We start from the raw sequence: 57,671 nt of genomic DNA, 5'->3' as shown, positions 1-57,671 counted from the left end.
GCCATTGGGCAGATGCTCGGAGATGTAGGGGATCTCTGCCCAGACCACCATGCCGTACTGGTCGCACAGGTCGTAGAAATACTGGTCGTGCTGGTAGTGCGCCAGCCGGACGGTGTTTGCACCCAGCTCCCGGATCAGCGCCATGTCCTCATCATGCATCTCCCGGGTGATGGCGTTGCCCAGACCCTTGCGGTCCTGATGGCGGGACACACCGTGAAGGGGATAGGGCCTGCCGTTGAGGAAAAAGCCCTTCTTTGCATCCACAGAGAAGCTGCGCAGGCCCACCTTGGTGGTCACTTCATCCACCGGCTTGCCGTCCTGCAGCAAGCGGACGACACAGGTGTACAGGTATGGGTCCTCCACGCCGTTCCACAGGTGGGGAGCATCCAGATGGAGGAAAGTATTTTCGCCCTCGCCCTTTGCAGCGGTGCGGCCCTCAGCATCCAGCAGCTCCACCGTTACGGTGCCGCTGCCTTCCACCAGCGTTTCCACCCGGATGTCGGCGCTGCCCTCTTTCAGGGTGGGGGTGATCTTCACGCCGGTATCGCCAAAGTGTCCCAGGGCAATGTGGTTTTTGTTCACCACCAGCAGGCTCACATCCCGGTAGATGCCGCCGTAGAAGGTGAAGTCCGCTTTCTGGGGGTAAATGCGGTCGTTGACGCTGTTGTCTACCCGCACCGTGAGCTGGTTCTCTGCCTGCAGCAGCTCCGTGACCTCTGCCCGGAAGGTGGAGTAGCCGCCGTCATGGGTGCAGAGCTGCTGACCGTTCAGCAGCACGGCGGCGCTGGCGTTGACACCCTCGAACTGCAGCCACACCTGCTGCTGTGCCGGGTCGTACACCGGTGCTGCAAAGCGGGTGCAGTAGGTGCAGCAGCCCCGCCAGTAATCGTTGCCGCCGTCCTGACCGTCCTTGGCGTTCCATGTATGGGGCAGCTCTACGGCGGTGGTAACGCCGTTCGGGCCGGTGAACTGCCAGTCCTTCATGAGCTTTGCAATACTACGCATCCGATTCCTCCTGTTTTTGCTGTGGTACAGTGATTTTTTTCGTTTTCTGCTCTTTGTCATTATTTTATCAGAGTGGCCGTATTTCGCAAGATGCGTGCGAAAATCGGTCGTTTTGCGTGCATATTCGGTTTTGGACTGCCAAATGTGAACTGATATATTTGTAAGTTTTTCACAAGCAGATGTATCCAACAAGCCGTAAAAAGAAAACCGCCGCAGTCCTTCCGTTTCCGGAACTTCTGCGGCGGCTGCCGTTTCCTTAACTTATTTTTGCAGCGGAAAGATGATCTTTTCCGCAAAAAACTCGCCCTGCTCTTCCAAGGTCAAAGTGCCTTTGTACTTCTGCACGATGCGCCGGATCACCTTCAGCTCGTATTGTGCAGAGCGGTTTGCCTGCTGTTCCGGCGGGCGCAGCGGGCTGATGATGTTCACCACTACAAAACCCTGCCGCACACAGACCAGCAGATCGATGACCCGGCACTCCGGCCGGGAGGCCTGCACGGAGCTTTCCACGGCGTGATCCAGCGCATTGGCAAACAATGCGTACAGATCCCCCGCTTCAAAAAAGCCCAGACAGCTGCCGTTTGCCACAGCATTCAGCTGGATGCCCCGGGACTCGCACAGCAGGCTCTTCTCGGTCAGCACCACATCCAGAACCTCGTTGCCGGTGTTGCGGTTCGCGTCATACAGGCGGGCCGCGCGCTCGGCCTCATCAATGCGCTCCTGTGGTACCGCTTCGGGCGATAGCTTGCGGAGATTGGCGATCTGCACCTTCAGCTCATGGCAGCGTTTGTTGATGATCTGCACGTTCTGCCGGGCCACCTGATATTGCTGGCGCTGACGCTCGTACAGCAGATTCAGTTCACTCATCTCTTTTTCCATGGCAGACTTCTTGAACAGCTCGCTCTGGAAATACAGCAGGGTGATAAAATAGAACTGCCCGATCAGAATGGTAACGGTAAGGCTCAGCGGAGTCTGTTCGGCGCGGGCATTGTCCAGCACGGCGGCCTGCACCATGAACAGGATGCCAATGAAGAACGCGCTGAACAGCTGCCGGGGCCCGATGTTGTATTCTCCTTTATAAGGAAGCTGCCGTGCCAGCAGGATATACACCGCCGCAAAGAATACCGCCCCGGACAGCAGCTGTACCAGAACCGCCCAAGGGGAAGCCATGTTCAGCGGGTGTCCATACCGGGTAAACTGCAGCTCCAGAAAGCACCAGCCCTCGTAAGCGCACTGCGCGATGAGCAGGCTCCATACTGCGCAGTACAGGGCACCTTTTTTATTGATATCCGTACACAGATAGATCATCCCGCCCAGCAGTGCAAAAAAGGAAACGTAAAGTACCAGCAGCAGGAGCTGCTGCTGCCACAGTGTTGTGGACTGTGCCAGAGGGTCCAGCAGCTGCGCCAGCAAAAGCAGCGGGAACAGCATCCCGCAGGCACGCGCCCAGAAATGGGTGCGATGCCGCAAAGGCAGACAAAAGACCAGCGCCGCGCCCCAGCGCAGCAGCGCCCGGAGCAGGCTGTTCAGCAGGGATGTGGTCACAGCACACCTCCCATGTAGGACGCTACTGCGGTAAGAAAGGCCGTACGCTGCCGTCGGCTGATCTCCAGCCGGTCGTTTCTCACAAGGGCAAAGTCGTTTTCAATGCCCTTAACGTAGGCCAGATTGACCAGATAACATTGGTTGCAGCGGACAAAATGATACTCGGCAAGCTGCTTTTCGGCACTTTGCAGGCTGGCGCGTGCCGCGAACTCTCCTTTGGAGGTATGGTAGTACAGCATCCGGCTGTGGGTCTCCAGATAATAGATATCAGCGGTATCCAGCAGCTGGATGCCGCCGCCCGCCAGCTGCAGCACAACCTGCCCGCCTCTGCGCCGCTGCACCCGCTGGATGGCGCGGGAAAGCTTGGTGCAGAACTGATAATAGTTCACCGGCTTCAGCACATAATCCAGTGCATCTACCTCGTAGCCCCGGATGGCATACTGTGCCATGTTGGTCACAAAGACCAGCACCACATCCGCATCCACGGCCCGGATGGCTTCGGCCGCTCCAAAACCGTCCAGCCGTGGCATCTCCACGTCCATAAAAATAATGTCGAATCCCGGCGTATAGTGCTCTGCGATCTCGGCACCGTCTGTGATGAGACTGATCTCCACCTGCAGGCCCTGCTCCTGCGCATATTGCCGGACGAACCGGTTCAGGCTTTCCCGTGTTTCTTCCTGATCCTCTACGATCGCAATTTTGAACATCCTGCACCCACCTTCTCTCTGCGTCTGATCGCCGTATGGCTCTTTTTATTGAAACACACTTTTCTATGAAATGCAATGGAAAACCTTGCGGGGAAAACAGATGCGGTTCCCATCCTGTACCGCCCCCCCACAAATAAAAAATCCCCAGACAGCCGTCTGAGGACTTTTGCGGCAGTGCACTGCCAAGGGCAGGCGAACCTGGATTTATTCCAGATACTGCGGCAGATTCCACGTACCTCGCAGCACACGGTGGATTTCCACGCTCTTGCTTTCATCGTTGACGCGATAGAACACCAGACGGGACATCTCCTGTCAGGAATATTGCATCACAAAATGACTACGGGCGCAAGGCTGATGATTCTTGTTGGGGCGTGCGGAGCCCCAAACCCTGCTGGAAACGAGTACGGCAAACTGGAAGTTATAGTGCTATCTTTTTCCATTTTCTAATCTTAGTTCTGAATGTTCCGAACGGAGCAACCGTGTTAACATGTATAAACTTGTATACTTCCCAGACTGCTGTTTTGGTTGATTCATCGGCCCACTTTCTCATATGTGGCTCGAATAACTCTTCGTCGCTTAATGAGTCAATCATTTCATAAATCGAATTAATATTCTCTCTCAGCATATCTTTCAACTCCTGCAACGACAGATAAGCATATGTATCTGTAAACCATTGATATAATTCGCCAAGCTGATTCCACTTGAAATCATCCGAAGGAGTCTTGACATGAAGGCCATTTCTTTCGTCTGATTCCCATTTAAGAACAAGAGTTGTCCAGCCAACCTGGTAAGCAAGATTTTCTGCTGGAGTTCTGTCAACTTCCTCAACTCTCTTATCTTTTAATGATTCCGGAATAATATCAAATTCTGAAATGTACTTTGCAAAACTTTTATTTATCTCGTTCTTAAGTTCATCTTTATTCTCGTATGTTCTCACTAGTCTATCTCCTCAAATTCCGATTTGTTGAACTAAGCCGAGTATATCACACCCGCCAAGTAAAGAACACTCCCGATAAAGTGAAATTTGCAGGCTGGAAAGCGCAGAGCCGCCCTGTTCGAGCCCTGTACCGTCCACCAAAACAAAAAGACCCGACTCGAATGAGTCGGGTTGTTTTGGTGGAGCATTGTCCACAGCACTCGAAACTTTATGCAGGCATCTCGTTGCTGCGTTCGGTGCGCTTCAAGCCAAGAAATGGCAGAACATCTGCGCGTTTCAACCCCTGCTCATGAGCTTTTCTGAGTTGATACTCATGCAGGGCGATGCTGTCCAGCAAATCACGCTGATTCTGGGAAGCTGCATAATAGTCCACACCGAACCGTTTGCAGACAGCGCTGAGCTGGTCAAGCATTTCAATGGCCGTAGAGGACATCCGTTTGACTTCAATATCCATAGCAAGAACACCTTTCAGGAGAGATAACGAAACTGCGGAAAATTTTCAAGAATGTCGATGGAAAACATAGCAGGCAAGAATCGTCCCGTGGCCACAAATTTTCAATTTTTGAAAATTTTCTGCCCATCCGGGACTGCACTTCTGCAACGCTCTCGCGTTTTTGAAGTGGCCCTTGTCGGGGCAAGGCCCCTCCATCTTGCTGGCGCAAGACCGGGCTGCCGCTCAAACGCCCCACTGGGGCGTTTGTTGCTACGCAACCGCGGTCCTGTTGGGGCGTGTCTGCCCCAAACCCTGCTTAGTAGTAACTATAATACGGCATACAAACTGCAACCAGAATAAACAGGCTGACCGCCGCAGCCAAAGCATACTTCAAATCATTTGGACCATCTTTGACCGTTTCCCGAATTGCGAAAAGCAAAGAAAACACAAAGACAAAGGGGAAAATCCACCAGATTTTCACAAAGACACGCATAACCAAAAAATCCATCTTTAGCTCCTTTCAGCCTTTTTATTTCAGTGTGGCGATACCATTTTCTGAGCCGAGTATACCATACCGCCAACCGAAAGACTACCCCCTATATGCCAGAACTTTCCCTTTTTCCTGCGTACGTGCGTACGGACTGTGTACGGACGTACGCAGAGATTGACCTAAAACGCGCAATATGGGGATGCCGAAGAAAAAGGCAGGACACCACCGCCATGGTGATACCCTGCCTTTCCTCGTTCTTGCTTACCGTTCTGCGTACTCCCGCCGTAGAACTTCCTGTAAACAAAAAACGTACCCGAACCCTTTTTCATAAAGAATCGGGTTCGAGTACGAACTGTTTGGTGGACGGTACAGGACTCGAACCTGTGACCTCCTGCACGTCAAGCAGATGCTCTACCAGCTGAGCTAACCGTCCATAAGTCATATCGACTTGAATAGTTTACCACAGCCTGTGCAAAAAAGCAATACTTTTCTGCGATTTTTTATTTTTCCACCTTCAGCGACCTGCGGACGATATCGTACAGCACCGGCTTCATGGCTTCAATATCATCGGGTTTGCCCTCCAGCACGCTGGAATAGCACACCGACATGCACATGCTGCCCAATGCCGTGATGCGCTGGTAGATCTCCCGCTCGGTGCGGCCGGCCATTTCCGGGCTGGTCAGCACCACATTCAGCAGCTTGCGCATCAGCGGCTCGGCTTCGCGGCTGGCCTCGATCTGATCCAGCCCCGGCCATATGAAGTTGTGCTCCAGAAACTTGAGCACCAGCGTATCCTTCCGCAGCGCTTCGATGATATGGTCGATCACCGCCACCATCTTGTCCGGGAAGTTTTCGAGCTCTGTCTGCTTTTCCACCGCTTCGCACGCGTTGCTCAGCAGCTGGTAGCTCACCCGGCCCAGCAGCGCCTGCATCACCGCACCTTTATCCTGAAAATACAGATAAAAGGTGCCCTTGGCCACCTTGGCCCGGCTGGTGATGTCCTCCACACTGGTTTTTGCGGCACCTCGCTCCAGAAACAAATCATAGGCTGCCTCCAGCAGTGCCCGGCGCTTCTCCTGCTTTTTGCCCTCCACGGTACCCATTTTTCCTGACGATTCCTCTTTTCCTCTTGTTTTCTCTCGCTCATTCGTGCTGTCTCAATTATTTTAGCAGTCCTTTTCCGATAGTGCAAGTCCAAAAAGCTATACAATTTCAGGCAGTTGATAAGAAAACTGACTTTTGGTCATTTTTGTACTTGACACCCGGTTTGTCATGGTTATAATAGTGTTTGCTTGGAAATGACCACCAGTCATTTTGATAAGATTTTTAACCATTTTCTATGGAGGGTTCTCATGAAAAAGATCGCACAGGGCATTGTGCGGCTGCGCAAGCTGATCCTGACAGTAGCATTCCTGCTGTTGATCCCTTCCGCAATCGGCGCAATTGCTACCCGCATCAACTATGACATCCTCACCTACCTGCCGCAGGATCTGGACTCCATGATCGGCGAGGTAGCCCTTGAGGACGATTTCCATTTGGCCTCCACCGGTATGATCACGGTAGAAGGCTTACCCACAAACGAACTGATCGCCATGAAGAAGGACATCGAGGCTGTTCCCGGCGTCACCCAGACCTTCTGGCTCAGCGATGTGATCGACCCCAGCATCCCCACCGAGATGCTGCCCGCCGATGTGCAGCAGTTCATGTTCGGCAAGAACGATTCCACCATGCTGATCGTCCGCTTTGACGCCCCCAGCGCCAGCGACGAGACCATGGAAGCCGTCGCTCAGATCGAAAAGCTGCTGCGCAAGGACTGCTTCTTCGGCGGTATGAGCGTCATCCTGCAGGACACCAAGGCACTGGTCAATCAGGAAATGCCCATGTACATCCTGATCGCCGTGGGTGCCAGCCTTCTGGTGCTGTTCCTTTCGCTGGAAAGCACCATCACCCCGCTGCTGTTCATGCTGGGTCTTTTGTTCCCCATTGCGTACAACTTCGGCACCAACATCTTTCTGGGCCAGATCAGCTACATCACCGAAGCACTGGCCACCGTGCTGCAGCTGGGTGTCACGATGGACTTCTCCATCTTCCTGCTGCACCGCTATCAGGAAGAGAAGGAGCTGCGCTCTTCCAATGAGGAGGCCATGTCCAGCGCCATCTGCAAGACCATGACTTCCATCTCTGCTTCCAGCCTGACCACAATCGCGGGCTTCCTTGCACTGTGTGCCATGCGCCTGACGCTGGGCCGCGATATCGGCCTTGTCATGGCAAAGGGCGTTGCCCTCGGTGTCATCTGCACCGTGGTCATCCTGCCCTCCCTGATCCTTACCTTTGATAAATGGGTGGAAAAGTACAAGCACCGCACCGTGATCCCCAAGCTGAAAAAGCTCAGCTATTTTGTTTCCAATCACTCGGTGCCCATCGTGGTTATCTTTATCCTCATCCTCATCCCCTTTGTCATCGCGCAGAACAAGACCGAGGTCTACTACACTCTGTTCGACTCCCTGCCGCAGGATCTGACCGGCATCGTGGGAACCAACAAGCTGGGCGAGGACTTCGGCATGACCACCAGCCACTTCATTCTGGTGCATGACGACCTGACTGCCACCGAGGTGAGCGACCTGTGCGATGAACTCAAGGACGTGGATGGCATTACGCAGGTCGTGAGTCTGGATTCCATCACCGGCCCGGGCTTCCAGACCGAGCTGCTGCCCGACAGCATCATGGAGATCCTGCAGTCCGGCGGCTACAAGCTGATTTTGGCCAACAGCTCCTATAAGACCGGCACGGATGCCATCAACAGCCAGCTCACCGAGATGATCGACCTCATCAAGACCTTTGACCCCGAGGGCGTCATCACCGGCGAGGGTGCCATGACGAAAGACCTGATCGAAGTGGCAGACGTAGACTTCAAGAACGTCAACGTCTGGTCCATCATGGCCGTTCTGGTCATCATCGCCGTTTCCTTCAAGAGCATTTCCATCCCGGCGTTGCTGGTGGCCAGCATTGAAGCCGCCATCGCCATCAACATGGGCATCCCGTACTTCACCGGTACGCAGCTGCCCTTCATTGCAAGCATCGTCATCGGCACCATCCAGCTGGGTGCTACCGTGGACTACTCCATCCTGATGACCACCCGTTACCACGAAGAGCGCGCTTTTGGCCGCACCCCGAAGGAAGCCGCCCAGCAGTCGCTGGAGCACTGCAGCCAGTCCATCCTGACCAGCGGCCTGACCTTCTTTGCCGCCACCGTCGGTGTGGCTGCCATCAGTAAGATGGAGTTGCTGAAGAGCATCTGCCTGCTGATCTCCCGCGGCGCACTGATCAGCATGGTGGTCATTCTGGTGGTGCTGCCCGCAGCCCTGATGCTGTGCGACTGGATCATCCGCCACACCACCCTCAAGTGGATGGTACCCGAATCCGCCAACGCCAAGAAGTCTGAAAAGGAGTAATTACGTTATGAAAAAATCGCTTCGTTTCGCCAGTGCGGCGCTGGCTCTCACCCTCGCCGCAGGCTGTGCAATGCCCGCATTTGCAGCTGGTAAGAGCAGCTTTTCCAAATCCGAGACCGTCTATGCTGTGATGAACGGCGACGGCTCCATCAAGAGCACCACCGTCAGCGAGCACCTGTACAGCGCCTCCGGCCTTGCAAACGTCACCGACAAGACCACCCTGACCGACATCCAGAACACTGAGAGCGATGCCGAGTTCACCCAGAACGGGGAAGAGCTGGTGTGGAACACCAACGACACCGATGTTTACTACAAGGGCAATACCGACAAGGCCCTGCCCATCGATGTGAAGGTGACCTACGCTCTGGACGGTCAGGAAGCCGCCCTTGAGGACATCATTGGCAAGAGCGGCCAACTGACTGTGACCGTCAACCTGAAGAACAACGAGACCGGCACCGTGAACGTGAACGGCAAGGACCGCACCATCGTCACTCCGCTGATCACCGCTGTGGGTGTCATTCTGGGCGGGGATGCTTCCAACGTGACCGCAGAACACGGTATGATCGAAAGCGCCGCCAAAAGCAGCGTTGCCGCCTTTGTCACCCTGCCGGGCGTGAAGGATTCCCTGTCCGGCCTGCTGCCCGATGAGGTGGACAGCATCGAAGACTATCTGCAGGACACCGTGACTGTGGAAGCCGATGTGGAAGACTTTACCTGCCCGCAGGTTATGGTGGCCTGCGCTACCAGCACGGCCGCTCTGGGCACGAGCAACGTGTTCGACCTGAGCAGCATCAACGACCTGACCGACGGCATCAACCAGTTGAACGATGCCATGAGCCAGCTCATGGACGGCGCTTCCCAGCTGGTGGACGGCACCTCTCAGCTGGCAAACGGTGTTCTGGCCCTGCTGGATGGTGCCAACACCCTGAACAACGGCGCTGCCGCTCTGGACGACGGCCTTGGCCAGCTGACCAACGGTCTGGACACCCTGAGCGCCAACAATGCAGCACTGAACGCCGGTGCGCAGCAGGTGGCTGACGGTGTGCTGGCTTCTGCCAACAAGACCCTGAAGGAAGGCGGCCTGATCGACGAGGACATGACATGGTCGAACTACGAGGCTGTGATCGACAACATCCTCACCATGAACGAGAAGACCCTCGCTGCCGGACGCCGCAAGATCGTGCGCACCGTGTGGGAACAGGCTCCCAGCTTCAAGGACAGCCAGCTGGATCTGGCCCTGTATCTGTCTGCGACCAAGACGAACCACGATTTGGAAGCAGCCCTCAAGCTGATGCAGAACTACGACCCCTCCATGCTGTGCGGTCTGGTACAGCTGCTGACCAGCGAGGATGCCAAGAACACTGCAAAGGCCGAGCTGAAGTATCAGGTGGAGAACAGTCAGGATATGGCCGATGTCCGCGCCCTGAAGACCAGCCTTTCTCAGATCCAGTTCTTTGTTTCCAGCGTGAACCAGTACACCGCAGGCGTGCAGACCGCTGCGGACGGTGCCCACTCCGCAAAGGATGGCAGCGCACAGCTGGCTGCAGGCACCAAGACCCTGTATGACGGAGTGAACACCCTGAACACCGGTGCAGGTCAGTTGAATGACGGCGCAGGCCGGCTGAACGACGGTCTGAACCAGTTCAACGAGGAAGGCATCTCCAAGCTGACCGGCGCGCTGGATCAGGATCAGCTCCATGGCCTGAAGACCGTGCTGGACGAGATGACCGACCGCCTGAACGACTACACCAGCTTTGCCGGTGCACCGGATGATGCCGAGAGCAGCGTCAAGTTCGTCTATAAGACCGCTGAAACCGTGGCCGCTGCCGACACCACTGCAGCCGAGACTGAGACGGTGAAGGAAGGCAATATCTTTACCCGCCTGTGGCAGCGCATCGTGAACCTGTTCAAGTTCTGATAAGACATCTTCGAGAATTCATGTTGAACCTCTTTTCATAGAGAAGGGGCTGCTGCAAAACAGCCCCAACGAAAAAATGAGATAGACTTCCCCGAAAGGGGCTGCCTATCTCATTTTTTTTTGAGATTTGCCTTTGAGTTTTCAGCATTCTGCCCGTTTTGTACGGTGAATGCGGCTGCTTTCAACATTTTAAAGGGACGCTGTTTTGCAACAGCCACGCGGGCGATGGAATGGCCCGACTCGTGTCCGGCAAGAAAGCTGCCCGCCTACGATATGCAGTTTACTTGCGTGCGATCATTTCGGTGTAAGCCAGCACCAGCGGGCCGACACCCTTGGCATCGTTGCAGACCACCGGCTCGCTGAAGTAATAGGCCAGAGAGCCGTCGCGGTGATCCTTGCCGCCAAGACCCGCCACCAGGCAGATGCCGTCCAGCTGCAGACTGCCATCCGGGTTCTTGGAGAGGTACTTGTCGCAGGTGCCGTAGAAGGCCTTTTCGGCCCATGCGGCCATGCGTTTGGGCAGGTAGCCCAGACGCACGCCTTTGAGCACCGCGTAGGCAAACAGAGCGGTGCCGCTGGTCTCGAGGTAGTTGCCCTCCACGCCGGGGTGATCCATCACCTGCCAGAACATGCCGGTCTCCTCGTCCTGGAATTTGTGCACATCCTCAATGGTCTGCTTGAGCATTGCCATGATGCCGCGGTACTCGTTGTACAGCTGCTCGTCCATCCGCTCCAGCACGTCCACCATAGCTACCATGAACCAGCCCATGGCACGCAGCCAGAAGTTGGGGCTGCAGCCGGTGACGGGGTCGGCCCAGTACATCTGGCGGCTCTCATCGTAGCCGTGGTAGTACAGGCCGGTCTTTTCGTCCCGCATGTGCTTTTTGATATTCATGAACTGTTTGTAGCTGTCGATGCAGCCCTGCATCTTGTTAAAGCGGGTCTCGTACTCCATGTAGAAGGGCTGGGCCATGTAGGTGCCGTCCAGCCACACCTGCCACGGGTAGATGTCCTTGTGCCAGAAATTCCCCTCTTTGGTGCGGGGCTGGGTGGCCAGCTGGCTGCGGATGGTCTCGATGGCCTTGCGGTACTTTTCATCCCCAAAGATATCGTACAGGGTGAACAGGTTCTTGCCCTGATTCACGTTATCCAGATTGTACTCCTTAGGGTCGTAGGTCTTGATGGAGCCATCCTCCTGAACAAAGGAATCAATGAAGCTCTTGGAGAAGTTCAGATACTTCTCGTCGCCGGTGGTCTTGTACAGGCTCAGGCAGGCCGTGATCATGCAGCCGTCGATGTAGTTCCACTTGTTGGGCTTGCCGCTGCGCACCTTCTCGATGTTCCACATGGGTGCTTCGGCGCTGGAATTGGCAATCAGGTAGTCCACGTAATCGCCCAGCATGGTAAGAATTTCTTCATGGGTCATGGGTTTAGTCCTCCTCAAAATGGCCGACATTTGCAAAGTGCAGGCGTTCGCCCTCGTAGCCTTCGATCTTCACGTTGTGCAGGTCGATCTCCTTGACATTCTCGGCGTAGATGGCCAGCTTCTTCACCAGAGGGCGGTTATCTGCCATAGCGGCCTGACCGGCCTCGGCATTGGGGTCAAAGGTGATAGTGACGTTCTTCATGGAAACGCGCTCAATGGGCTGCTCCGGCAGGCCGTCGAAGTAGCATCCCGCGAACTGAGCGTCGGTGGCGACGATGTCCTCCATGGTCAGGCTGCCCAGCTTCGGGGTGTATTCGTCCACGGGCATGGCATCGCGGCACTGCACATAGGGGCCGTGGCCGTCCGGGTCGCAGAAGTAGAACATGTTGATGACGAAGGGTGCCTTGACACCCCGCATCTCCACATTGCGGAACACCAGCCCGTCGATGACGGCGGTGTTGCCGCGGCCACGGCGGGTCTTGACGCGCAGGCCGCGGTCGGTGTGGTCCATCAGGCACTGGGTGACCACCATATCCTTCACACCGCCGCTCATCTCGCTGCCAATGACGATGCCACCATGGCCTTTGTCCAACAGGCAGTTGCGGATAACGGTGTGCTCACAGCTCTTTTTCAGCTTCATGCCAAGGAATACCTTGCTGGCCTTCATGGCAATGCAGTCGTCGCCCACATGGATGTTCACGCCGATGATGCGGATATACTCGCAGCTTTCGGGGTCGATGCCGTCGGTGTTGGGGGCATTGTAAGGATTGTTGATGTTGAAGTTCAGCAGGTCAAGGTGCTTGACAAAGATGGGGTGGATCGTCCACGAATAGCTGTTCTGCACCGTGATGCCGTGCAGGCAGATGTTCTCGCTGTCCACAGCAGCCACAGCGCGGGGCCGCCATGCGATGCGCTTGATCTTGGGCGTTACCCACCAGTCGCCGTTCTCGGCATCGCAGTCCAGCGTGCCCTCGCCGGTCACAACGACATCGTGCACCTGCGTGATGTTCAACAGACCCGCAAAGCTGTCCAGCGGGTTGCCCTCCCAGCCGGTCAGGTAGTATTCATCCACCTCGTTCTCGCTGGGGATCACGCCGGGCAGGATGGGGTAGTGGGTGCGGTCGTTGTCGCCCAGCAGCACAGCGCCCTTTTCAAGATAGAGGGTGGTGTTGCTTTTCAGGAACAGGCTGCAGGTGCGGTAGCGGCCTGCGGGCACGTACACTGTGCCGCCCTTGGGGCAGGTGGAAAGAGCCGCCTGCAGCTTGAGAGTGTTGTCCGTGGTGCCGTCGGCCACCAGACCGTAGCGGGAAGCATCCACAAAGAAGGTCTCGGCCTCTGTGGTAAAGGTGCAGGTCAGGCTTTCGCCCTCGGCCTGCACACCCACCGTGTACTCAGTGCCGGGCAGCAGGGAGAACAGAGAGAACACGTTGGTCTGGCAGGCTTCGTAGACGGTCTTGCCGTTCAGGGTAACGGTGAACGGGTGGGCCGGACGATAGCACAGGCCGTTTTCCAGCTCGAAAACAGCGCTGCGCGTCATGGAACGGATAAGCGACAGATTCATGAGAGAACCTCCTGATGGTTTTGTCTTGCCCGCAGGGTGCAGGCGTGGTATGATGGGGAAAATACAAAAATGAGGAATTTTTTATGAAACCGGAACGGGAAAAAATCACCGGCAAAGTGGCCGCAGCCACCCTGCGCCTGAATATTGGCCGCTACGAGCTGCCGTCGGATGAGGACACCTGCTATCTGCTGCTGGTGTCGGAGGGCAGCGTCACGCTGGAATACGAGAGCGGGAATGTGCTGGTAAACCCCGGCAGCGCCGTGCTGCTTGGCCCCGGCGGCTGCAGCTTTGCACAGACCGGCAGCGCCGTGCCGCAGATCGTGGGGTGCCACTTTCCGCTGGGGATGCTGCATGATTTGAAAAACACAGCCGGGCGGGATTTCGGCCGCCTGTTTGCGCCCGGGGAGCGCACAGTGCTGTATGCACCGGTGCAGTGGCAGAGCCGCATCCGTACCCTGCTGGAAATGATGGCCAGCGCCAGCACCGAGCAGGATTACCCCGGCCCGCTGTACCTGCTGCTGATCCTGCACTATGTGGAGCAGGAGTGCATTGCCGAGAGCAGCGCCGTGGCGCGTCCCCACAACGAAACGGTGGAGCGGATCTGCGCCTACCTTGCGGCCAATTACCGGCAGAAGTTTTCCCTCACCGAGGTAGCGGCGCAGTTTTATCTTTCGCCCTACTACCTGAGCCGTTTGTTCCGGCGGGTAACGGGCCAGTCCATCGTGGATTATATCAACAACCGCCGCATCGAAGCGGCCCAGAAGCTGCTGGAAACGACTGAGCTTTCCATCAGTGCGGTGGCCGAACAGACCGGCTTTGCCAGCGCCGCCCATTTCCGCCGGGTGTTCCGCGATGTGATGGGTACCGGCCCACTGCAGTACCGCAAAGGACATAAGAAATAAGAAACACCCCCTGCACCATCTACGGGAACGGCACAGGGGGTGTTTGTTTGTATCAGATGATCTTACGCTGTGCGGGGAAAGGGCTTAGCCCTTGACGGCACCGGCAGAGATACCTTCAACGAACTGGTCCTGTGCACAGAAGAAGACAATCAGCTGCGGCAGGATGGAGATGAGGGACAGAGCAAGGATCTTGTTCCATGCGAAACCGGTATCACCGTCCATGGACAGCTTGACGAACAGGGACATCGGGTACTTACCGGGAGTGCTGACGTAAAGCAGCGGACCCATGAAGTCGTTGCAGCTCCACATGAACTGGAACAGTGCGCAGGACACCAGAGCGGGGCCAAGCATGGGCACGATGACCTTGTACAGGGTCTGGAAGGAGGAGCAGCCGTCGATGGCAGCGGCTTCGTCCAGATCACGGGGGACATTGCGCATGAACTGCACCAGCTGGTAGACGAAGTAGGTCTCGGTCGCAAATGCGCAGTGCACCCAGATAGCCAGATAGAAGGGGCTGTCCAGCCAGCCGAACTTGTTGTACAGCAGGTACTGCGGCACGTTCAGAACGACCTGCGGCAGGAACAGGGTGGCCAGCATGATGTTGAACATCAACTTACGGCCGGGGAAATCGAAGCGGCCAAAGCCGTAGGCAGCCACACAGGCGGAGACCACCGTGCAGATCACCTTGGGGATGACGTAGCTGTAGGTGTTCAGCATGGCCTGCAGGATGTTGATGGAACCGCCGAAGTTGTTCAGTGCGCCGCGGTAGCCATCCAGAGTGGGGTGCTTGATCCACAGGCTGATGCCTGCAAAGATCTCGCTGTTGTCCTTAAAGGTAGCGCTGATCATCCACAGCAGGGGATAGATCATGATAACGCCGACCAGGATCAGGACGAAATACTTGAAGAAGGTTGCAATTTTGTTCGATGCTTTCATTCCCATACTGGTCACCTTACCTTTCGTCAGAGTAGTAGACCCACTTCTTCTGGCTGGTGAATGCAATGATCGTCAGGATGCAGACGATGATGAACATGATCCATGCCAGAGCGGATGCCATACCCATGTCATAGGACTTGAATGCGTAGTTGTAGACCAGCAGAGAGATCAGCGTGGTGGAACCACGGGGGCCGCCGTTGGTGATGATGTAGGGGCCATTGAACTCCTGGAAAGCCTGGCAGATCTGAGTGACCAGATTGTAGAAGATGATGGGGGTGATCATCGGAACGGTGATGGAGAAGAACTGACGCCACTTGCCGGCACCATCAATGGTAGCGGCTTCGTACAGGTCTGCAGGCACACCCTTCAGAGCGGCCAGGAACAGCACCATGGCGGAACCAAACTGCCAGATGCGCAGGAAGCAGATAATCCACAGCGCGTAGCTGGGGTCAGACAACCACTCGGGGCCCTGCACCAGACCAAAGGTGACAGCGCGCAGCACGGTGTTGAGCAGGCCATCCACGCTGAACACAGCCTTCCACAGAACGGCGATTGCAACAGAGCCGCCCAGAATGGAGGGAATGTAGTACACCGTGCGGAACAGGTTGACGCATGCAATCTTGAAGTTCAGGATGTATGCGATGAACAGCGCAAAGACCAGCTTCAGAGGCACGGTAATGAAAGCGTACTTGAAGGTGATGAGCAGCGCCTTGGTGATCTTGGTGGTGGTAAAGGCCGTGATGTAGTTGGCCAGACCAACGAACTGGGTGCCGCTCTTGAAGAAGTTCATATCGGTGAAGCTGTAGTACAGCGACTGACCAAAGGGAACTGCCTTAAAGACGACGAAGCCGATGATCCAGGGAATCAGATAAAACAGACCCTGATATTTGTCCAGCCACTTCTGGAACGGGGTGCGCCCGACGGCGGGAGCATTGCTTTCTTTCATCTGGGAAATCCTCCTTTTTAAGGAATTTCGGAGCATGAGACGGACGAAGGGGTAACAGACTGGATACAGCTTTGTCAAGAATTTGTAACATATCCCTGACAAAAAAAGGGCATCTGCCGTATGGGCGGCAGGTGCCCCTCCGTTTTAGCCAAAGGGTGCCCTTTATATGTACGTCACCGCACACAGCGGCACTCTGAAGAAAAACTTAGCCGATGGTGTAACCAACAGACTCCATGCCGTCCAGCAGGGTGTCAACAACGTCTGCACCGGAAACGCCGTCGTAGTCAACGGTGTCGAACACTTCCTGATAGATGCCGGTGCCGGAAGCCTTCAGGTCGTTGTTCTCGAACAGGGGATCCAGCTTGTTGGTGGTGAAGGCCATGACCTTGGCGTTTGCCTCAGCAACCAGATCCTTGACAGCGCCGGCAGCCTGAGCAGCAGCCAGACCAGCCTTGGAAGCGGGGATGCCGCACTCGGAACCCATGATGGAAGCGCCCTTCTCCTCGTTCAGCAGGAAGTTGATCAGGGTAGCAGCCTCAGCAACGCACTGGCTGGTCTTGGTGATAGCCAGACCCATGGAGACCTTGGAGAAGCCGCCGTTGTTGTCGCCGAACTTGATCTCTTCGCCAACGGTGAAGCCGTCCTTGTTGGCATCATCCAGAGCGGAGGAGTACTTGGAAGCAGCGGAATCCCACTCGAAGATACCTGCGATCTTACCGGTGATCCACTCGTTGGACTGGTGGGTAGCGGTATCGGAGTTAGCGGAGTAGTAGGTCTTCAGGTTCATCATGACGTGGCCATCCACCAGGCTCTTGATGAAGTCGATGCCCTCAGCGATCTCGTCCTCGGTGTAGTTCAGGGTAGAGGTGACGGGATCAGCCCAGTCCTTGCCGTACTTGGACTCGAGGTAGAACACCATCAGGATCATACGGTCGTATGCGCCCAGATGCATGGGGTAGTAATCGTCGCCCAGCTTCTCCTGGAATGCCTTGCCGGCAGCCATCAGATCATCCAGAGACTTGGGAACTTCGGTGATGCCAGCCTTGTTGAAGGTGGTCATGTTCCAGAAGAAGATACGGCCGGTCATGGAGACAGGCACGCACTGCTGAGCGTTTGCAACGTAGCAGGCATCCAGAGCAGCGTCATCCCACTGGGTCAGATCCAGAAACTTGGAAACGGTGTTCAGATCCACGAACTTGCTGCCATCAGCAGAGTAGTTGTACAGCCAGTTCCAGTTCACCTGGCACACATCCTGTGCGTTGCCAGCGATGAAGGCAGCTGCCATCTTCTCTTCCCAGCCGGACCATGCGGCGAAGGTGGGCTCAATGGTGATGTTGGTGTGCTCAGCCTGGAACTCCTTGATGGCGTTCTGGTAAGCCTCGTGACGGCTGTCGCCGCCCCACCAGCTGATGGTCATGGATACAGGGCCGTCAGACAGTGCCAGGCTCTCGTCTGCAGAAGCAGCGGGAGCGGAAGAAGCAGTGGAAGCAGCAGAGCTGGATGCAGCAGAGTTGCCGCCGCAGGCAGCCAGAAGGCCGGCAGCGCCCACAGCGCCGGTGACCTTCATAAAATCACGACGAGAAATTGCCATGCTCATTTTTGTTCTCCTCCTAAATACAGAAAACATCATCTCGAACGGGGGTTCTGCACATACCCCGTTGTATACAATTATGATAACAAAACAACAACCAAAAAGAAAGACGCAAATTGCAGATATCTAAACAAAAAACGTACAAATATTGCTCTTGTTTTCACGCGAGAATTGATGCCTTTGCTGAAATGAATAAACTTGGCTCGAAAAACTGTGCAACATGTATATTTCGCCATTTTGCATAGAAAACTGGGATGTATCATAGGGGGAACGTCGAATTTTGCAATAATTTTGTAAACATTCGGTTTTGGAATATGGAACTGTTGCATACATTGTGGCAGAGCAACACATTAAAATGGCCCGGATGCGGGCTTGCAAACTGATATATCAATAGTGCAAAAAATGTGCACTCTGATATATCAATCGCGTGAAGCAGGCATCCGGCACCGGTCTGCAGGCGTTGAAATCGGTGCTTCTTCGCCCTTTTGGGGGGTGAAGAAGCATCGACAGCGACATATTTTGCGCTGCTGCGTGGACAGCGCCTGTGGGCCGGGGAAAAAAAGAAAGACTGCCGTGTCGTTGAACACAACAGTCTTGTATACAAGCTTATTCGACCTGCGAAGCAGCTTTTTCGGCGTAGAACGCGCGTTTTGCCTTGAAGTAGCACTGGGGGCACATGCTCACGTACTGCACATCGTTTTCCAAATCGATGGCCACCTGCTCGCCCTCAAAGACGAACCTGCCGTTCACCCTGCGGCAGTTGCAGATGGCCTTGCGGCCGCAGGTGCAGATAGTCTTCATCTCCTCGATGGTGTGGGCCAGCTCCAGCAGGCGGGTGGAGCCGGGAAAGCCTTTGAGTGAAAAATCTGCCCGCAGGCCGTAGCAGATCACCGGAATGTTCAGGTCCACAGTTACCATGAACAGCTGCTCTGCCTGCTGCGCAGTGAAAAACTGGCTCTCGTCGCACAGCACGCAGGCCAGCGGCGCACCGTCAGCGTTGGCCGTGCGCACGGCCTCGAATACATCCGTCTCCGGCGGGATCAACAGATCAGCCTTGCGGCGCACGCCCAGACGGCTCACCAGCTCACCGCCGCCCTTGGTGTCCACCTGTGGCTTGAGGATCAGCACCCGCATCCCCTGTTCTTCGTAGTTGTGGGCTACCTGCATCAGGGCGGTGCTTTTGCCGCTGTTCATTGCGCCGTAGCGGAAATACAGTTTTGCCATTTGAAAAATTCTCCTTACAGCAGAAAAGACTGCTGCACCTGTTTTTATTTTAGCGTCCTCACCCTCTCAGCTTCGCATTGCTCAGCAGCTTATTCTCCCTTTTGGCTTCGCCATTTTCCCCCGACCGGGGGAAATCTATCAAGGGGAAAGCCCTTGGCAAAACTGGAAACCTGACCATACTGCCAAAGCCTCTCACTCTGGGAGAGGTGGCATTGCGTTAGCAATGACGGAGAGGGCGAGCCCGCTGCTCTTGTGCAGCAGTCTTTATTTCTTTTTATTTACTATAGATAGGTATCTTCAGTCCTGATTGCGCAGGCGGTAGCCAAGGCTCATCAGGCTGTCGCCCAGATGGACATTCTCCACCACCACATCGGGATACGGCACAGAGAGGTCATAGTGGGAGAAGTTCCAGAAGCCCTCGATGCCCAGATCTACCAGACGGCCGCTGACCTGTTCCGCACCATCGCGGGGCACACAGAGCACTGCGACCTTGGGGTGATGCTCGGCACAGAAAGACTCCAGCTCGTCGATATGGCGGATCTGGATGCCGCTGATCTCCTTGCCTACCTCGCTCTGTGCCACATCAAAGGCGGCGATCAGGCGGTAGCCGTTGGTATCGGTGGTGATAAAGCGGCTCACTGCCTTGCCCAGACGGCCGCAGCCGATCAGGATGGTGGGCAGGCGGTCACCGTTGCCGAACAGCAGGCCTTCCAGAATGGAGAGCAGGTTTTCCACCGAGTAGCCGATGCCCTGCCGGCCATTCACATCGCCGATGCAGTTGAAGTCCTGCCGTACCTGCGAAGCGGTGGTGCCCATCTGAGCAGCCAGCTCGCGGGAAGAAATGCTGTTGATGCCGTCCACCTGCAGAGAGCGCAGATAGCGGTAATATTTGGGAAGACGCTTGATAACGGGAAGTGAAGCCTTTGCAGGGGTGTTCATAGAATACTTTCTCCTTTCGCTCTATCGCAGTACTTGCCGCAGCTGCCTGCTTTACAGATGCGGCGCAGAGAAACCCCGATCCGTTTACGGGTTCATATTGCAGATATTACAATCAATTATTTAAAGTATACTGCACCGATGGAGAATGTCAAATCATTCTCAAAAAAATTTTATGAAATGTTACCGCTTTTTTGCTGCAGCGGGTCTGCATAGCCCGGCACAGGCTGGGGAATGCTGACAGAAAACGCAGGAGGAAAGCATATGAACGATGAAACGCAGCTGACCGACGAGCGTCGGCTGGAAAAGGAAGAGATCGAAGATCTGGGCACGGTCACGCTGGCCCGCGGGGAGCATGTGATCCACTGCCTGACCGTCATCGGCCAGATCGAAGGCCATTCGGAAGCGCCGCAGGGCCAGAAGACCACGAAGTATGAGCATGTCATCCCGCAGCTGGTGGCCGCGCAGGAGGATCCTCGCATCGAAGGCCTGCTGGTGTTGCTGAACACGGTAGGCGGGGATGTGGAAGCAGGCCTTGCGCTGGCGGAGCTGATCGCCAGCGTGTCCAAACCCAGTGCAACGCTTGTGCTGGGCGGCGGGCACTCCATCGGCATCCCGCTGGCCGTCAGCGCCCGGCGCAGCTTCATCGTGCCCACAGCCACCATGACCGTGCACCCGGTGCGGCATTCCGGTGTCATTCTGGGGGTGCCGCAGACCATGCGCAGCTTTGAGCAGATGCAGCAGCGCATCACCGGCTTCGTAGCGGCCCACAGCGGCATGACCGAAAAACGCTACACCGACCTGATGCTCCACACCGGCGAGCTGGTGATGGACATGGGCACCGTGCTGGATGGACGCCGGGCCGTGAAGGAAAAGCTCATCGACGAGCTGGGCGGGCTTTCGGATGCGCTGGCGTGGCTGTATAAAGAGATCGAACGCAAATGAAGGCCGATTTTGTACAACAATAGGTTTGCCATTTTCTTCCCTGCGTGGTACAATAATAAAATCAAATAGTGTGTCTACTACAAACGCGGGGAACAAAGAAACATGGCAACAAAAAAACGTAAAACGACAACACGGCGCGCAGCATCGCGCAAAAAGCGGGCCGAGCAGCGGCTTCCGGCGGGGCTTGGCACCCTGTTTGCAGGCCTTTTGCTGGTGGTGCTGGCCTTTGTGGAGGGAGATTCGGCATGGAAGGCCCTGCACGATGTGCTGTTCGGACTTTTTGGCTGCGGCAGCTTTGTGCTGGGCGCGGCAGTGTGCTGCCTTGCTGTGCAGTATACCCGGGGCGAAGACCTTCTGCCCAAGATCTTCAAGCTGGTTCTTGGGCTGGTGTTTGCCTGCGGCACGGTGATCGTTTTTTCCGATATCCAGCCGCAGGGCATGTCGGCATTTCAGATGACGGCTGCCTGCTACGCAAACGGCGTGAATGCATGGATCGGCGGCGGTGCGTTGGGCGCACTGCTGGGCGGCAGCCTGCTGCTGCTGTGCGGACGGCCCGCGGCAACCCTGATCATGATCGTGCTGGCACTGTGTGTCAGCCTGTACATTTTTGATCTGACCCCGGCAGAGGTGTGGCAATGGCTGTGCGCTGCGTTTGGCGGCGTGCACGCAAAGGGTGCGGCCATGGCGCAGCAGAGCGCAGCCCGCCGCGCTGAACGTGCCGCTGCCCGCGCGGCAGAAGCCGAGGCTGAGGAAGACTACGACGAAGCAGAAGATGAATACCGGGATGAGGAAGATGCCGAAGAGGAGATGGAAACTCCGGCTTTCCGCATCGGTGTGCCGGACTGGCTGAACGGCATCCGCCACTGGGGCCACAAGGTGACCGAAGAGATGGAGGCGGAGGAGCCGGAGGCCGCCCCGCAGCCGGAGCCTGCCGCCCCGGCCATCACGCCGGTGCAGGTACGGGTATCCCGGCCCCGGGCTTCCTTTGACGTAGACCTTGGCCCCGACCACACTGAGGTGAAGGAGGGCGGCAGCGAACCCATCGAGCCGCTCATCGTGGGCCCGGGCGGCACCTTTGGGCAGAACCCGCTGCGCCCGGCCCCCAGACCTGCCCCGCAGCCCATCGTACAGGACGCAGTGGAGACCGATGCATCCGATTTCTTTGCAAAGGCTGCACAGCCGGTGCAGCCTGCGGCAGCGGAAAGCTTTGATACTCCGGTCATGACCCCGGCAATGCCGACGGCCCAGCCGGAAAGCCCGGCAGCGGCTGTCACGCCGGAGATGCCCGCCGTGCCCATCCAGCCTGCAGTCCCGGCGGCACCCGCCCGGGTGAGCGCCGAAAACGCCGTTGCCATGCGCGGCACACCCGACGAGGACGGCTGGATCAGCATTACCAGCGAACCGGTGGAGGAAAAGGATATCAGCACGCTGGTGGCAGCGGCAATGGAAAAGCCTGCCGCTTCCGAGCAGGCCGCGGCAGCGGCCCCTGTGGACGAGACCGACCCGGTGGATACCTATCAGTACCAGTATCCGCCCATTGAGCTGTTTGAAAAATCGCGGGACGAGACCGACCCCGGCGCGCAGGAAGAGCTGAAAGCCAACGCCCAGAAGCTGGTGGATACGCTGGAAAGCTTTGGCGTGCGCACCCGTGTGCTGGATATCTCCCGGGGCCCTTCCGTCACCCGGTACGAGGTGCAGCCCATGGCGGGTGTCAAGATCAGCCGCATCACCTCGCTGGCAGACGATATCGCTCTGAACCTTGCCGTGGCAGATGTGCGTATGGAAGCGCCCATCCCCGGCAAGCCTGCCGTGGGCATTGAGGTGCCCAACCACAAAAAGACCCCGGTGTATATCCGCAGCGTGTTCGAGAGCCAGAGCTTTTTGCGCATGACTTCGCCCTTGGGCATTGCGCTTGGCAAGGACATTGCCGGTGTGGCACAGGTGGCAGACCTGTGCAAGATGCCCCATCTGCTCATTGCAGGCAGCACCGGCAGCGGTAAATCCGTGTGCGTGAACAGCATCATCATGAGCCTGCTGTTTCGCTCCAGCCCGGAGGACGTGAAACTGCTGCTGATCGACCCCAAGGTGGTGGAGCTGGCCGAGTACAACGGCATTCCCCACCTGCTGATGCCGGTGGTCACCGAGCCGAAAAAGGCCGCAGGTGCCCTTGGCAGTGCCGTGCAGGAGATGGAGCGCCGCTACCGCCTGTTTGCGGAGAACAATGTGCGCGACATCAAGTCCTTCAACAAGCTGGCCGCAGAACGGCCGGATCTGGAAAAAATGCCCTACATCGCCATTATCATCGACGAGTTGGCCGATCTGATGATGGTGGTGGGCAAGGATGTGGAGGACTCCATCTGCCGCATCGCCCAGAAGGCCCGCGCCGCCGGTATGCACCTGATCGTAGCCACCCAGCGCCCCAGCGTGGACGTGATCACCGGCCTGATCAAGGCCAACATCCCCAGCCGCATCGCATTTGCAGTGTCCAGTCAGGTGGACAGCCGCACTATTCTGGACGGCTCCGGTGCCGAAAAGCTGCTGGGCATGGGTGATATGCTGTTCATGCCCGTGGGTGCGCCCAAGCCTACCCGTATTCAGGGCACTTTCGTGCGGGATGAGGAGATCAGCCGTGTGCTGGACTTCATCAAGCAGAGCGGCACCGTGCAGTATGACGAAGCCATGATCGAAGCCATGGAAAAGCACGCCATTCAGGATGGCAAGAAGGGCAGCGGCGGCGCGGACTCCGACGAGGATCCCGATACCGACCCGATGTTCAAGCAGGCCGTGGAGGTGGTCATCGATGCCGGTCAGGCCTCCACCAGCCTGCTGCAGCGCCGCTGCAAGCTGGGCTACGCCCGCGCGGCCCGTATCATGGACGAGATGGAACAAAAAGGCATCATCGGACCCTACGAGGGCGCCAAGCCCCGCGCTGTGCTTATCAGCCGCCAGCAGTGGCTGGAAATGCAGATGAACCAACCGGATGAAACATAAAGATAAGGAGCATTATGGACAACTCTTCCCCAAAGATCTACACCGAATTTCTTCCCATCAGCCGGGCCGATATGGAGGCCCGCGGGTGGGAGCAGCTGGACTTTGTGGTGGTGGGCGGCGATGCCTATGTGGACCACCCCAGCTTTGGCACTGCCATCATCAGCCGTCTGCTGGAAGCCGAGGGCTATAAGATCGGCGTGCTGGCCCAGCCACGCTACACCGACTGCGAGGACTTCAAGCGGTTCGGCAAGCCGAAGTACGGCTTCTTCATCGGCGGCGGCAACGTGGACAGCATGGTCAGCCACTATTCCGTGGCAAAGATCCCCCGCGCCGAGGACGAATACTCCCCCGGCGGCAAGGGCGGCGCACGCCCGGACCGCAGCGCCACCGTGTACACCCGCCTTGCCAAGCAGGCCTATCCCGACCTGCCGGTGATCTTAGGCGGTCTGGAAGCTTCTCTGCGCCGCTTTGCCCACTATGACTACTGGCTGGACACCGTGCTGCCCAGCATCGCCGAGGATTCCGGCGCGGACATCATCAGCTTTGGCATGGGCGAGCACCAGACTGTGGAGATCGCCCGCCGCCTTGCCGCCGGGGAGCCGGTGGAGAGCATCACGGACGTGGACGGCACCTGTTACATGACCGACTTCGACCATCTGCCCGAGCGCTACGTGGAGTGCGCAGGCTTTAAAAAGGTGGCGTCGGATAAGACGGCGTATGCCAAGGCCTGCCGCATCCAGATGGACAATCAGGATGTGGTCAGCGGCCAGATCATCGTGCAGAAGCAGAGCGAAAAGTATCTGGTGCAGAACATCCCCGCAAAGCCGCTGGTGCGCGGGGAGCTGGACAAGGTCTACGCTCTGCCCTACACCCGCCGTTACCACCCCATCTACGAGAGCATGGGCGGAGTGCCCGCCATCCGGGAGGTGCAGTTCTCCATCATCCAGAACCGCGGCTGCTTTGGCGGGTGCAACTTCTGCGCCATCCAGCTGCATCAGGGGCGGCGTGTCACCAGCCGCAGCGCGGACAGCATCGTGGCAGAAGCCGAGCGCATGACCCACGAGCCGGATTTCAAGGGCTACATCCACGATGTGGGCGGCCCCACCGCAAACTTCCGCTTTCCCTCCTGCCGGGAGCAGATGCTGCGGGGCATGTGCACCGGCGGCAAGCACTGTCTTGCCCCCACCACCTGCTCCCACATGATCGTGGACCACAGCGACTACCTGAAGATCCTGCGCCGGGTGCGGGAGCTGCCGGGCGTGAAAAAGGTGTTCATCCGCAGCGGCATCCGGTTCGACTACCTGATGGCCGACCCGGACGACACCTTCTTCAAGGAACTGGTAGAGTACCATGTGTCCGGTCAGCTGAAGGTGGCTCCGGAGCACTGTGCCCCCAACACGCTGGCCTACATGGGCAAGCCGCCCATCGAGACCTTCAACAAGTTCAAGGATAAATTCTATGAGCTGAGCAAAAAGGCCGGCAAAAAGCAGTATCTGGTGCCCTATCTGATGTCCAGTCACCCGGGCAGCACCCTCAAGGATGCGGTCTATCTGGCAGAATATCTTTATAAAAACCACATGCGCCCGGAACAGGTGCAGGATTTTTACCCCACCCCCGGCACTGTGAGCACCTGCATGTTCTACACCGGCCTTGACCCCTACACCCTGAAGCCGGTGTTCGTGGAAAAAACCCCCGAGGGCAAGGCGCTGCAGCGGGCGCTGCTGCAATACTATGAGCCTCGCAACGCCGAGAAGGTAGTCAAGGCGCTGAAGATGACCCACCGGGAGGACCTGATCCCCCTGCTGGTGCCCGCCGCAGGCCGCCGCGCCGTGCAGCGCTCTGCCCGCCGGGCCGAAGCCGCCGATGTGACGATCCACAATGACGGCACCTATACGGTGCGCCCGAACCAGAAGGGCCATAACGGCAAGCCTGCCCACGGCCAGAGCCGTGCCGCTGCACCGACAGGCCGTGCGCCCAGCCCCGGCGCACGCTTTGCGCCCCATTCGGCACCTGCGCGCAAGCCAAAAAACGATCAACAGAAAGAGAACACAACGTGGAAAACTGGAAAGAAGAAAAAGTAAACGCGCCTAAGAAAGGCCTGTGGCAGCGCCTTGCTGCGCTGGCCGCTGCCGCCGCACTGGTGCTGAGCCTTGCGGGCTGCAGCGGGCTGCCGTCCGTCCCGGGCGGAAGCGCCGATGTAGTGCCGAACCCGTCCGCTTCTGCTGCGGCGGCTGTGGATACGGTGGACGCACCGCTGGAGGTGCATTTCATCGATGTGGGTCAGGCGCTGAGTGTGCTGGTGGAATGCGACGGACAGTTCATGCTCTACGACGGCGGCAATGTGGACGACGGCAGCCTCATCGTCTCTTACCTGCAGAGTCAGGGGGTGGAACAGCTGGAATATGTGTTCTGCTCCCATGCGCACGAGGATCATGTAGGCGGCTTGGCTGCCGCACTGGCCTACTTCCCGGCGTACCATGTGTACAGCCCGGTGGCCGATGCCTCCACCAAGTGCTTTCAGGATTTTGTCAAGTACACCCAACAGCAGGGCCTGCAGGTAGAGGTGCCCGCCGTGGGCACGATGTGGCCGCTGGGCGGCGCTACCGTGACCATGCTTGGCCCGGTGGCACAGTACAGCGATACCAACGATACCTCCCTCGTGCTGCGCATCGACTACGGCTCCACCAGCTTTCTGCTGACCGGCGACATGGAAAAGACTGCGGAGACCGACCTTGTGAACAGCGGCGCGAACCTCAGGGCCGAGGTGCTGCAGGTGGGCCACCACGGTTCCAGCACCTCCACCAGCTACCTCTTCCTGAATGCGGTGCTGCCGGAAATGGGCATCATCTCCTGCGGTGTGAACAACAAGTACGGCCACCCCCACGAGGAAACGCTGAGCATCCTGCGGGATGCCGGGGTGGATGTATACCGCACCGACCTGCAGGGCACCATCACCATTGGCAGTGACGGCCAGAACTACACCGTGGGCACCGAGCACTTTGCGGCAGATCCCGCGCTGAACCCCACCGACCCGGCGGCATCCAGCACAGCCCAGCAGGCGTACATCGGCAATGTGAACAGCAAAAAGTTCCATCTGCCTACCTGCCCGAACCTGCCGGCAGAGAAGAACCAGATCCTCTTCTCCAGCTATCAGGAAGCCGTGGAAGCAGGCTATACGCCCTGTTCCAGCTGCATCAAATAAAGAACGAACTCCCCCAGTCTGCTTCACAGACAGCCCCCTCTGGGATGGGGCCTTTGGCAAAACCGAAAAGCTTACCTTTTCGACAGAGGCTCCCTCCTTGAGGGAGCTGGCACGGCGTGAGCTGTGACTGAGGGAGTTTTCTTTTATCCGCCGCCCTGCGGGATTGATAAAATCCAACAGGTGCGGTATACTTAAGACCACTTTATTTCAAAAAAGCAAGGAGGTGCGGCGGATGATCGGTGCACCGCAGCCGCTGGTGCTGGCAAAACCGGCGGCGATCGATACAGCACAGGCAGCGCGGTATTTCGGGGCCAGAGGGGAACCGGACGACCGCACCATGACCCTGTTGGAAACATGCGCCATGCCGCTGCTGGCAGCGGCAACGCCCCGGGCGGTCTGGCTGGAAGCGGACACGGCTGCCCTTGCCGAAGCAGGCATCCTGCGGGGTGGGGATGTGATGAAGCATCTGGAAAACTGCCCGCAGGCGGTGCTGCTGGCCGTGACGCTGGGCCCCGGCGTGGATGCACAGATCCGCCGTGCCGGTGTGGGAGATATCGCGGCGGGCGTTGCGTCCGACGCACTGGGCAGCGCGCTGGCCGAGCAGGCCGCAGACGCAGCCGAAGCAGAGCTGCGCCAGTGGGCCGCAAAAGAGGGAAAGTATTTGACCGGGCGGTTTTCGCCCGGCTACGGTGACTGGGATATTGCAGTACAGCCGCTGGTGGCAAACGCGCTGGACACGGTGCGCCGGGCGGGCCTGTGTGTGACCGATACCAACCTGATGACCCCGCGCAAGAGCGTGACGGCCATTCTGGGGGTCAGCGGCCACCCGGTAAAGGGAAAACTGGCCGGGTGCGGCCACTGCGTGCTGCGCACCCGGTGTGAGTATAGAAAGAGGGGAAAGACCTGTGCAAGCGAGTGAACTTTTCAAACAGAGCAATACTGTCCTGCTGGACGGCGGCATGGGCACCATGCTGCAGGCTTCGGGCCTGAAGCTGGGTGCAAAGCCGGAGGAACTGAACATCACGAACCCGGAGCTGATCGAGAGCATCCATGCCAAGTATGCCGCTGCGGGCAGCCGCATCGTCAACGCCAACACCTTTGGCGCATCGGCCCACAAGCTGGCGGGCAGCGCCTACAGTCTGGAAGAGATCATTGCGGCGGGCATCGCCAACTGCAAGCGCGCCTGTGCGCCCTACGGTGCCCTGACCGCGCTGGATGTCGGCCCGCTGGGAGAACTGCTGGAACCCAGCGGAACGCTGGCCTTTGAGGATGCGGTGAGCGAGTATGCCCGCATCGTCCGGGCAGGCGCTGCCGCCGGGGCCGACCTCATTTTCTTTGAGACCTTTACCGATCTGTACGAGCTGAAAGCCGCTCTGCTGGCAGCAAAGGAAAACAGCGGCCTGCCTATCTTAGCCAGCATGAGCTTTGAAGCCGGCGGGCGCACCTTTACCGGCTGCACGGTGGAAAGCTTCGGCGTGACCGCCCGTGGCCTGGGTGCCAACGCGGTGGGCATCAACTGCTCACTGGGCCCCAAGGAGATCTTCCCCATGGCAAAGCGTCTGGCAGAGGCTGTGCCCGGCGACTTTCCGGTGTTCGTCAAGCCCAATGCGGGCCTGCCCCGGGCCGACGGCAGCGGCTACGATATCACCCCGCAGCTCTTCGCCATGGAAATGAAGCCCTACCGGGAACTGCACCTGTTTGCGGCGGGCGGCTGCTGCGGCACCACGCCGGAGTTCATCAAGCTGCTGAACAGCGTTTTTGCAGGCTGCGTACCCGGCCGTCCGGCCCACAAAATGCCCTCGGTGCTCTGCACGCCGGTGGACTTTGTCAATGTGGACGGCATCACGGTGGTGGGTGAGCGCATCAACCCCACGGGCAAAAAGCGCTTCCAGCAGGCACTGCGGGAAGAGGATATGAACTACGTTCTGGAGCAGGCGGTCAGTCAGGTGGAAGCCGGTGCTCAGGTGCTGGACGTGAACGTGGGTGCGCCCGGCGTGGACGAGCCTGCCCTGATGCCCAAGGTGGTCAAGGCCCTGCAGAGCGTCACCAGCCTGCCGCTGCAGCTGGATTCATCCAATGTGGAGGCGCTGGAAAACGGCCTGCGCGTTTATAACGGTAAGCCCATCGTCAACTCCACCAACGGCGAGCAGGAAAAGCTGGACGCGATCCTGCCCCTGTGCAAAAAGTACGGTGCGGCCATCGTGGGCCTTGCCATCGATGAGCGGGGCATCCTGCCTGCCGCCGAGGACCGCGCAGCCATTGCCCGCCGCATCACCGAAGCGGCTCTTGCCGTCGGCATCCCGCGGGAGGACATCTACATCGACTGCCTGACCCTGACCGCCAGCGCCCAGCAGAAGGACGTTCTGGCCACCGTGCAGGCGCTGGAAGCCTGCAAAAAAGAGCTGGGCGTGCGCACCATTCTGGGCGTGTCCAACATCAGCTTTGGCCTGCCCTGCCGCTCGTACCTGAACACCACCTTCCTCACCATGGCCATGTACGCCGGGCTGGACCTTGCCATCATGAACCCTTCCAGCGAGGAGATGATGGCGGCGGTGTATGCTTACAACGTGCTGACCAACCGCGATCCGCAGAGCACCAAGTACATTGAGCGGTATGCCGATCGTGTGCCTGCATCCGCAGCCATCCGGCAGGCCGCGCAGGCGGTGCCTGCGGCTTCGGCATCCGGTGAGAGCGCAGAGCTTACCGGCCCTTATGCCCTGCTGATGAAGGCGGTGGAAAAGGGCCTGAAGGGTGATGCTGCCGCCCAGACCAAGGCACTGCTGGCCGAAAAGCAGCCGCTGGAAGTGGTGGACGAAGCACTGATCCCGGCGCTGGACATCGTGGGTGCCAAGTACGAGAAGGGTACGCTGTTCCTGCCGCAGCTGCTGCAGGCTGCAAGTGCGGCCCAGAGCGCCTTTGAGGAGATCAAGAACGTCATTGCCCAGAAGGGCGAGGGCAGCGCCAGCAAGGGCCGCATCGTGCTGGCCACCGTCAAGGGCGACGTGCACGACATCGGCAAGAACATCGTCAAGGTGATTCTGGAAAACTACGGCTTTGAGGTGATCGACCTGGGCCGTGATGTGCCGGTGGAGACGGTGGTGAACACTGTGAGGGAAAAGAATGTGCATCTGGTGGGCCTTTCGGCCCTGATGACCACTACCCTCAAGAGCATGGAGGAAACCATTGCCGCCCTGCACGAAGCGGGCCTGGACTGCAAGATCATGGTGGGCGGTGCGGTGCTCACGCCGGAATATGCCGAGAAGATCGGCGCGGACTGGTACGCCAAGGATGCCAAGCGCAGCGCGGACATCGCCAAGGAATTTTTCGGGGCGCAGTAAAAGAGCGAAGGAGCGGTGTGCCGGAAGCTTTCTCCTCAGACACGAATCGGGCCATTCCATCGCCCGCCCTATTGCCCTTCGGGCAACAGGGTCCCACCCCAGCGGACGGTCTTCGGAGAAACTTCCGGCCCACCATCCCGATAAGCAGGGGTCTCCTTTGAAAACACCTGAAAATCTATTTGCAAATTGTTCAAAAAGTCCACAAAGAAATGCCATGATTGTCTGGTAACATAAGGGTGCAGTCAGGGAGATGCAAAGACATCTCCCCAAAGCCGACAAGGGCTTTCACCTGCGGGGGCTGGTGCATCGGGCACAGCCCAGCAGGTACTTATTAAAACACTGTCCCCCGCCTATGCCAGGCAATCGCCAACGACGGCGGACAGACTACCAAATCCCTCCTGATCCGCCGCAAAGTTCGGGAGTTCTCATACCGCAGCCAGCACCGCTTTATCCTCCTTTCCACGGTGCTGGCTGCTTTTGTTTTTACCTGAATGCAAGAGAACGATCGGGAATAGCCGCCGCGTGCGCTTTGGCTGTTTTAGCGGAAATTCTATTATAATTCGTTGAGCCTCGGAAAAATCTGCGGATTTTTCCGAGGCTCTTTTTCACGAATAGGATCGAAGCGATATACTTCATCTGAATGTAAAAAGCAAAGCGAGAACGAGTGCGAGACGGAGTTGGTTTATACAGTTCGTTTTACTTCGCTGCGTTTCGCCCATTTGTTGCTGATCTTATCTGCCAGCAGGGAGCCGCAGGCCCCCAATGCAAGGCCCAGTGCCACGCCGCCCAGAATGTCGGTGGGAAAATGCACATACAGGTACATCCGCGTGAAGCCGATGAACCCGGCCAGCACAAGAGCCGGGATGCCGAGCCGGCGGTTCTGCAGCCAGAGCGCAAAGGCAGCGGCAAAGGCGGAGGATGTGTGTCCGGAAGGGAAGGACCAGCCATGGGGCCGGGCCACCAGCGTGAGCATTTCGGGCCGGAGGTCGCAGGGGCGCGGGCGTGCGAACAGCGGCTTTAAGGCGCAGTGGCCCGCCAGCATGTAAAAGCCCAGCGCCAGCGCCATGGCCAGCCCGGCCCGGCGGGTGCGCCGGAACGCCAGCAGCACCGCCGTGAAGGCGATCCAGATCTCGCCGTGGGCACCGGCCTGATCGAAAAACACCGCCAGTGCATCCAGCACCGGACAGCGCAGAGCCTGTAAGGCATCCAGAAGGGTAAATTCAAAGGGCATGGATAAAGCCTCCCTGCTTGTTGTTCTTGCCCTTATGGTAACATGGAACCGGGCAGAGAATAAGAACAAGGCTTGTACAAAGGATAAACAAATCTTAAACCGGCAGAAAAGATGTCGGGAACAGAACAAAACTGGAATATATCGGCGCAATACTACAAATTGTAAATAGAAAAGAAGCCCTGCGGTTCTGTGACGTAGGGCATATTGTATGTTTTACTGCATCTGGCTGAGTGTGGGATAGCTGTCGATGGCACCGTGCTGCTGCACGCTGATGCCGCAGAACTGGTTGGAAAAGGCAAGGTATTCGTTCAGCTTTGTTTTGCTGAGCTTTGCCAGTTTTTCCAGTGTCACGCCGTCACGTTCCAGCTGCCACAAAAACGAGCCGATGAAGCCGTCGCCTGCGCCGGTGGTGTCCACAGCCCGGACTTTCCGGCAGGGGGCAAAGCCGTGGGCGGTGCGGGTGTAGGCGTGGGCACCGCTGCTGCCGCAGGTGTACAGCACCAGCTGTACATCGCCCACAAGCAGCTGCGGCAGGGCGGATTCAATGTCCGCAGTGCCGGTGAGAAATTCTAGCTCTTCGTCCGAAATTTTGAGGATATTGGAAAGCGGCAGGAACTGCAGCACGGTCCCGCGCAGCATGTCGCGGTCCGGCCAGAGGGGGAAGCGCAGGTTCGGGTCAAAGCTGACGATAGCACCAGCTTCACGTGCGGCGGAGATGGCCGCAAGGTGAGCGTAGCGCATGGGGCTGTCCACCAGTGACACGCTGCAGTAGTGCAGGGCAAAGGCATCGGCGAACCATGCAGGGTCGATCTGCTCCGGAGAATAAAGCAGGTCGGCCGAGGGTTTGCGGTAGAAGCTGAAGGTGCGGCTGCCGTCCTCTTCCAGACTGACGAAGGCAAGGGCCGTGTTGGCCTTATCGGTAAAGGCCAGATGGGAGAGGTCGATGCCGCAGGCTTCCAATTCCCGGGCGATCTTGTGGCCGAAGGGGTCGTCGCCCAGCTGGCTCAGAAAAGCACTTTTGCCGCCCAGCCGGGCAAAGGCCGCGCACACGTTGGCCGGTGCGCCGCCAGTGCGCGGGCTGAACGAGGGGACCTCGTCAAAAGAACAGCCCACCCTGGACGGGATCATATCGATGAGTGCTTCGCCAATGGAAAACAGTGTGCTGCCGGACATAGAGAACCTCCCAAATTAAGATGCTGGTAATAAAAGACTTCCCCCGGCGAGGGGGATGATTTTGTGACCGCTCCCAGTGTAAGGGCCAGAGCCCGGGCTGTCAATGCTTTTTTGCACGGTACAGGGCGTTTTTGTGTTGACTTGCATTTTGGGGTGTGCTAAAATATGCCGGTATGCGTAAAAAATGCCATGAAAGGGAACTTGGATGAACCTGACAAAACAGTTCTTTAAATATGTATCACAGAATATCTTCGGCCTGCTGGGTACCTCGTGCTACATTCTGGCCGATACCTATTTCATCTCGCAGGCGGCGGGTACCGACGGCGTGACCCTGCTCAACCTCTGCCTGCCGGTCTACAACTTCATCTTTGCCGTCGGCTCCATGGTCGGCCTTGGCGCGGCCACCCGCTATGCCATCCTCAGGGCGCAGGGAGACGAGCGCTGCCAGCGCTATTTTTCCAATGCCATCTTCTGCGCCTGTGTGCTCAGCGTGCCGTTCCTGCTGGTGGGCATTTTTGCGCCCGGCGGCCTTCTGCGGCTGATGGGCGGTGATGCGGGGATCATGGCGCTGGGCATCCCGTATGCCCGTATCTTCCTTATGTTCACGCCCTTCTTCATGTGCAACTATATCGTGTCGGCCTTTGTGCGCAACGACGGCGACCCTTCCCTTGCCATGGTGGCTACCCTGAGCAGCAGCCTGTTCAATGTGGTGTTCGACTATATTTTCATGTTTCCCATGGGGCTGGGGCTGGCCGGTGCGGCGCTGGCCACCGCCGTGTCTCCCATCATCAGCATTTCCATCTGCAGCCGCCACTTCTTTAAAAAGGAGAACAGCGTGCAGTTCGTGCGCCAGCGCCCCTCGGCAAGGCTGCTGGGCCAGAGCTGCCAGCTTGGCATCTCCGGCTTTGTGGGTGAGATGTCCTCCGGCGTTACCACCACCGTGTTCAACTTCCTGCTGCTGGGTCTGGCGGGCAATGTGGCCGTGGCGGCCTATGGCGTGGTGGCGAACTTTGCGCTGGTGGCAACGGCCATCTTCAACGGCGTAGCACAGGGTGCACAGCCGCTGGTGAGCGAGTGCTACGGCAAAAGCGACAAGGCCGGTGCCAGAAAGCTGCTCATCCTGGGCAGCTGCACCGCACTGGTGCTGGCAGCGGTGCTGTACGGCATCATCTTTGGTGCTACCGATGCACTGGTGGGCGTGTTCAACAGCGAAAGCTCCGCCCGGATGGCCCAGTTTGCCCACATGGGCATGCGGCTGTACTTTGTGGGCTACTTCTTTGCCGGTTTCAACATCGTGGCGGCGGGCTATCTGAGCGCGACCAACCGCCCGGTGGAAGCCTCCGTCACCTCCATCTGCCGCGGCATGGTGGCCATCGTGGCCTGCTCGCTGGTGCTGAGCCGCCTGTTTGGCATGAATGGTGTGTGGGCAGCGTTCCCGGCATCGGAACTGCTCACCGCAGTGCTGACCCTGTTTTTGCTGCTGCGCGGTAAAAAGCAGACCGCATAGCCCTTAAATATAAAGCTCCTGTTCGCGCAGAGATTCCTCGGGCGAAAGCCCACTCTGCGCGGCGTGACCGGCCATTGCCCGCCACTGTGCGGGGGATTGGCCGGTTTCTTTTTTGAACACCCGGCACAGGTAGTTGGCACCGGAAAAGCCGCACAGGCTGGCTACCACGTCCAGTGTGTACTCCCGGTGGAGCAGCAGCCGCTGGGCTGCTTCAACGCGCACCGTGGTGAGGTATTTGCCCGGCGGCACGCCAATGGCTGCGGTAAAGGTGCGCACCAGATGGCTCTTGGACACGCCCAGCCGTTCGCTCAGCTCCTCCACGCCGTAAAGGCCCGCGTAGTTTGCGCGGATGTCCTCGATGGCGGCCTGCACCAGCGGCGGCAGGGCGGACGCGGCACTGTCGGCATCGGCCAGCTCACACAACAGTGCGTAGGCCAACTGGCTGCGGGCACGGCTGTGGGCGGCCTTTTCCTCAGCAAGGCGGTCCATCAGTTCGGCAGCGGCCGGGCAGGAACCGCCCTTGGCTAGGAAGGGCAGTTCGTGCAGCCCGGCCAGAAACTGGGAAGCCGCCTGCCCGGTAAGCTGGACGCAGAGCAGATGGCAGATGCTTTCCGGCACAAGGGCCAGCGGGGCACGGCTCAGGATCAGGTGCCCGGCAGGCACGGACTGCGGCGGCAAAATGAGCGCTGCACCCAGCGGCAGCGGCCCGGCAGCAGGTACGGATGCAGAGCACTGGCCGCTGGACACAAGGCACACCCACAGTCCTTCGCCGGAGAGGGTGAGGGGGGCAGACAGCTGCAGATCCTGCACGGAAGCGGGAAAAGCGATGGTGTTCCAGTCAAAAAGCAATATCTGACACCTCTAATCAATAAAATGCTATTTTATATCACAAAATTATCTGTTATTATAGTACCAACGAATGAACACGCCGTCAAGAGCGTGAGAACCTTAAAAATTATGGAGGCAAACGACTATGGCTTCGATCAGCTGCCAGCACATCTATAAGATCTATCCGGGTGCTACCGCTCCCTCTGTTACCGACTTTAACCTGGAGATCCAGGATAAGGAATTCATCATCTTCGTCGGCCCCTCTGGCTGCGGCAAGTCCACCACCCTGCGCATGATCGCCGGTCTGGAGGAGATCTCCAAGGGCGAAATGTACATCGGTGGCCGTCTGATCAACGACGTTCCCCCGAAGGATCGTGATATCGCAATGGTGTTCCAGAGCTACGCTCTGTACCCCCACATGACCGTTTACAAGAACATCGCTTTCGGTCTGGAACTGCGCAAGACCCCGAAGGACGAGATCGACAAGCGCGTGCACGAGGCTGCTAAAATCCTGGAGATCGAGCATCTGCTGGACCGCAAGCCCAAGGCTCTGTCCGGTGGTCAGCGTCAGCGTGTTGCTCTGGGCCGTGCAATGGTTCGTAACCCGGCAGTCTTCCTGCTGGACGAGCCTCTGTCCAACCTGGATGCTAAGCTGCGTACCTCCATGCGCACCGAGATCATCAAGCTGCACAAGAAGCTGGCTACCACCTTCATCTACGTTACCCACGACCAGACCGAGGCTATGACCATGGGCGACCGTATCGTGGTTATGAAGGACGGCATCATCCAGCAGGTCGATACCCCGCAGAACCTGTACGATATGCCTTGCAACATGTTCGTTGCTGGCTTCATCGGCAGCCCCCAGATGAACTTCCTGGACGGCACCCTGATCAAGAAGGGTGAGCTGTACGGTGTTGATCTGGGCGGCGACGTGATCCCCCTGCCCAAGGAGAAGACCGCAGACGGCAAGCTGGATGCTTACGTCGGCAAGAAGATCAAGATGGGCGTCCGTCCCGAGGACATCGACGACGAGCCCGAGTTTATGGCAAAGCACGCTGACTGCCAGCTGGATACTCAGGTGGACGTCTCCGAAATGATGGGCGCTGAGATCTACCTGTATCTGGAGTACAAGGGCAACAAGATGACCGCTCGTGTGGCTCCCACCTCCAAGGCACGCAACGGAGACACCGTCCGCGTTGCATTCGATCCCCACAAGGTCCACCTGTTCGACATCGAGACCGAGCTGACCATCCTGAACTAATATTTAGCGACGATCATTTTTGATCCTCCTATCATAAGAAAAACCGCCGAAGGAAAGCCTTCGGCGGTTTTTCGTTTGTGTGTTCAGCTTTGCGCTTCAATGGACCCGTGCTCTTTTCATTTGCTGGCAGTGCCGGGCGCGGGCTGGCGCACCAGCTCGATAAAGGCTTTCATCTGAGGGGTCAGCCATTTGTCACGGTGATAAAACAGCTGACGATGCATCTCCACGGTGCAGTCCGGCACATTCAGCCGGGCAAGACGACCTGCGGCCAGCGCCGGACGCACGATGTACTCCGGCAGGAAGGAAAGACCCATGCCCTGCTCCACCATCTGGCACAGCAGCGCAGCGCTGCCCAGCTCCAGATAAGGGTGGATGGCAAGGCCGCGGGCGGCAAGGCACTGATCCAAAGCGTCGCGGTAGCTCATGCCGCGCTCAGTGAGCAGAAATTCCTGCCGGGGCAGCTCTTCCAGCGTAACAACTTCCTGCCCGGCAAGCGGGTGAGCCGACGGTGCAATAAAACACACCGGCTCCGGCACATCCGCCGCAAGCACCAGATTGGGCTGCAGCAGGGGCTGGTCCAGCGTATAGGCCAGATCGATCTGATTTGTGCCCAGCATCTGCAGCATTCCGTCGGCAGTGGCGGTGCACAGCACCAGCTCCACCTGCGGGCACAGGGCGTGGTAGCGTTTGAGCAGACCGGGCAGGAAGGTGGAGCACACCGAATCCGCCAGCGCGATGCGCAGACTGCCGCTGATCTGCCGGGCGGGCTGCAGGGCAGCCTGCGCCTGCTGGGCCGTGGCCAGCAGGGTGCGTGCATAGCCTAAAAAGGTCTGGCCCGCATCGGTGAGCCGCACGGTCTTGCCCACGCGGTCGAACAGCGGTGCGCCCAGCTCTGCTTCCAGCTGTGCGATCTGGGAGGACACCGCCGACTGGGAATAGCCAAGCTGCCGCGCAGTGCGGGAAAAGCTGTGCAGCTCGGCGATGTGCAAAAAGGTATTGATGTTCCGCAGTTCCATAAACGCTTCCTCTCAGCGGCGGGCGATGCCAGTCACGGTGAGCACCTCGCCATCCACGGTAAAATGCACCTCTACCGGGCCGAACTCCATGCCGTACACCCGCTGCGGGTCGTGCTGGTAGGAGGGGCGCGGGTCACCTGCCAGTACGCCGGTCAGGGCGGCGCGGTCGGTCTGCGGCACCTGTGCCAGCAATTCGGGCGGGAACTGTACCTGCAGACGGTGGAACTGGGTCTGGCCGGTAAAGCCCTCGGCGGCATCCGGGTGGCAGTCGGCATAGGGGATGTAAGGCTTGATGTCGTAGATGGGGGTGCCATCCATCAGGTCGGCACCGCGCACGATGAGCACCGGGCCAACGTCCGGCCGGTGCTCGATGCCTTCCAGACGCACGCTGGAAAGGCCCAAAGGATTGGGGCGGAACGGCGACCGGGTGGCGAACACGCCCATGCGGGTGTTGCCGCCCAGACGCGGCGGGCGTACAGTGGGGGACCAGCTGTCCCGCACCGCGCCGGAGAACTGCCACACCAGCCAGATGTGACTGAAATCTTCCAGACCGCGCACGGCATCGGCATTGCGGTATTCGGGCGTAAAGATCACCTCGCCGCGCAGCTCGTCCACAAGGCCGCTCTGGCGCGGGATACCGAACTTGGTGGGAAAGGCAGTATGGATATGGGCAATGACCTTCAGGGTCATCTCTTCAGGTGCAGTGGGCATGGTGAACTCCTTTTAATAGATCTTTTTCAGGGGGTATTCCGGCGGGATGCTGTACCGTGCCCGGAATGCGTCCAGTTCCTGAGGCGTGCGAATGAGCTGAACGTCCTCAAAATGGCCATCCGGGGAGATGAAACCGGCCACCTGCTCCCCGGTGCAGATGCTGCACCGCAGTGCAGGCTGCTGGGTGGCGGGGTCGTAAGAACGGGCAGGCTTTTTGCGGGAGAAAAACATGAGAAGCCTCCTTCTTTTATGAAACGTGCCTGAAAGACTGCAGGCGGCTCACAGCCCCCGGCACAGGCCGACAGCGCGGCCCTCAATGTGCAGCTCTTCCAACTGCAGGCCGGTAAAGATCATGGGTGGGCAGACGGCGGCATTGTCCGCAAGCAGCATCACAGCATCACCCTGCCGGTGGAAGTGCTTGAGGGTGGCCTCGCCGCCAATGCGCACTGCGGCGATCTCGCCCTGCTCCACCTCCGGCTGGCAGCGAATGCATACGATGTCGCCGTCGCAGATGGTGGGGGACATGCTGTCACCGTGGCAGGTCAGGGCAAAGTCGGCGCGCCACGCGGCGGGAACGCCGATATAGCGTTCAATGTTCTGCTCTGCCGTGATAGGAGTGCCGCAGGCAATGGAACCGATCAGCGGGACCTGCGTCATGGCAGGCAGCGGCTCAAAGCCCGGCGGCGGACAGGGTGCGTCCAGCCCCAGCAGATAGGCAGGGGTGGTCTCCAACGCGGCTGCCAGCTCTTCCACCTTGGACTGCGGCAGGTCGTTGATGCCTTTTTCCAGTTTGGTAATGGAGGATTTGGACCGATAGCCCATGCGCTGGGCAAGCTCTTCCTGCGAAAGGCCCAGTTCTTTGCGGCGCAGATGCAGACGGGTAGAAAGCTCAGACATGCGAAACCTCTCTGAAAAACGTATGGTTGTTCTGCAAAAAGAATGCTGTTACCAGAAGTATACCAAAAAATTGCATTAAAATCAACTTTTTTCTGCGAATTTGCAAAAATGGGTTGACACTGAATCAATGCAGGAATATACTACAACTAAAGATTGTGAAACGGCATTGCCGATACGAAAAAAGGAGAGCGGAATATGGCAAATACTGAAATGATCCGGGATTATATCCGCGCCAGTGGGTACAAGATGCAGTATGTGGCACGAGCCTTGAAGATCAGCCCCAATGCACTGAACCTGAAACTGCAGGGGCGCACACAGTTCAAGCTGAGCGAAGCAGAACGGCTGAGCGCGGTGCTTGGTCTGAGCATGTACGAGCGGGATCTCTGCTTTTTTGAAGAGCAGAACCGCCGCGAAGTGCTGGCACGCCGCGCGGATGAAAAGAGGAGGGCAGAACATGACAAGCGAGCAGAGAAATCAGACGCGGCTGGCACTGTACCGGTATGGGATGCGGCAGCGTGCACGAAGCCCGGTGGAGCGCAGCTGGTGCGCCGCCATTGAGGAGGGCCTTGCTTATTACCGGCAGAACGACCCGCTGCGTGCGGATCTGTTCGAGCTGCGCTATGTGCAGCACCGCACGGAGGACGATGTGATCAATCAGCTGCACATCGGCCGCACTACTTACCAGAAAGCCCATCAGGACCTGCTGAGCACCATTGCCGTGTACGCGGCAGAGCGCGGGGTGTTTTACCGCGAGACGGAAAGCTGAAAGCAGAATGCCCCCGGACGCTGCCAGCAGGCAATGTCCGGGGGCATTTTTGAACTCAGGCTTTTTTGTTCGGGTCCTGTTTTTCGCAGTGGCTGTGGCAGGATGCACAGTTGCCGCCGCAGCCCTCGCCCTTCCAGCCGCCCTGCTTGGAGATCCACACAACGGCCAGTGCAAACAGAACGATCAGAACGATCAGCGTAATGATTCCACGAAGTGTCAGCATTTTTTGTACCTCTTTTCCCGGTGGGAAAGTTTCTGTGTTCAGTATACACGATTTGGCATCAAAGGGCAACCGGAAAACGGATACAAAAAGTGTGATTTTTTTAAAATTAGGGCTTGCATTTTGGCAAAGGCCGTGCTATAATAATCACGTTCCAGTTCGGAACGCACAAAACAAAATATGGAGGATTAGCTCAGCTGGTTAGAGCACCTGCATCACACGCAGGGGGTCTGGGGTTCGAGTCCCTAATTCTCCACCATACAGTTCGTACTCGAACCCGATTCTTTATGAGAAAGGGTTCGGGTACATTTTTTGTTTATCGGAGGTTTGCGTTTGCGACAGCAATAAACACCCCAGTGGGATGTTTGAGCAACAGAATAGGCTGCCAGGAAATCCCAAGTCGCATGACGTGGAATTTTTGTTTCGACCAAGGACTCGAATGGCATCTACGTAAAAAATCCATAGCAAATGAGCCGGGAGCCTTCTGTAGATCAGAGGCTTCCGGCTCACTGCATATTCATGATAAAAGCAAAATTCCTGCCACCAGTACCATGTTGCAGGCAAAAAACAGCGCGGGCAGTGCATCCACAAAGGCCGGCGAAAGAGTGAAATCGTCCGGGACAGGATCGTTTTGATTCATGTGATCGACCTTTGCATTTCTCCACGCAGCGCCGGAGAGACCTTTCTTGCTGCATTTCTGAAAAAAGAGCAGCGCTTTTGCGCAAGATCGTCAATGCATTCTGCAGCAGGTCACGGGTCAATATCCAGCTCACGCAGAAGCAGCCGGAGGGCGGGCGAGATGTTCTCGCGATTCCACACGGCCCAAGCGGGAACGGTATCATTTTCCAGCGGGATAAAGGTGAGGTTTTTGTTGGCGGGCAGTTGAGCCAGCACCGGCTCGGCAAGGATGGTATAGCCGCCGTAGAAAGCCAGCTGCAGCATCAACTCCTCCATGGAATACGCAAATTTGATGTTCTGCGGGTCGCTGCCGTGGCGGGTGAGGACTTGCGCAAACTGGTTCCACAGCTCCCGGTCCATGGCGGGTACATACCTGCTGAGCCACGGTGTGCCCAAGGTGGACGAAGTGGAGTTTGTGAACAACTGGATGATGCAGACCCACGGCAAGGCAAACACCGCACTGGTGATGAAGTTTGCCAAGAACAGCGGCAGCACTGTGGACTGGTGGCTGGACAAGATCAACCCGGACACGCTGGCCAAGACCCGCATCCAGTTCTGGCCGGACAACGAGTACACCGTGCACCAGCTGAACAACGGCATGCACTACTACACCGGCACACTGGAATGGTGGGAGAACTACTGGGAGAACCCCACCAGCGGCGAGAAGAACAACAACACCGCCGGTCAGCTGGAGCTGAAGGACCTGAGCTGGGATAACTACAATTATGTGGAAGAGAACTTCTCTGACAATGCCACCGCTCTGTTTGGCACCAAGGGTGTGCAGCTGGTAATGGACGACGCAAAGGTCACCGGCGTGATCGCACAGGACAGCGACGGCAATTACCTCAAGATCAACGCGAAGAACGGCGTTGTGCTGGCAGGCGGCGGCTTTGGCGGCAACAAGGAAATGATGGACGATCTGCTGCCGGACATCAAGCGTCTGTTCACCAAGGATGAGGACTTCTTTGCTCCCTTTGGCCGCGACGGCTCCACCATCCAGATGGGTGTGTGGGCAGGCGGCCGTCTGGAGGGCGACATCTCCACCATGAACTTCGACTCCATGGCCGTGCCCGACTATCTGCCCGGCCCCCTGTGGGTGGACGAGAATGGCCAGCGCTTCCAGAACGAAGCCTTTGCCGGCCCGGAGATCAACGGCTTCTTCATGGCACGTGCAAAGCGCGGCAATATCACCTCCATCTACGACAGCACCTATGAGACCCAGATCCTGCGCGGCTTCCCCGGCCATCAGGCATTCGAGTACGACATGCCCGCTGTGGTGGAAGCCATGAAGGGCAACTTTGAGGCCGCAAAGGCTGCTGGTGCCGAGGGCGCCAACGGCTGGTACTGCGCCGACACCATCGAACAGCTGGCTGAGTACATCGGTGTGGAGCCTGCAGCCCTTTCCGCTACTGTGGAGCAGTACAATAAGGTTTGCGCCGAGGGCTACGACAGCGATTTTGCCAAGGACCCGCACTTCCTGAATGCAGTTGCAAAGGCTCCCTTCTACGCCCATGTCACCACCCCGAGTCTGGGCTTTGCACTGGTGACCACCGGCGGCTTTGTGACCACCAATGACCAGCAGGTGCTGAACGAGGATTATCAGCCCATCGAGGGCCTGTACGCTTCCGGCAACACCTGCGGTATGCGCTTTGGTCCCGAGTATATCACCCCGATCCCCGGTGTGAGCATTGGTATGTGCCTGACGCTGGGCCGTGAGCTGGGCAAGTATCTGGCTACAAAGTAAGCAGTTCTGATATAAATATAGAAAAGGCAGGCTTTTTCCGCTGGGAAAGGGCCTGCCTTTTTGCTTTTTATAAAAAGTATGTTACAATAGAACTGGCAAAGAAACCGGTGCCGGGCGGTGCGGCTCCGGGGTAAGGAGGAAGCACGGTGAGCGAAAACGAAAAGGGCTATTATATCCGAGAATTTTCCAACATGACCGGTCTGCCCCAGAGCAAGATCCGGTATTACGAAAAGATCGGCCTGTTCAAGGTGAAGCGGATGAAAAACGGCTACCGCTGGTTCAGCCCGGAGGATGCATTCCGGGTGAACGCTTTCCGCTGCCTGCTGCAGTATGGCTTCAGCATAGAGGAAGCGGTGCGGATGCTGGACGAAAAGCAGCAGACCGAACAGTTTGAGCAATCTCTCAAGCGGCAGCGCTACACCCTGACCCACGAGAAGCAGCTGCTGGAATACCGCCTGCAGGCGCTGGATGAGGCCATTGGCCTGCTGAACATGGAACCCGGTTCAGACTTTTCGGTTCAGGATGTGCCGGATAAAATATATGTCTATGCTTCCAATGGGCGGGACTTCAGCGTGGCGGGGCAGGCAGGGGAGACCATTTCCCGCTTTGTGGAGCTGCTGTCCATTTCCAGCTATGCGCGGGTGATCGAGACGGCGCAGTTCAGCTCCGAAAAACCGGAGCTGGACCCCAGCTATGTCTGTGCCATCCCGGCTTCGGAGGAGTGGCGGCTTGGAACATATGACCGCACCCATGTCCACTGGATGAATCTGGGCAAATGCATCGTGTATCACCGCAGCCTGACGCGGGAGGAGAGCGTGCGCAAGGAAACCTTTGCCCTGCTTCTGGACTGGATGACTGCCCACGGCTACCATATGCGGGAAAAAATGATGATCCTGCCCGGTTTTTTGAATCTGGATGGCTGCGGAAAGGACATGGAGACGGTGATCCTGCCGGTAATCTGAGCCAAAAACGCGGTACAGCACAATAGACACAAAAAGCCCTTGTGGAGTTTGCACAAACTCACAGGGGCTTTCTTGTTGTTAAATGACAAACAAAGTTTCAAAACGGTAACGGTGCTTGACCTTAAACCCGGTTTATGCTGTAAAGTGTTGTTCGTGAAATGTCAAACGAAGTTCCGGCCCGGCGGTGCCTGACCGGAAAACATCGTACACACGAAGAAGAAAGAAAACGTAAAGGAGAACCTTATCATGGCAAACCGCATTTCCCGTCGCAACTTCCTGAAAAAGGCTGCTGCCGGTGCCGTCGGCGCTGCTGCTGCCGGTGTGCTGACCAGCTGCGGCAGCTCTGCAAGCTCTGTTGCTTCCAGCACTGCTGCTTCCTCCACCGCTTCCTCTGCTGCTGCAAGCGCAGCTTCCGAGGCTGGCTTTACCTTCAAGCCCGGCACCTACACCGCCAAGGCTTACGGCAATATCTCCGACATTGAGCTGGAGTGCACCTTCTCTGAGACTGCGCTGACCGATGTGAAGATCGTGGGCCAGAACGAGACTCCCGCGCTGTTCAGTCAGGTGGAGAACGAGCTGATCCCCGCCATTCTGGACAATCAGGCAGGCGGCGTGGACAGCATTACCGGTGCTACCAATTCCAGCCGCGCTGTCAAGGAAGCCATTGCAGACTGTGTTGCGCAGGCAGGCGGCGACCGTCAGGCATGGCTGGCCAAGACTGTGGAAAAGACCGCAGGCGCAGCTGAGGAATACGATGTGGATGTGGCCGTCATTGGCTGCGGCGCAGCAGGCTTTATGGCAAGCATCGTGGCAGCCCAGAAAGGCATGAAGGTGCTCACCGTGGAAAAGGCCGGCAGCGTTGCAGGCGTGAACGGCATCAAGGTCTCCGGCCCCTTTGCAGTGGACACCAGCGTGCTGCACGCACGTGAGGGCGGCACCACCCTGACTGTGGACGAAGTGTTCAACCATGCCATGAACTACACCCACTGGACCCCGAACCCCAGCCTGATCAAGCGCTGCCTGGAGACCTCCAAGGACGCTGTGGAAGAGCTGGTGGGCATCGGCTACGAGATGAAGGAAGCAAACTTCCGCTTCGAGACCCCCTTCAAGGATGAGAAGGGCGGCTTCCACCTGATCACCAACGCTCTGGATGAGCGCGTGCAGCTGTGGGAGAAGGCTCTGGACGACAACGGCGTGCAGGTGATCTACAACACCGCAGCCAAGAGCCTGATCGTGGAGAACGACAAGATCTGCGGCTTTACCGCTGAAAAAGAGGACGGCACCCCCATCACCGTCCATGCAGGCGCTGTCATCATTGCATCCGGCGGCTTCCTTGGCAACCGCGACCTGCAGGAGAAGTTCCTGCACACCCGCAAGCTGAACGCAGCTGCAGGCGGCAACAGCCTGTGCACCGGCGACGGCATTGTAATGGCAAACGACGCAGGCGCTGTGCTGTGCAAGACCTTTGGCTACTGCCCCTGCGAGTACGGCGGAACCAACAGCAAGGCCAGCCGCCCCGCAAAGCAGGATAAGTACGACCAGAACTACTGCTTCAAGTTCGGCCTGTACGGCAACCTGCTGGTGGACGGCGAAGGCAAGCGCTTTATCAACGAGGGCCTGCTGTGCGATTACCCCATGAGCTACGGCTCCGAGCAGATCCTGCTGAACGCCCCTTGGTACGGCATTGTGGATCAGGCTTATGTGGATGCCATGACCACGCAGGGCCTGTACGAGTACACCACTGCAAAGGGCGCTACCAGCGAGAACTGGTTCATTGGCAACTACTTCAAGGGCCGCATTCTGGACAACCTGCCCAGCGATATTGAAGAGGGCCTGAAGGAAGGCTGGCTGGTCAAGGCTGACACCATTGAAGAGCTGGGCGAGAAGTTCGGCCTGACCCATCTGGCTGAGACCGTTGCAAAGTACAACGAGTACTGCGAGAAGGGCGTGGACGAGCAGTTTGGTGCTAACAAGTGGTACCTCAGCCCCATCAAGGAAGGCCCCTTCTACGCTGTGCAGTGTGAGCCGAGTGCATGGAGCACCTTTGGCGGCGTGCGCACCGACGACTGCTGCCGCGCTCTGGATCTGGACAACCAGCCCATCGACGGCCTGTACGTTGCCGGCACCGACAGCGGCAGCCTGTACTACAGCCCCTACTACGATATCCCCGGCTTCTGCTATGGCCTGTGCATTGACAGCGGCTATATCTGCGCTGAGGAAGCAGCTGCCTTCGTCAAAGCCTGATCGGCTGCAGTAAAGCCCCATAAGCAATAAAAGATCCCGTCCACTTCTGGGTGAACGGGATCTTTTTTGCGTATCAGACAGGAAAAAGCGGCTCAGAGGTCGTTTTTCTCCTGCCCAAGATTATCGGATTCCAGATCGTACAGGCCGTGCTGCAGGTGCTCTTCCATCATGACCCGGGCACGCTTGCCATCGTGCTTGCGGAAAGCGTCCAGCAAAATGCCGTGGTAGTAGATGCCGCCGTAGTAACCGTTGGAAAGAATGAGCATCTTACCCAGCCTACTCTTTAGACCATGGCTTCGCGTCATCTTGCCGGAGCAGTCGGTGCCGATGCCGTTCTGCTTTGTCTGCTGCGTGAACCACTTTCACTCCTGAAATGAACTGCATGAAAAATCAGAAGGCCTCATTCTATTGACTTTGCCCTTGCAGGGGAGTATACTCCATGTCACCAAGAAGATTACGGCTATGACGAGAAAGAGTACCCGGAAGGAATGTTGCAGAGAGCTGCCGGTTGGTGCAAGGCAGTGCAGGGCATCCGTGGGAAGATCCTCTCTGAGCTTTCCGGCTGAATGGACGGTGTGCGCCCCAGTAAGCAGGAACGGCAGGCCCCCGTTATCACGGGCCGCGCGTTGTTGGACGTGCACTGAGTGGTCAGCGTTGTGCTGGCAATAAGAGTGGTACCGCAGAGGATATTACACGCCTTTGTCTCTTACAGACCGTAGGGGACAAGGGCGTTTTATTTTGCGGATGCTTTTGTCCCAAAGCATGTCAGAAGGAAAAGGAGAAACAACTATGAAAACACTGGAAAAAGTAAGCGACTTTGTGGGCAAGTACATGGCCGCCATCGTTATTGTGGTGGCTGCGGGTGCCCTGTTCTTCCCCGGCCCGTTCAGCGTGGTAAAGACGGCGTGGGTCAATAACCTGCTGGGCATCGTGATGTTCGGCATGGGCCTTACCCTGAAGCCGGAGGACTTCAAGGTGGTGTTCAGCCGCCCGAAGGATGTGATCGTGGGCTGCGTTGCACAGTTCACCCTCATGCCGTTTCTGGCATGGGCGCTCACGCAGGTGTTCCATCTGCCCACCGAGCTGGCCATTGGCGTGATCCTGGTTGGCACCTGCCCCGGCGGCACCTCTTCCAACGTGATGACCTACCTTTCCAAGGGCGACGTTGCACTGTCCGTTGGCATGACCGCTGTTTCCACCGTGCTGGCTCCGCTCCTCACCCCGCTGCTCACCCTGCTGTACGCTGGCCAGCGTGTTGACGTGAACCCCATGAGCATGTTCATGTCCATCGTCAAGGTGGTGCTGGTGCCCATCGCACTGGGCTTTGTGGTCAATCACTTCTTCCATAAGTTCACCGAGGAAGCCGTCCGCGTGCTGCCTCTGGTCTCCACTACCGCCATCGTGCTGATCATCTGCGCCGTGGTCTCCGCCAACAGCGCCAAGATCATGACCAGCGGTCTGCTGATCCTTGTGGTGGTCATCCTGCACAATGTGCTGGGCTACCTCACCGGCTTTGGCGTGGGCAAGCTGCTCAAGCTGGACTCCACCAAGTGCCGCGCGATCTCCATCGAGGTGGGCATGCAGAACTCCGGCCTTGCAACCAGTCTGGCCGCCGCACACTTTGCACAGTATCCGCTGGCTACCATCCCCGGCGCTGTGTTCTCCGTGTGGCATAACATTTCCGGTGCGATCCTCGCCAACTTCTTTGCCCGCACAGCAGAGAAGAAGGATTGATCTTTCATAACACAACAAAGCCCCCGGCAGGCGCAAACCTGCCGGGGGCTTTGCTGTGCCTGCGGGCCGGGTATCTGCAACAGAACCGGCACAAATCGTGCTTTTCACGCTGCTTTTAGGGCGATTCACGCAGGTTTGCTTCCAAAATGCGGTAAAGTGTGGGATAATCAAGGTACTGTAATACATACCCCCCCCGTAAAAATACGAGGGGAAAAAAGGAGGTTGTACCATGAAACAAGGCAAACTTATCCGGCGTGCAGTATCGGTGGCGCTGGCCGGATGCATGATGTTCACCCTTTCCGCCCCGGCTCTGGCCGCAAGCACCGATGACCTGCTCCAGCAGAGCACCGCCGCCAAAAGCGCGGTGAGCGTGCTGGACGAAGAGAACGGTATGACGGAAGAAACGGCATATCAGATGGATCTCAACAACGGCAATCAGGTTGGCAATAAGGTCGTGCAAAATTTTGGCATTTATGTTGACGATAAGCCTGTCACCAGCGAGAATTATCAAAACCTGAAGAGTGGGCGTATCGTCTACGACCCGGAGCAAAAGACCCTGACGGCAGCAAATAGGATCAAGAACCTGCTGAAGATCAGAGCGCCGAAAACGGATGTCATTTTGAACGGCGGCATCGGTAGAGGCGATTTGACGATCGGACAGCAGGACGATCCGAGTGTTGTAGGTGCAGATGATGTGACCGTCACCAGTGACCAGTATGCAACAATTGATGGCTGGGCTTACATCAACTGCACCGGTAAGGTGAATATCAGCAGCGACGAAGATATGGCTGTGAACGGAAACCTGAACATTTATGATTCCAGCGAAGTGATCCTTTCTGCGGACAGCAGCGCTGTGACGGGCAGCGCAAATATCACCAGCAACGGTGACGTGACCATTGAGAGTACCGACGGTAGAGCGGCGCAAGAACTGACGATCAACAAGGCCCAGAATGTCACCATTACCATCAGTGATGCCGAAAGAGCAGTCTCCGAAGATACCAAGATCACCGCTTCCAGTACTGTGATCCTGAAAAACAACGCACAGGGCGGCCGTGTGGGCACTGTTGACTTTACACAGGCAGACGGCAAGGCCTACGTCTACTATATCAGCGATGAGCCGGATGCAAAACTGATCGACCTGCGCATCCATCCGCTTGCAGAAGCGGCAGAAAGCAGCTACCTGCGCATTGAGCCGAGGGAGACGACTTACAGCATTACCGTTGCGAACGGCACCGCGCAGGTGGGCGACGACACCACCGGCCAGATTACTACCGCCTTTGAGGGCGAAAAGGTCACCGTCAAGGCCAACGCACCCACCGATGAGGATGCCGCCAAGGGCGTGAAGTTCCACCACTGGAAGGTGGAAGAGGGAAACATCAGCGTCGACCCGACTGCGGGCAGTCTGGGTTCTGCGACTGAAGCAGGCACCGAGGAGATCAGCTTTGATATGCCCAAAGGCAATGTGAAGCTGACCGCTGTTTACAGCATCCCCGCTTCTGTGTTGAGGAACACCGTCACCGTTGAGGGCGGCAAGGCAAAGTCCACTCTGGGCGAGGGCAGCGGTATCTCCGCAGAGATCGGCACCAAGGTGGAGATCTCTGCTGATACCGAGGAACACCCCGATAAGGTGTTCGTGAAATGGGAAATCGTGTACCCTGAGAACTTCCCGGAGAATGTGCCGGAAGAGCTGCAGCTCAAGCTGGAAGAACCCAACCGTGCAAAAACGACGTTTGAGATGCCCGCTTACCCGGTCAAACTGATCGCCCACTGGTCGGCCATCGACCCGGACGAATCCCTTGACCCCGGCGCTGGCTACGATGCCAGCTCTGCTGCAGGCGGTGCAATTGCCGCCGTGGCCGTTGGCGGTGCAGCCATCTGGGGCGGCTACGAGATCACCACCCGAGTGATCCTGCACAACCTCCTGCCCGAAGGCGCAGCCATCCCGGCAAACCGCGGCCAGCTGGCGCTGCTGGTGTGGAACACCGCAGGCAGGCCTGAACCCGCAGGCGCACCCGCCTTTGTGGATGTGACTGACCCCGATACGGCCAAGGCCGCACAGTGGTGCACCGAGCAGGGCATCATGGATGCCAAGGGCGACCGCTTTGAACCCGAAGGCTGGACCCCGAAGTTCAAGGTGATCGAAGTGTGGAATAAGGCGTTCCCCAAGCAGTAAAACAGCAAACGGCCCCCGGCAGGCGCAAACCTGCCGGGGGCTTTGCTGTGCTTAAATTGGAGCTTGTCGGGGCAAGGCCCCTCCATCTTGCTGGCGCAAGACCGCTCGGCCGCTTGAAAGCCCCACTGGGGCTTTCATTGCTGCGCAAACGCGGATTTTACTGCTCAATCGGCTTCATCGTAGGGAGCTTGACTGGTGGTGATTTATAGCTGTTTACAAGTGTTCATAAGCCTTTGTTTGTGCAAGATAAAAAGGTCTTATTTTTCGCAACTCTACGCAACTGTTTACAGCTATTCTCAAATTGGTGGTAAGTCAGTGGTAAGGCTGGTGGTAAACTTATTCGTCTTCGTGAGAGTGCCAACGCTTCAAGACTTCTTCCACCTGTCCAATAAGCTGCTCCTTGTTCGGCATATACAAGACGTACCGGGATGCAAAAATCTGATTCGACAAACCGCCCAGCGCATACTCGGCTGCCACGCTGTCCTTGTCAGTGCAGAGGATGATGCCGATAGGAGGATTATCTTCCGGGTCGTTGACCTCTGCGGCGTAGTAGTTCAGATACATATTGATTTGTCCGGCGGCTTCGGGCGTGAGCTTGGTGGTTTTCAACTCGATCAGCACATAGGCGTGTAAAATCTTATTGTAGAACACCATATCCACATAGTAGTGGGCGTTGTTCACTGTGACACGCTGCTGTGTGCCGACAAACATAAAGCCCCGGCCAAGTTCCAGCAAGAAATCTTCGATTTGTCGCACCAGTGCTGCTTCCAAATCGCTTTCAAGGAACGGCTTTTCTTCCGGTAGCCCCAAAAACTCGAATACATACGGGTCCTTGATAATGTCCTCCGGCTTAGTGTAGTCCACACCTTTTTCAGCCAATGCTAAAACTTGTTCCTTATTGGCATCCCCACGAGACAAGAGTAGCCGTTCAAACAGGGAACTTTCCATCTGGCGTCTTAATTCACGGACAGACCATCCAGAATTGACTGCTTCCTTTTCGTAGAAGCTGCGCTTCTCCTTATCGGAAATGGATAACAGCTCACAGTAGTGCGACCAACTCAATTTTCCAGACACTGTCTGGAAAATTGGATAGCTGAGATAGAACTGCCGCATATTGTAAACATTCGAGCGCGAAAAGCCCTTGCCAAGCTCCTTTGTCAACGCCCTGGAAAGCTGCGATAAGGTCTTTTCACCATATGCGGCACGGATGCTGTCATTTTGTTCACAACGAACAACGACCTCACCAATCTTCCAATAAGTTGACAGCAGTTCCTGATTGACCTGCTGTGCTATGTTTTTACGGGAAGCTTCCAGCAGAGAACGAATCTCGCTCACTGCCGGGGCAAGAACCTGCGCTGCTGGGGATGTAGATTTTCTTTCCATCAGTCAGTTTCCTCCTTTCCGTCAAATGTCGAACTTGCAGATAAAAATTCAGCAAACTTTTCGATTTCTTTTTTCTTGAGATTTTTTGTGGCCTCAGTGTAGATGTTCATGGTAGTGGTAATATCGGCGTGGCCCAGTACGTCTTGAATGACCTTCATGTTGATTCCAGCCTCGCAAAGTCGGGTGGCGCAGGTGTGCCGCAAGGAGTGGCAGCTAAACTTCGGAAGCAGGACAAGGTTCTTCGGCTTAATTGTACCGCTTTCGCATTTTGCCAGCTGTTCCTCGTTGCAGTCGCGGATGATACGGTCAATGCCTTTATTGATGGTGCTGTGATGCTGGCACTCGCCAAAACGGTTTACAAAAATAAAATCCGTATAGCCATCAATCGTCACCTTGCAGGAAATTCCAGTTTTCTTCTGATACTCTCGCTCTTGTACAAAAGCAGCCTTGACTGCCGGAGTCATAGGCACAATTCGATTTCCAGCTTCCGTTTTGGGTGTATTGATTCCGTACACACAACCTTTCTCCCGGTGGCTGTAATAAATCAACGTGTGATTTACACTGATTTCACCCGTATCAAGGTTGATGTCCTCCCAGCGCAAACCCGTTGCCTCACCAGCACGGAGACCACATTCCACCATCACGGTAATGATAGGAAGCCAGTGATTGTACTTCTCACTGTTTTTCAAGAAGTTCATCAACAGCTTCTGCTGGCCTGCGGTCAGAGCCTTGCGGCGTTCGCTGTCCAGGTTATGCGTCTGCTTCAACTCTTTCAACGCATTATCGGATGGATTGATGCGGAGATACTCGTCCTCAACCGCAAAATCCAGCACCTGATGCATCACGGTATGGATGTTCTCCACCGTTGCCACTTTCAAACGCTGCGAATCCACAAGGCCATTGTAAAACCGCCGCACATCCGACTTTTTCAGGCTTCCGACCTTCCGCTTTCCAAACTCCGGAAATACATACATCTTGTACATATACTCGTAATGGACCAACGTATTGGCTTTCAGCCCTTTTTTCAGTTGCAGCCACTGCTCGTGAATGTCATTGATGGTCGCGTTCCGCGCTTCCGAACGAATGCCATCACTGCGGTCACGCTGAATCTCTGCTTCTTTCTCACGAAGTTCTTCCAGACTTTTGGCGTACACATTGTTGCGCTTGCCGTTTTCACTGCGCCAGCGGTACTCATACGTTCCGTTACTGCGCTGATATTCACCTTCCTTTAGAACACGCTTCTTTGAGTCTTTTCTTCTTTCTGCCATCGTTATGTCCTCCATTGTTGGCAGAAAGCAACCTACAGCTTAATCATACCATACCGCCGAGGTGCTTTCAACTGCCGACTTCATTTTTATTGTCAAATCGAAAATAATCGGTCAAGGTGTTCATCCAGCCTACGGCGTTTCAGCAGCCGCTTCGTACCATTCCAGAGAACAAAGGTGCAGTCTTTGGAATCGCTCATTTCGCGCAGCTTATTGATGCCAATGCCGGAATAGGCTGCGGCTTCTTCCAGCGTCAGATTGCTTTTCTCCCAGATCGGAACTTGTCGGGACTTGGTTCCTCCATCTTGCTGCGCAAGACCGTTCCGTCGCTTAAAAGCCCCACTGGGGCTTTCATTGCTCCGCTTCGCTGTGCAAACGCGAACTTCTTTCATAGGCAAAACCTCCGTATTTTTGTTTGTAACCAGTAGCCTGTAACCACGGTAGAAAACTTTTTGTGCGGCGATGTGCTGGCAACTTTCCGTATTTGTTTTTTCTTATCAGTTACAGGTTACATGGTTACAAATAGGAAAAAACATTTGGAATGATGCAGTTTTTTGACAGATGAAGGATGTAACCACACCTGTAACCAACGATGTAAAGCAGCCCTTCAAAACGGAACTCCCATCTGCTGAGCTTCTTCGTCTGTAAGTTTTACAAAACCGTCTGCATCCGCTTTTGCAGCGGTTACACGTTCCCATCCTTTCTGCACGCCATACTTCGGGTAGCGTTTGGCTGCTTTATGAGCTGTCCACCCTTTGATTTCGTCGTTTGCAATTCCTGCAGTCATGATCTCACAGATGGCACGGGTTTCCCACTCCGCAGGAAGATTCAGATTGCCCAGTGCCTCAGCGTAAAGCTGTTTGGAACATACCCGGTCGCCCGTGTAATCTTCCAGAAACGCATAGATCATGCCCGCCTGCGTATCTTCTTGCATAAAATCTTTCTGGCAAATCTGCAAGGCCTCCTGCATGGCAGGGCTGAATGTCAGCTTATAATCACCGCTGTTGTAAATCGTCATGGCTTCTGCCCAAAGCTGGTCGATATAGGCACGGGATTCCGCTTCGTTATCCAGAATATGTACTTCAGCCTGTGCTGCATCCACCGGGATGGGGATAAAGCGTCGGTTTCCTGTACGGTCACGGGGGAGAAAATCCTGTCGGTTGGTCGTACCTGCAAAGACACATTGCCGCAAACGGTCTGCCGGGTGCGTTTCATACGGGATTTTGTAGGTTTCTTTCTGCTTGCTGAGAAAGCTCTTGATTTCTTCAATGCTTTTGGCATTGGCAGTCGCAATCATTTCCGACATTTCCATGATCCAGTGGCCTTGCAGCTTGCGGAACACGTTATCATCGTCCAGTCGCCGCAAATCATCCGAGAACCATTCATCTTTGATAGCAAGCAGCCTGAAAAAAGAGGATTTTCCTGCACCCTGCCCACCGACCAAGCAAAGCATCATTTCAAACTTGCAGCCGGGATGAAACACCCGTTTGATCGCTCCAAGCAGAAAAATTTTCAATGCTTCCGTGGTAAGCTCATCTTTTGCGGCACCGAGAAAGCGATGCAAGGCGCGGCTTATCCGTGCTGTGCCATCCCACTTCAAGTCATTCAAGTAGTCCCGGATAGGGTGATAATGATTTTCGTTGGCAACAATGCGAATTGCTGCAGACACCCGTTTTTCGCTGTACAGGCCGTATTTTTCCATTCGGCGCAGAATGTACATCATATCGGTGTCGGTCAGTGTAGGGCCAGAACGCTGCCAGCCCATCGGCTTTACAATATCAATGCGTTCACTCAGCAGATTCAGCCGGATGGAATCTGCAAGAATCGGGTCGTTCTGCAAAACGGTCACACAGTTTTGAATCGTGTTCTGAACACCACCTTTTTCAGCCTGCGAGAGCATTTTGCGGATGTTGGAAATGGTCGATCTCGTATTTTCGGATTCGTTGGGCAATCTGTTGAACCTCCTTCCGATGTTCGGTGAGAAAATGTCGATTCTCTATCAGATATTGGATGTAATCAGTATAATGCAGGCTGGCAACAAAGCAGGGATGCTGTTCTTCCTCTGCTGACTTCGGCGCAAATTGTTTGCGCCAGTCATCCAGAATCGCGCTGCACTCGTACAATGTTTGGATTGGGTTTTGACTTTTATATTCCACAATTTTCGGATACTGTAGTGGAAAAACAGGATTCCCCGAAAGTCCAAAATCTGCGACCAGCTTTTCCGCCGCCCGTCGCAGGGACAGTTGAAACAACTTTGCGGTAAAGTCAATAACATCACCATCCGCTCCACAGCCAAAACAGTGAAACCGGGAATCTACTTTCATGCTGGGGTTACGGTCTGTATGGAATGGACAGCAAATCATGCTGCTGCAGTTGGGCTGAAAGCCATAGGCTTCTGCAGCCTGTCGAGTAGTAATATTCCGTTTTACGATTTTAAATAAATTGTCGTTCTTGAAAATTGACCTCCTTCCTATTTTCAAAAGTCCCTATCGGATGTGAAAGCCACCTGTGGGCTTACGCATCCGACAGGGTTCCGGGGTGCGGGGTGGAAGACCCTGCTGATTTACAGGCTCATATCGTAGCTACGCTTCTTGCGTTTCGGTTGACGCTCTCGCTGTTCCTGTCGAGCCTGCTCCTGCCTTGCCTTTTCGCGGACTTTGGCCTCCCACTCGCGTTTCCATGCAAGATCGGATTTCATCTCATTGGTTTTTCGGAAGATGCTGTACACATTATCCGATGCAATTTTCAGACGCCTGGATTCTTCCCTCAAGGGAGCATACGCTTTTTTCCTCTCCGCGATTTCTTGCGTCAGTTCTTCTTTCCGCTTTTTCAAGGATTTCAGCGATGGCAGTTTTCCATCGTTTTCTTCCCGGAAGTATTTCACGGATTCTGCATAGGCATCCAATTCCTTGGAATGCTCTGCACGGATTTTTTTCTTGAAAAATGCTTTCGTAAATTGCTGTTGGACCTCTTTTGTACAGTTCATCCTCTGCCTGTGACAGCCGTTCATACGCAGCCTGCGCATTAGCCCGTGCTGTCTTACACAGATCGTTCAGTTCTGTCAGGTCGTTGATGTTATTCTCCTGTACCCATACCAGCGTTTCAGCCATTTTCTGCAAATTGCTAATTTTGACCTTTAGTGCATAGGCCAGATTTTCCTGTGCCCTAACATTCTCCTGCAGATCCACAACGAGCCGCAGCCTGGTTCTGGTCGTAAAGATCAGTATGGGTTCTTCCTTGTACCGCAGATTCTTCTCGGCGTTCTGAACAAAGAATCCTTCCAGACATTCTCTTTTGCAGCTTTCTCCCAGAGAACGCTCCGATATGAACTTGTTCCGTTCCGGCGGCAGATAGCTATAACGCCCACGTTGGGTTTTGACGAAAATGTTGTATTCATCCTGCAGGATGTCTTGAAAATCTTCATACGAGATTGCTTTCTCACGAGCAGCGGCAACGGCATCCCGGATAAGCTGCTTCTGTGTTTGAAACTTTGTCGGATTGGGCGTAAATCCTTCCGTTTCGATTTTCTGTTTTTTCTCATCCAGCCGCCGCTGTGCCCAATACTCCGCTTCGGTCACACCCGTTCTGGATGGTGACAGTAAATCGACCTGATGCAGAAACTCGCGGCGGCACAAATCCATGAGGGATTTCTGCAGGTGTTTCAGGTATTCGTTCGTCACATGGTGCTTGTACCCTGCCTTGCAGTCAATGGGCCGCTCCATAAAGGGCTGCTTAGGCACATCCAGTTTTCGCAAACTGTTGATTACGATATGTACATGAATATTGCCGCTGCCATTATGACCGTCCATGTGCGTACAGACCAAAGCCTGATGCCCCGGAAAATTTGCTTTTGCGTATTCCAGTCCAAGCTCCTGCGCCCGTTTACCCGTCAAACAATTTTCTGTGCTGTCCCGTGGATCAAAGCTGATGATGTAATGGTGGCTTTTGATTTCATTCTTGTTTTTGTTCTTCTGATATTCACTGTTCAGCTGCTGGCAGGCTGCATCAAAGGAATAGGGTTCACAGTTCAGACCGTCCAGATAAAACTCATCCCGCATGATGCGATTTCCGTTCTGGTCAAGGATCGGAGTTTTCCGAAGCTCATCATGCTTGAAAATCAGATACTCCAGTGCAGCACCATAGCTGGAACTCTTACTTGCGATGTGCTTTAAGATTGCCATAGTTCTTTCCTGCCATTTCTGCGACTTGTTCCCGCATCTCAAAAATACAGGCAATCGCATGGTTGATGTTTTCACGCATAACATGTGATGGAAGACCCCCACTGTTGAAGAATGCTGCAATCTGGTTCAGGTTGTTCCCGATGGCGGCAAACTCCCGTGTGATGGCTTCGATCTCGTCCGGGTGGACATAGAACACATACGAGGTATTCACGCGGCCTTTCATCAGCATCTGCGCTGCAAATTCAGAGAGCGTCATTCCGGCATCTTCGGCCTGCTGGTGTAAAAGTTCATGTACTACTTCTGTAACTCGTGCGGAGATTACTTTTGTCTTTACGATAGATTTCACTTTTTTCTTCGTTCGTGGCATGGGGTCTCCTTTCCAAAATCAAAAATTTGATTTTCCCGGCAGTGCGTTTGTACTCCGGCTGTGACCTGTTGCAGCAGGCCACCAACAGGCAAAATCATGTGATTTTGCGCGATGTGAGGGTATGGGGAGCGCAATCCCCACCAAGATGCCGCCGTAGAGAAACCGCCCGTAGGAGCGGTTTCGTATACAAAGGCGAATCTTGCTCTTAACTACCGTCCACTCTGTCCCAGCCCGTTCCTGCCCGATTTTCTCCGGCGTATTTTCCGGTAAGACGCGCAGAATGCGCATTCAGTACCAGAGGTATCCTGCTGGGGTGGCTCATGCGATTTTCAAGGTGCGATGTGACTTTGTAAGGAATTAGGGATTTTCAGAAGTGATGCCGTAGCGAATTGGCTTACTTTTGAAAATACTTCCTATACCCTATACAAACTTTAAGGGGTGTTTTTAAACTGGGTCTTTTAAAAGTTCAAAGAAAATTCATTTTTCCAACGTTCCCCTCTACCTATAACAATCTAAAATGGGTGTTTGGCAACCAGATTTTCAAATTTTGTTGAACTGCCTAATTTTAGAATATAGATTTTGTTCGATTTCCACTTATAGAACCAGAGGAAAGCTGTTTTACAAAAGATTTTGAAAGCCCCTACACTAATAGGAATCTGCAGGACCGTTTTGGAATACAGTTTTAAAGATTTCACAATTTTGGACAAAAAGAAAAACGGAAAAGCAGATAAAATCCACTTTACCGTTTTGTTTCGATAGCGCGATACGCATAAATTACTGTCTTGGGCTTTTCCGATAATTTGCCTTATGAGAAGATTGGAAAAAATGAGCCTGTCTGCATTGCA

Annotated in this window: 50 protein-coding genes, 2 tRNA genes and 1 other annotated feature (1 of these 53 running past the window's edge); of the genes, 19 read left to right on the top strand and 33 right to left on the bottom strand. The window is 56.3% G+C overall.

The window, feature by feature from the left end:
* From DW937_RS06750 to DW937_RS06710, 8 genes are all read right to left on the bottom strand, one after another.
* Positions 1 to 1,005, bottom strand: the 5' portion of a protein-coding gene (locus DW937_RS06750; protein ID WP_120120500.1) for a glycoside hydrolase family 2 TIM barrel-domain containing protein. The gene continues 915 nt to the left of window position 1, outside the view; only the first 1,005 of its 1,920 coding nucleotides appear in the window; the start codon lies at positions 1,003 to 1,005; its stop codon lies beyond the left edge, outside the window.
* 261 nt (positions 1,006 to 1,266) lie between these two features.
* Positions 1,267 to 2,550, bottom strand: a complete 1,284-nt coding sequence (locus tag DW937_RS06745; protein ID WP_120120499.1) for a GHKL domain-containing protein — start codon at positions 2,548 to 2,550, stop codon at positions 1,267 to 1,269.
* On the bottom strand, positions 2,547 to 3,257 hold the full coding sequence (locus tag DW937_RS06740) for a LytTR family DNA-binding domain-containing protein (RefSeq protein WP_120120498.1): 711 nt from the start codon (positions 3,255 to 3,257) through the stop codon (positions 2,547 to 2,549). The genes DW937_RS06745 and DW937_RS06740 overlap by 4 nt, the downstream gene beginning before the upstream one ends.
* Before the next feature lie 418 nt (positions 3,258 to 3,675).
* Positions 3,676 to 4,194 carry a ClbS/DfsB family four-helix bundle protein gene (locus DW937_RS06730; RefSeq protein WP_112149188.1) on the bottom strand — a complete coding sequence of 173 codons (519 nt, stop codon included), beginning with the start codon at positions 4,192 to 4,194 and terminating at the stop codon, positions 3,676 to 3,678.
* Positions 4,195 to 4,402: 208 nt separating this feature from the next.
* Positions 4,403 to 4,648, bottom strand: coding sequence for a hypothetical protein (locus DW937_RS06725; RefSeq protein ID WP_120120497.1), 246 nt, complete (start codon positions 4,646 to 4,648; stop codon positions 4,403 to 4,405).
* Positions 4,649 to 4,943: 295 nt separating this feature from the next.
* A complete protein-coding gene (locus DW937_RS06720) occupies positions 4,944 to 5,135 on the bottom strand; it encodes a hypothetical protein (protein WP_120020402.1) in 192 nt (63 codons plus the stop codon).
* Positions 5,136 to 5,474: 339 nt separating this feature from the next.
* Positions 5,475 to 5,550, bottom strand: a tRNA-Val gene (locus tag DW937_RS06715).
* A gap of 67 nt (positions 5,551 to 5,617) precedes the next feature.
* Positions 5,618 to 6,220, bottom strand: a complete 603-nt coding sequence (locus DW937_RS06710) for a TetR/AcrR family transcriptional regulator (RefSeq protein WP_120120496.1) — start codon at positions 6,218 to 6,220, stop codon at positions 5,618 to 5,620.
* 249 nt (positions 6,221 to 6,469) lie between these two features.
* Here DW937_RS06710 and DW937_RS06705 point away from each other — a divergent pair, with 249 nt between their 5' ends.
* Both DW937_RS06705 and DW937_RS06700 read left to right on the top strand, forming a co-directional pair.
* Positions 6,470 to 8,569, top strand: a complete 2,100-nt coding sequence (locus DW937_RS06705) for an MMPL family transporter (protein ID WP_120120495.1) — start codon at positions 6,470 to 6,472, stop codon at positions 8,567 to 8,569.
* A 7-nt stretch (positions 8,570 to 8,576) separates the two neighbouring features.
* On the top strand, positions 8,577 to 10,487 hold the full coding sequence (locus DW937_RS06700) for a hypothetical protein (RefSeq protein WP_120120494.1): 1,911 nt from the start codon (positions 8,577 to 8,579) through the stop codon (positions 10,485 to 10,487).
* 280 nt (positions 10,488 to 10,767) lie between these two features.
* On the opposite strand, the gene DW937_RS06695 is transcribed toward DW937_RS06700, so the two are convergent.
* Positions 10,768 to 11,913 carry a glycoside hydrolase family 88 protein gene (locus tag DW937_RS06695; RefSeq protein ID WP_120020398.1) on the bottom strand — a complete coding sequence of 382 codons (1,146 nt, stop codon included), beginning with the start codon at positions 11,911 to 11,913 and terminating at the stop codon, positions 10,768 to 10,770.
* Between the two features lie 4 nt (positions 11,914 to 11,917).
* Positions 11,918 to 13,474: a glycoside hydrolase family 28 protein gene (locus DW937_RS06690; RefSeq protein WP_044953799.1), complete on the bottom strand. Its 1,557-nt coding sequence runs from the start codon at positions 13,472 to 13,474 to the stop codon at positions 11,918 to 11,920.
* Between the two features lie 83 nt (positions 13,475 to 13,557).
* On the opposite strand from DW937_RS06690, the gene DW937_RS06685 reads away from it, so the two are divergent.
* Complete coding sequence (locus DW937_RS06685; RefSeq protein ID WP_120120493.1) at positions 13,558 to 14,376, top strand: AraC family transcriptional regulator; 819 nt, start codon at positions 13,558 to 13,560, stop codon at positions 14,374 to 14,376.
* 84 nt (positions 14,377 to 14,460) lie between these two features.
* On the opposite strand, the gene DW937_RS06680 is transcribed toward DW937_RS06685, so the two are convergent.
* From DW937_RS06680 to DW937_RS06660, 5 genes are all read right to left on the bottom strand, one after another.
* Positions 14,461 to 15,318 (bottom strand): carbohydrate ABC transporter permease, encoded by an 858-nt coding sequence (locus DW937_RS06680; protein ID WP_005942942.1) that lies wholly within the window; start codon positions 15,316 to 15,318, stop codon positions 14,461 to 14,463.
* A gap of 10 nt (positions 15,319 to 15,328) precedes the next feature.
* The gene (locus DW937_RS06675) at positions 15,329 to 16,258 is read right to left on the bottom strand and encodes a sugar ABC transporter permease (protein ID WP_097777234.1); all 930 of its coding nucleotides are present in this window, start codon (positions 16,256 to 16,258) and stop codon (positions 15,329 to 15,331) included.
* Between the two features lie 205 nt (positions 16,259 to 16,463).
* Positions 16,464 to 17,855, bottom strand: coding sequence for an ABC transporter substrate-binding protein (locus tag DW937_RS06670; RefSeq protein ID WP_120120492.1), 1,392 nt, complete (start codon positions 17,853 to 17,855; stop codon positions 16,464 to 16,466).
* A 600-nt stretch (positions 17,856 to 18,455) separates the two neighbouring features.
* Positions 18,456 to 19,073, bottom strand: coding sequence for a thymidine kinase (locus DW937_RS06665; protein ID WP_120020397.1), 618 nt, complete (start codon positions 19,071 to 19,073; stop codon positions 18,456 to 18,458).
* Between the two features lie 297 nt (positions 19,074 to 19,370).
* The gene (locus DW937_RS06660; protein ID WP_097777237.1) at positions 19,371 to 20,012 is read right to left on the bottom strand and encodes a redox-sensing transcriptional repressor Rex; all 642 of its coding nucleotides are present in this window, start codon (positions 20,010 to 20,012) and stop codon (positions 19,371 to 19,373) included.
* A gap of 261 nt (positions 20,013 to 20,273) precedes the next feature.
* Here DW937_RS06660 and DW937_RS06655 point away from each other — a divergent pair, with 261 nt between their 5' ends.
* The 6 genes from DW937_RS06655 (at position 20,274) to DW937_RS06630 (ending at position 30,485) form a co-directional block, all read left to right on the top strand.
* The gene (locus DW937_RS06655; RefSeq protein WP_120020396.1) at positions 20,274 to 20,954 is read left to right on the top strand and encodes an ATP-dependent Clp protease proteolytic subunit; all 681 of its coding nucleotides are present in this window, start codon (positions 20,274 to 20,276) and stop codon (positions 20,952 to 20,954) included.
* 102 nt (positions 20,955 to 21,056) lie between these two features.
* Positions 21,057 to 23,945, top strand: a complete 2,889-nt coding sequence (locus tag DW937_RS06650; protein WP_120120491.1) for a DNA translocase FtsK — start codon at positions 21,057 to 21,059, stop codon at positions 23,943 to 23,945.
* Positions 23,946 to 23,959: 14 nt separating this feature from the next.
* Entirely contained in the window at positions 23,960 to 26,026 is a 2,067-nt protein-coding gene (locus DW937_RS06645) for a YgiQ family radical SAM protein (protein WP_097777240.1), read from the top strand.
* Positions 25,999 to 27,147 (top strand): MBL fold metallo-hydrolase, encoded by a 1,149-nt coding sequence (locus DW937_RS06640; protein WP_120120490.1) that lies wholly within the window; start codon positions 25,999 to 26,001, stop codon positions 27,145 to 27,147. The genes DW937_RS06645 and DW937_RS06640 overlap by 28 nt, the downstream gene beginning before the upstream one ends.
* Before the next feature lie 232 nt (positions 27,148 to 27,379).
* Positions 27,380 to 28,066 (top strand): methionine synthase, encoded by a 687-nt coding sequence (locus DW937_RS06635; protein WP_097773801.1) that lies wholly within the window; start codon positions 27,380 to 27,382, stop codon positions 28,064 to 28,066.
* The gene (locus tag DW937_RS06630; RefSeq protein ID WP_120120489.1) at positions 28,053 to 30,485 is read left to right on the top strand and encodes a homocysteine S-methyltransferase family protein; all 2,433 of its coding nucleotides are present in this window, start codon (positions 28,053 to 28,055) and stop codon (positions 30,483 to 30,485) included. Before DW937_RS06635 ends, DW937_RS06630 begins: the two co-directional genes overlap by 14 nt.
* 682 nt (positions 30,486 to 31,167) lie before the next feature.
* Here the strand turns inward: DW937_RS06630 and DW937_RS06625 are convergent.
* Positions 31,168 to 31,716 (bottom strand): phosphatase PAP2 family protein, encoded by a 549-nt coding sequence (locus tag DW937_RS06625; protein ID WP_120120488.1) that lies wholly within the window; start codon positions 31,714 to 31,716, stop codon positions 31,168 to 31,170.
* Positions 31,717 to 31,929: 213 nt separating this feature from the next.
* Positions 31,930 to 32,889, bottom strand: a complete 960-nt coding sequence (locus DW937_RS06620; protein ID WP_120120487.1) for a carbohydrate kinase — start codon at positions 32,887 to 32,889, stop codon at positions 31,930 to 31,932.
* Between the two features lie 205 nt (positions 32,890 to 33,094).
* Between DW937_RS06620 and DW937_RS06615 the strand changes: the two genes are divergently transcribed.
* Positions 33,095 to 34,396: an MATE family efflux transporter gene (locus DW937_RS06615; protein WP_120120486.1), complete on the top strand. Its 1,302-nt coding sequence runs from the start codon at positions 33,095 to 33,097 to the stop codon at positions 34,394 to 34,396.
* Between the two features lie 3 nt (positions 34,397 to 34,399).
* On the opposite strand, the gene DW937_RS06610 is transcribed toward DW937_RS06615, so the two are convergent.
* Positions 34,400 to 35,245: an AraC family transcriptional regulator gene (locus tag DW937_RS06610; protein WP_005942868.1), complete on the bottom strand. Its 846-nt coding sequence runs from the start codon at positions 35,243 to 35,245 to the stop codon at positions 34,400 to 34,402.
* 124 nt (positions 35,246 to 35,369) lie between these two features.
* On the opposite strand from DW937_RS06610, the gene ugpC reads away from it, so the two are divergent.
* Positions 35,370 to 36,485, top strand: coding sequence for a sn-glycerol-3-phosphate ABC transporter ATP-binding protein UgpC (gene ugpC / locus DW937_RS06605; RefSeq protein WP_120079914.1), 1,116 nt, complete (start codon positions 35,370 to 35,372; stop codon positions 36,483 to 36,485).
* Positions 36,486 to 36,601: 116 nt separating this feature from the next.
* Here the strand turns inward: ugpC and DW937_RS06600 are convergent, their stop codons facing one another.
* The 4 genes from DW937_RS06600 to DW937_RS06585 are packed head-to-tail and all read right to left on the bottom strand — an operon-like array spanning position 36,602 to position 39,109.
* Positions 36,602 to 37,501 carry a LysR family transcriptional regulator gene (locus tag DW937_RS06600; protein WP_118526697.1) on the bottom strand — a complete coding sequence of 300 codons (900 nt, stop codon included), beginning with the start codon at positions 37,499 to 37,501 and terminating at the stop codon, positions 36,602 to 36,604.
* Positions 37,502 to 37,513: 12 nt separating this feature from the next.
* Positions 37,514 to 38,212, bottom strand: a complete 699-nt coding sequence (gene tsaA, locus DW937_RS06595; protein ID WP_120120485.1) for a tRNA (N6-threonylcarbamoyladenosine(37)-N6)-methyltransferase TrmO — start codon at positions 38,210 to 38,212, stop codon at positions 37,514 to 37,516.
* 12 nt (positions 38,213 to 38,224) lie between these two features.
* The gene (locus DW937_RS06590) at positions 38,225 to 38,443 is read right to left on the bottom strand and encodes an aspartate dehydrogenase (RefSeq protein ID WP_120120484.1); all 219 of its coding nucleotides are present in this window, start codon (positions 38,441 to 38,443) and stop codon (positions 38,225 to 38,227) included.
* 48 nt (positions 38,444 to 38,491) lie between these two features.
* Complete coding sequence (locus tag DW937_RS06585; protein ID WP_120120483.1) at positions 38,492 to 39,109, bottom strand: LexA family transcriptional regulator; 618 nt, start codon at positions 39,107 to 39,109, stop codon at positions 38,492 to 38,494.
* Between the two features lie 195 nt (positions 39,110 to 39,304).
* On the opposite strand from DW937_RS06585, the gene DW937_RS15180 reads away from it, so the two are divergent.
* Together DW937_RS15180 and DW937_RS06575 are read left to right on the top strand one after the other, a co-directional pair.
* A complete protein-coding gene (locus DW937_RS15180; protein ID WP_005942847.1) occupies positions 39,305 to 39,667 on the top strand; it encodes a helix-turn-helix transcriptional regulator in 363 nt (120 codons plus the stop codon).
* Positions 39,639 to 39,875 (top strand): hypothetical protein, encoded by a 237-nt coding sequence (locus DW937_RS06575; RefSeq protein ID WP_118526695.1) that lies wholly within the window; start codon positions 39,639 to 39,641, stop codon positions 39,873 to 39,875. Before DW937_RS15180 ends, DW937_RS06575 begins: the two co-directional genes overlap by 29 nt.
* A gap of 55 nt (positions 39,876 to 39,930) precedes the next feature.
* Here the strand turns inward: DW937_RS06575 and DW937_RS06570 are convergent, their stop codons facing one another.
* Complete coding sequence (locus tag DW937_RS06570; RefSeq protein ID WP_044953787.1) at positions 39,931 to 40,098, bottom strand: FeoB-associated Cys-rich membrane protein; 168 nt, start codon at positions 40,096 to 40,098, stop codon at positions 39,931 to 39,933.
* A 179-nt stretch (positions 40,099 to 40,277) separates the two neighbouring features.
* On the opposite strand from DW937_RS06570, the gene DW937_RS06565 reads away from it, so the two are divergent.
* A tRNA-Val gene (locus tag DW937_RS06565) sits at positions 40,278 to 40,354 on the top strand.
* 491 nt (positions 40,355 to 40,845) lie between these two features.
* Here the strand turns inward: DW937_RS06565 and DW937_RS06560 are convergent.
* The gene (locus tag DW937_RS06560) at positions 40,846 to 41,133 is read right to left on the bottom strand and encodes a hypothetical protein (RefSeq protein ID WP_165852908.1); all 288 of its coding nucleotides are present in this window, start codon (positions 41,131 to 41,133) and stop codon (positions 40,846 to 40,848) included.
* Here DW937_RS06560 and DW937_RS06555 point away from each other — a divergent pair.
* The 3 genes from DW937_RS06555 (at position 41,132) to DW937_RS06545 (ending at position 45,723) form a co-directional block, all read left to right on the top strand.
* Complete coding sequence (locus tag DW937_RS06555) at positions 41,132 to 42,517, top strand: FAD-binding protein (protein ID WP_165852907.1); 1,386 nt, start codon at positions 41,132 to 41,134, stop codon at positions 42,515 to 42,517. The two genes, DW937_RS06560 and DW937_RS06555, sit on opposite strands and share 2 nt — an antisense overlap.
* Positions 42,518 to 42,663: 146 nt before the next feature.
* Entirely contained in the window at positions 42,664 to 43,479 is an 816-nt protein-coding gene (locus DW937_RS06550) for a MerR family transcriptional regulator (protein WP_243089016.1), read from the top strand.
* A 246-nt stretch (positions 43,480 to 43,725) separates the two neighbouring features.
* Complete coding sequence (locus DW937_RS06545) at positions 43,726 to 45,723, top strand: FAD-binding protein (RefSeq protein ID WP_118526735.1); 1,998 nt, start codon at positions 43,726 to 43,728, stop codon at positions 45,721 to 45,723.
* Positions 45,724 to 45,815: 92 nt separating this feature from the next.
* Here DW937_RS06545 and DW937_RS14910 read toward each other — a convergent pair whose 3' ends face one another.
* The gene (locus tag DW937_RS14910; RefSeq protein WP_165852906.1) at positions 45,816 to 45,989 is read right to left on the bottom strand and encodes a hypothetical protein; all 174 of its coding nucleotides are present in this window, start codon (positions 45,987 to 45,989) and stop codon (positions 45,816 to 45,818) included.
* A 187-nt stretch (positions 45,990 to 46,176) separates the two neighbouring features.
* Positions 46,177 to 46,432: a binding site (T-box leader), on the top strand.
* Between the two features lie 80 nt (positions 46,433 to 46,512).
* On the opposite strand from DW937_RS14910, the gene DW937_RS06540 reads away from it, so the two are divergent.
* Both DW937_RS06540 and DW937_RS06535 read left to right on the top strand, forming a co-directional pair.
* Positions 46,513 to 47,457, top strand: coding sequence for a bile acid:sodium symporter family protein (locus DW937_RS06540; protein ID WP_097777253.1), 945 nt, complete (start codon positions 46,513 to 46,515; stop codon positions 47,455 to 47,457).
* A gap of 229 nt (positions 47,458 to 47,686) precedes the next feature.
* Positions 47,687 to 49,630 (top strand): hypothetical protein, encoded by a 1,944-nt coding sequence (locus tag DW937_RS06535; RefSeq protein WP_120120481.1) that lies wholly within the window; start codon positions 47,687 to 47,689, stop codon positions 49,628 to 49,630.
* Between the two features lie 336 nt (positions 49,631 to 49,966).
* Here DW937_RS06535 and DW937_RS06530 read toward each other — a convergent pair whose 3' ends face one another.
* The 8 genes from DW937_RS06530 to DW937_RS06500 all read right to left on the bottom strand — a co-directional run bounded on the left by DW937_RS06530 (position 49,967) and on the right by DW937_RS06500 (position 56,826).
* On the bottom strand, positions 49,967 to 51,013 hold the full coding sequence (locus DW937_RS06530; protein WP_120120480.1) for a PDDEXK nuclease domain-containing protein: 1,047 nt from the start codon (positions 51,011 to 51,013) through the stop codon (positions 49,967 to 49,969).
* Positions 51,013 to 52,281, bottom strand: coding sequence for a tyrosine-type recombinase/integrase (locus DW937_RS06525; RefSeq protein ID WP_120120479.1), 1,269 nt, complete (start codon positions 52,279 to 52,281; stop codon positions 51,013 to 51,015). The genes DW937_RS06530 and DW937_RS06525 overlap by 1 nt, the downstream gene beginning before the upstream one ends.
* Positions 52,282 to 52,373: 92 nt before the next feature.
* Positions 52,374 to 52,553, bottom strand: coding sequence for an excisionase (locus tag DW937_RS06520; protein ID WP_120120570.1), 180 nt, complete (start codon positions 52,551 to 52,553; stop codon positions 52,374 to 52,376).
* A gap of 332 nt (positions 52,554 to 52,885) precedes the next feature.
* On the bottom strand, positions 52,886 to 54,178 hold the full coding sequence (locus tag DW937_RS06515) for a virulence-associated E family protein (RefSeq protein ID WP_120120478.1): 1,293 nt from the start codon (positions 54,176 to 54,178) through the stop codon (positions 52,886 to 52,888).
* Positions 54,162 to 54,641, bottom strand: a complete 480-nt coding sequence (locus tag DW937_RS06510) for a CHC2 zinc finger domain-containing protein (RefSeq protein WP_120120477.1) — start codon at positions 54,639 to 54,641, stop codon at positions 54,162 to 54,164. Before DW937_RS06510 ends, DW937_RS06515 begins: the two co-directional genes overlap by 17 nt.
* Positions 54,642 to 54,841: 200 nt before the next feature.
* Entirely contained in the window at positions 54,842 to 54,976 is a 135-nt protein-coding gene (locus DW937_RS15400; RefSeq protein ID WP_279221252.1) for a hypothetical protein, read from the bottom strand.
* A gap of 31 nt (positions 54,977 to 55,007) precedes the next feature.
* Positions 55,008 to 56,459, bottom strand: a complete 1,452-nt coding sequence (locus tag DW937_RS06505) for a relaxase/mobilization nuclease domain-containing protein (protein WP_165852904.1) — start codon at positions 56,457 to 56,459, stop codon at positions 55,008 to 55,010.
* Positions 56,431 to 56,826 (bottom strand): plasmid mobilization relaxosome protein MobC, encoded by a 396-nt coding sequence (locus DW937_RS06500; RefSeq protein WP_120120475.1) that lies wholly within the window; start codon positions 56,824 to 56,826, stop codon positions 56,431 to 56,433. Before DW937_RS06500 ends, DW937_RS06505 begins: the two co-directional genes overlap by 29 nt.
* Between the last annotated feature and the right edge of the window lie 845 nt (positions 56,827 to 57,671).

Source organism: Faecalibacterium sp. AM43-5AT, assembly GCF_003603345.1.
In the GTDB taxonomy this organism is placed as follows: Bacteria; Bacillota; Clostridia; order Oscillospirales; family Ruminococcaceae; genus Faecalibacterium; species Faecalibacterium taiwanense.
This window is presented reverse-complemented; position numbering and strand designations above follow the sequence as displayed.

Bases quoted from the DNA above. Each gene is read 5' to 3' on its own strand.
- DW937_RS06740 (WP_120120498.1), bottom strand. From the start codon at position 3,257: ATGTTCAAAATTGCGATCGTAGAGGATCAGGAAGAAACACGGGAAAGC.
- DW937_RS06725 (WP_120120497.1), bottom strand. From the start codon at position 4,648: ATGGATATTGAAGTCAAACGGATGTCCTCTACGGCCATTGAAATGCTT.
- DW937_RS06720 (WP_120020402.1), bottom strand. From the start codon at position 5,135: ATGGATTTTTTGGTTATGCGTGTCTTTGTGAAAATCTGGTGGATTTTC.
- DW937_RS06710 (WP_120120496.1), bottom strand. From the start codon at position 6,220: ATGGGTACCGTGGAGGGCAAAAAGCAGGAGAAGCGCCGGGCACTGCTG.
- DW937_RS06705 (WP_120120495.1), top strand. From the start codon at position 6,470: ATGAAAAAGATCGCACAGGGCATTGTGCGGCTGCGCAAGCTGATCCTG.
- DW937_RS06700 (WP_120120494.1), top strand. From the start codon at position 8,577: ATGAAAAAATCGCTTCGTTTCGCCAGTGCGGCGCTGGCTCTCACCCTC.
- DW937_RS06695 (WP_120020398.1), bottom strand. From the start codon at position 11,913: ATGACCCATGAAGAAATTCTTACCATGCTGGGCGATTACGTGGACTAC.
- DW937_RS06690 (WP_044953799.1), bottom strand. From the start codon at position 13,474: ATGAATCTGTCGCTTATCCGTTCCATGACGCGCAGCGCTGTTTTCGAG.
- DW937_RS06685 (WP_120120493.1), top strand. From the start codon at position 13,558: ATGAAACCGGAACGGGAAAAAATCACCGGCAAAGTGGCCGCAGCCACC.
- DW937_RS06680 (WP_005942942.1), bottom strand. From the start codon at position 15,318: ATGGGAATGAAAGCATCGAACAAAATTGCAACCTTCTTCAAGTATTTC.
- DW937_RS06675 (WP_097777234.1), bottom strand. From the start codon at position 16,258: ATGAAAGAAAGCAATGCTCCCGCCGTCGGGCGCACCCCGTTCCAGAAG.
- DW937_RS06670 (WP_120120492.1), bottom strand. From the start codon at position 17,855: ATGAGCATGGCAATTTCTCGTCGTGATTTTATGAAGGTCACCGGCGCT.
- DW937_RS06665 (WP_120020397.1), bottom strand. From the start codon at position 19,073: ATGGCAAAACTGTATTTCCGCTACGGCGCAATGAACAGCGGCAAAAGC.
- DW937_RS06660 (WP_097777237.1), bottom strand. From the start codon at position 20,012: ATGAACACCCCTGCAAAGGCTTCACTTCCCGTTATCAAGCGTCTTCCC.
- DW937_RS06655 (WP_120020396.1), top strand. From the start codon at position 20,274: ATGAACGATGAAACGCAGCTGACCGACGAGCGTCGGCTGGAAAAGGAA.
- DW937_RS06650 (WP_120120491.1), top strand. From the start codon at position 21,057: ATGGCAACAAAAAAACGTAAAACGACAACACGGCGCGCAGCATCGCGC.
- DW937_RS06645 (WP_097777240.1), top strand. From the start codon at position 23,960: ATGGACAACTCTTCCCCAAAGATCTACACCGAATTTCTTCCCATCAGC.
- DW937_RS06635 (WP_097773801.1), top strand. From the start codon at position 27,380: ATGATCGGTGCACCGCAGCCGCTGGTGCTGGCAAAACCGGCGGCGATC.
- DW937_RS06625 (WP_120120488.1), bottom strand. From the start codon at position 31,716: ATGCCCTTTGAATTTACCCTTCTGGATGCCTTACAGGCTCTGCGCTGT.
- DW937_RS06620 (WP_120120487.1), bottom strand. From the start codon at position 32,889: ATGTCCGGCAGCACACTGTTTTCCATTGGCGAAGCACTCATCGATATG.
- DW937_RS06615 (WP_120120486.1), top strand. From the start codon at position 33,095: ATGAACCTGACAAAACAGTTCTTTAAATATGTATCACAGAATATCTTC.
- ugpC (WP_120079914.1), top strand. From the start codon at position 35,370: ATGGCTTCGATCAGCTGCCAGCACATCTATAAGATCTATCCGGGTGCT.
- DW937_RS06600 (WP_118526697.1), bottom strand. From the start codon at position 37,501: ATGGAACTGCGGAACATCAATACCTTTTTGCACATCGCCGAGCTGCAC.
- tsaA (WP_120120485.1), bottom strand. From the start codon at position 38,212: ATGCCCACTGCACCTGAAGAGATGACCCTGAAGGTCATTGCCCATATC.
- DW937_RS06590 (WP_120120484.1), bottom strand. From the start codon at position 38,443: ATGTTTTTCTCCCGCAAAAAGCCTGCCCGTTCTTACGACCCCGCCACC.
- DW937_RS06585 (WP_120120483.1), bottom strand. From the start codon at position 39,109: ATGTCTGAGCTTTCTACCCGTCTGCATCTGCGCCGCAAAGAACTGGGC.
- DW937_RS15180 (WP_005942847.1), top strand. From the start codon at position 39,305: ATGGCAAATACTGAAATGATCCGGGATTATATCCGCGCCAGTGGGTAC.
- DW937_RS06570 (WP_044953787.1), bottom strand. From the start codon at position 40,098: ATGCTGACACTTCGTGGAATCATTACGCTGATCGTTCTGATCGTTCTG.
- DW937_RS06555 (WP_165852907.1), top strand. From the start codon at position 41,132: ATGGCGGGTACATACCTGCTGAGCCACGGTGTGCCCAAGGTGGACGAA.
- DW937_RS06560 (WP_165852908.1), bottom strand. From the start codon at position 41,133: ATGGACCGGGAGCTGTGGAACCAGTTTGCGCAAGTCCTCACCCGCCAC.
- DW937_RS06545 (WP_118526735.1), top strand. From the start codon at position 43,726: ATGGCAAACCGCATTTCCCGTCGCAACTTCCTGAAAAAGGCTGCTGCC.
- DW937_RS14910 (WP_165852906.1), bottom strand. From the start codon at position 45,989: ATGCTCATTCTTTCCAACGGTTACTACGGCGGCATCTACTACCACGGC.
- DW937_RS06540 (WP_097777253.1), top strand. From the start codon at position 46,513: ATGAAAACACTGGAAAAAGTAAGCGACTTTGTGGGCAAGTACATGGCC.
- DW937_RS06535 (WP_120120481.1), top strand. From the start codon at position 47,687: ATGAAACAAGGCAAACTTATCCGGCGTGCAGTATCGGTGGCGCTGGCC.
- DW937_RS06530 (WP_120120480.1), bottom strand. From the start codon at position 51,013: ATGGAAAGAAAATCTACATCCCCAGCAGCGCAGGTTCTTGCCCCGGCA.
- DW937_RS06525 (WP_120120479.1), bottom strand. From the start codon at position 52,281: ATGGCAGAAAGAAGAAAAGACTCAAAGAAGCGTGTTCTAAAGGAAGGT.
- DW937_RS06515 (WP_120120478.1), bottom strand. From the start codon at position 54,178: ATGCTCTCGCAGGCTGAAAAAGGTGGTGTTCAGAACACGATTCAAAAC.
- DW937_RS06510 (WP_120120477.1), bottom strand. From the start codon at position 54,641: ATGATTTGCTGTCCATTCCATACAGACCGTAACCCCAGCATGAAAGTA.
- DW937_RS15400 (WP_279221252.1), bottom strand. From the start codon at position 54,976: ATGAAATCCGATCTTGCATGGAAACGCGAGTGGGAGGCCAAAGTCCGC.
- DW937_RS06505 (WP_165852904.1), bottom strand. From the start codon at position 56,459: ATGGCAATCTTAAAGCACATCGCAAGTAAGAGTTCCAGCTATGGTGCT.
- DW937_RS06500 (WP_120120475.1), bottom strand. From the start codon at position 56,826: ATGCCACGAACGAAGAAAAAAGTGAAATCTATCGTAAAGACAAAAGTA.